Source organism: Lacibacter sp. (assembly GCF_035299325.1).
Taxonomy (GTDB): Bacteria; Bacteroidota; Bacteroidia; order Chitinophagales; family Chitinophagaceae; genus Lacibacter.
The window spans coordinates 173015-230685 of the sequence record NZ_DATGWT010000022.1; the positions used below are offsets into that span (position 1 = coordinate 173015).

Consider the following 57671-nt stretch of genomic DNA (forward strand, 5'->3'; position numbering starts at 1 on the left):
GTATCCCATTTTGGAATCAGCGGATTGATTGGTGGCAGTTTATACTTTTTATTAATCAATCCCATTTTCAGTTGACGTTGATAACGTTCGTTGCGCAGCTGCTCCCATCCTTTCATGTATGTTCCCTTGAATTTTGCAATTTCATTTTCGGGAGCCTGCAATGGAAAGTGTGGCGCATTCTCTGCTAAGTATAAAAAGAAAGGTTTGTTTTGTTGCTTGGCTTCATCAATAAATTTCAATGAATGGTTCGTCCATAAATCAGTTGAATACCATTGCTGCGGTAAGCCATCCTGTGCAGTTACAGGTTTTCCATTGAGAAACAGCTTTGATTTTTCATCTTCTGAAAAATAAAAACCACCTGCCGCTGCATTTAACGAACGCATAAATCCTCTTGCTGACGGGCGTTGATCTTCTTTATGCCCTACATGCCACTTACCAGCCATAATGGTGAAGTAACCTGCCTGCTGCATAGTTTCTCCCAAAGTAACTGAGTTACGATTAATGAATCCCTGATAGCTGGGATTGTTATGCAATGCTTCTGTCATGAAACCAATACCTGCTTCATGTGCATACAACCCTGTAAGTAAACTTGCTCTTGTGGGGCAACATCTTGCGCCTTGATAAAACTGCGTAAGCCGTAAACCGTTTTTAGCCAGTGCATCTAAGTTTGGAGTTGGTATTTCGCCGCCATAACAACCCAAATCGCTAAAACCCATATCATCGGCAAGTATAACAATTACGTTGGGGCGTTGTTGTGCGTTTAATTTAACTACACTCACTGCTATTAAAAGAAAAACAATTATTCTTTTCATAAATTCATTCATTTTTTTATTACCCTTCTTTCTCTTTGTTAGCATCACCTGTTTTTCTATCAGGTACATCTTTTTTTAATTTTTCTTTACCAGGAAAAACATCATTTGTTTTTTTCAGCCAATCATTTAATGCCGACTGCATTTTTTTTAATGTGGCCTGTTTTGCCTTATCAGCATACAAATTTTTCATACAATGCACATCTTGTTTTACGTAATATAATTCTTCAGCAGGCCGTGGGGCTATAAAACAATCAGCATACTTTATATCAAGCGAATCATTCATATACATCCGTTGTATCGTTTGATAGAATGGCGTGGGCACAATTTCACCAGCCGGAGTACCAGGCAATTCTGGCAACCAGTTTTTTGTATATAAATAATCTTGGGAGATAACTGTACGTTCATACGCCATATAACTATGCCAGTTGTGTTCACCAAATGCAAACTCCCTTACCGTAGCTGTTGGATTTTTTAATAAAGGAAGAAAACTCACACCCTGTGCTTTTTGCAATGGCTTTGCTTTGGCAAGTTGTAATAGTGTTGGCGCAATATCAACAGCACTCAGCATACTTTTTGAGCTTGTAGCTTTTTTTACCAATGCAGGATAACGAATAATAAACGGGCTGCGAAGCCCCTGCACATTGGTTCTGGTTTTACATTGGGGAAATGCTTTGCCATTATCACTTAGTACAATGATTAATGTGTTATTGAGTTCATTGTTTTGCTCAAGATATTGCAGCACCATGCCGATGTGTTCATCAAAGCGGCCAATTTCATCATAATAATTCGCCAGGTCTTTGCGTATTTCAGGAATATCAGGATAGTAAGGTGGTACATTCACACTATCAGGATTGTGCGTGAATGGATATTTTCCCTGGCGGAATGGACGATGAGGATCAATGCTTGAAGCCCACATAAAAAATGGTTTGTCTTTAGGGCGTTGCTGCAATGCTGTTAGCCATTTTTCACCCATAGTCCAGGGCTTGCTCCAATCGGCTAAATCCAAATATTGAAATTTTGCCTGCGAACCTTTTGTGTTCATGCCATGAATTTTTCCTGCAAGCATGGTATAGTAGCCTGCATCATTCAGCAGCTCAGGTAAAATTTCTGTTGATTCAGAAATATTGGTGTGCAAATTCATAGCACCGGTGTTGTGTGGATACATGCCTGTCATGATACTTGCTCTTGACGGACTGCATGAACTTGCTGTGAGATAGAAATTATCAAACCGTATTCCTTCCTTCGCCAAACGATTGATGTTTGGTGTGCGGATATAGTTATTTCCATACGGCGTTGATTCTTCCCAGCCCATATCATCAGCAATAAACACAATAATGTTGGGTTGCTTTTGTGCATACAATATCAATGGCTGCAGCAAACAAATCAAAGCAATTGTTTTTATAAAAGAATTATTTATTGTCATGCCCGTTAATTAATTCTTACCTGTAAGCTGTTTAAAAATTTTTATTTCTTCTTTGCTGAAAGGCGTACCGTTTGTTCGAAATAAATCATGAAACCAAAGTTCAGGTTCGGGAAAAGGTTCACCAGGTTTCACCACTTTACCTTTTGCCCTTTGTTCATTTACACTAATGGGCTTGTCGTTTTCATCTCGCCTGCTGCGCCATGGCCAAACTGTACCGCTTTCACCACTTACAAAACCCCAGTTAACTGCTGCAACCTTTTCCTCTTTCAATATGGGAAGTATATCCTGCACCGTGCTGTTTTGTGTACGTGCCAGCCATTCGGTCATTAGCACAGGCCGTCCATCTTTTTTATACTCTACAATCAACTCTTTAATACGTTTTGGGCCGCTGTAGTTGTGTATAGAATGTACATCTGCATTCATCCGGTTAATAATAATGTTGTTTTTACCCAAGCTGCCTTCGCTGCATGAGGTAACAGGTTGCGAGGGGTTCACTTCTCTTGCCCACACCCACGAAGTATAAACGAGTTTGTTTGATTTATCATTCATTGCAGAACCTCCTGCCCTTCCATCGAAATTATTACCTCGGCCAGGCTCGTTGTATAATTCCCACATCAAAACTCTGTCATCATTTTTAAAACGCTTCATTGTTTCCTGCACATATCCCTTTAAGTTTTTTACTTCTTGTTTTGCAGCGCTGTCATTTGCAAAACGTATTGCCAAATCCCTTGCAGGTGAATTAAGCCAGCCACTATTGTGAAAATTTCTAACCGGCAAAGGTTGTTTACCCAATGTTGGATTTGGATAATGGCAATCATCAAAAAATACAAACCAAGGGCGAATGCCATGCTTTTTACAGATGTTTAAAAACTCATCCATTCGTTTGTACAAACCTTTTTTATCACTTGCCCATACCATATCATGCAAAAAAACTCTCATGGTATTCATACCAATACTTTCAGCCCAACCCATTTCTTTATCAATGGTTGCTGCATCCCATGTACTTGCCTGCCACATATCAATTTGATTAATGGCGGTTGCAGGTAAGTAGTTTGCCCCCACGAGCCAGGGTTGCTTTGCATACCATGCATTGGCTTTTTCTGCACTCCAGCGGCCCGGCACTTCTTTTACATATTTTGCTGAATCAGTTTGTGCTGTTGCTGCAAATAATGTTACACAAAAAATAATTATTGCTTTCAGTTTCTTCATACCCATTTATTTTAATGATGGCAATCCCTTCCACCATTTCATTAATTGTTCACTCAATTTTTGTGCAATTACTCTCTCTTTTTCAAATAGATTGGTGGTTTCATTTTTATCATTCAACAAATCATACAGCTCTGCTGATGAACCATCTGCATTCATCAACAGCTTCCACTTCCCTTCTCTTATTGCCAACTGCGGACTACGGCCGCCAGCGATTGCCGGATAACCAAATGAGTTATTATTCCGGCCATACTCCCAAAAAATTTCTTTTTTTCTTTCAGATGGCTTGCCGAGTAGTACACTGCTTCTATCTACACCATCTGTTTCATATTTGTGTTTGATGTTTGCAATTGCTGCGAATGATGAAAGCAAATCTGTTGCAGTAAGAACAGAACTTGTATCAACAGCAGGCTTTTTAATTTTTGATGGATACCAAATGATGAGTGGCATCCGTATGCCGCCTTCATATAATGAAACTTTGGCGCCACGCATTCCTGCACTTCTGTCGTTACGAAAATTGGGTGCAGGGCCGTTATCGCTGGTGAATACAACTATTGTGTTTTTATCAAGACCTGATTGTTTCAAAAACTGAATCAATCTGCCAATCTGTTTATCATATTCATTTAATACAGGAATAAAGTTTTTTTCTTTTGCGAAATCTGCCCTCACATCAGCATCACCGCTAACCCAGGGTATATGTACATCATCGGGCCAGAGATTGATGAAACAAGGTTTGTTGTTGTTCTTCTTAAGAAACGCAATTGTTTTATCAACAAAGTATGCGGTGCGGTTCCAGCGTTTGATGCTGTCTGTATTACTCCATATCCAATTACTGTCCGTTAATAACGAGTCGGGGTTTGGACTTTCCCATGTGCTGCTCCATTCATCAAAACCATATTCTTTAATGTGTGGAGCATTTGTTACATCTCTGCCACCACCCATATGCCATTTACCAAAATGCGCCGTTGAATACCCATTGTTTTGAAAAAGCCTTGCAATGTTTGGAGCTTGTGCATCCAAAAAATCTTTTTGTTCGCAGTTTTTATTATGCTGTTTGGTATGCAGGTAATTGGTGATGTTATATTTAGCTGGCGCAACTCCTGTCATAAATCCAACTCTTGAAGGCGAACAAACAGGAGCAGCACTGTAATAATTGGTGAAACGTATGCCTTCTGCCGCCATTGCATCAATGTTTGGTGTTTGATATGTACCGTTGTAACAACTTACATCGCCATAACCCATATCATCAGTAAGTATAAAAATAATATTGGGCCTTGTTTGTGCATGACAAAAAATGGAAGTGAATATTCCAGGCAGCAGCAAAAACTTTCTGCTGAAAAGATTCCGCATTGAAAAAACTAATATGGTTTGTTGTTGCTTCATGTTAATCTTCCTGTGGGCCTTTGTTGGCCTTCGCCGCATCATAGTTTGGATTGGTTGTCATCATTTGGGCATTAACTTTCTTACGCCATGCAACCATCAGTTTTTTTAATTCTTCCGCTTTAGCAATGTTTTGTTTAGATAAATCATTCGCTTCGCCAATGTCTTCTTTAAGATTGTACAATTCAAAATGATTGTCTTCAAAGTATTCTATCAGTTTCCAATCGCCAAGGCGTACAGCGCCATGTGGTTTATCGTTATGGTAATGCGGGTAATGCCAGAACAGCGGCCGGTTGTATGTTTTATTCTCCGTAATAACCGGCAGTAAATTTTTTCCATCCACATTGTTTGGCAATTTTGCTTTCACCAGTTGCATAATTGTTGTGTAGATATCCATTGTAATAACAGGTTCATCAATTAATTTACCGCCTTCTATTTTTCCTTTCCAATACATGAGCAATGGTGTTCTTGTACCCCCTTCATAAGCCCAGCCCTTGCCTTTGCGAAATGGCGGACTGGTTGATACGGATGCAAGCGAACCATTATCGGCCATAAAAACAATAAAAGTATTTTCCAGTAATTTTTTCTCTTCTAATTTCTGAATAATTCTTGCTACACTTTCATCTACACTTTCAATCATAGCGGCATAAACAGGATTTTTTTGCGGATGCTTTTCGCCGTTCAGTAATTGTTTATATTTTTCTACTTTATCTGCTTTGCCCTGAATGGGTGTATGAACTGCATAATGTGCAAGATTTAAGAAAAACGGTTGGCTGCTGTTCTGCCTGTCAATTAAATTGATAGCTTCCTCCGTTAACCTGTCAGTCAGGTACTCATCTTTCGGCCCATCGTTTAACCTTTTTAATCCGTAAGGTGAAAAGAAGCCGTTGTATTGTTTGTTCTTAATGGGGGCTCCTTTGAAATTACCGGCAATGTTTACATCGAAACCCTGTTGATCCGGCCAGTACATTTCATCATCTCCTAAATGCCATTTACCTACATGCCAGGTGGCATAACCTTTTTCTTTTAACGATTCGGCTAATGTTTTCTCCTGCAATGGCAAATACATTGTCCAATTGGGAACATTCAGCTTTGCATAAGGTTTTTTATGCCCCTGTATCCAGTCGGTAATCTGTAAACGGGCCGGATATTTACCCGTCATTAACGATGCTCTTGTGGGAGAACAAACTGTGCAGGCAGAATAAGCATTGGTAAATCTTACGCCATTATTTGCGAGCTTGTCAATTGACGGCGTTTGATAAAAGTTATTACCATAACAGCCTAAATCCTGGCTGCCCATATCATCAATAAAAAAGATAACAATATTGGGCATCTGTTGTGTTTGTGCGAAACAACAGAAGCCGGTCATTATCCATAAAGCAATCGTTAAAGAAAGAAGTTTATTCATACACAAATACATTACTAAAAGACGAATTAGAAAATCAGTTCGCTGTCAAAATTGTCGTTAACATTTGTAATTCTGTAGCTCAATTATTCAATTCTGATGTTGGTATTGTCTTTTTCCCGCCGTTTGTCCCTGTTTACTTGCCAGCTTCTGGATAAAGCATCATAGTTATTGTTTTTCTCAGCCGGTATTACTGCACCTGTTTTTTGTTGCCAGGCTTTTAACTGATGCAACAGTTCATCCACCACATACTGATTTTTTGCCGCAATATTCTTTTTTTCGCCACTATCACGAATCACATCAAACAACTCAATCGATCCGTCTTCAAGCGATTGGATCAGTTTCCACTTCCCTTTCCTGATAACACTTGCAGGACCCTGCCAGACATTGGCATTACTGGCACCATTGCCTGTATAACCGGGGAAATGCAGATATACGGCTCTGTTATATTCCGTTTCTCCTTGTATAATATTTTTCCAGCTTTTGCCATCAGCCGGTAAGTCGGGGGGTAAAGGCAGGTTTATAAGATCGGCCACTGTAGGTAACACATCAACTATGGATGTAACCGATGTGTTAATTCCGGGTTTGATAACAGATGACCAGATAAACGCCGGCACTCTTACTCCACCTTCCTTTAATTCGCCTTTTTGACCGCTGAACGGAGCATTGTCTGTACTCATCAATTGTCCGCCATTATCACTCATAAAAAATATAACTGTATTGTTCAACAGTTTTGATTCTTTTAACTGTTGTATGATTTCTTTCACACTTCTGTCAACACTGTAAACCATCGCAGCATACGATTCCCTGTTTTGTAAGCCATTTGCTTTCCGGTTGGCAAACCTCGACACATCTTCTTTTTTTGCATGAAGCGGAACATGTGGTGCATAATGTGCCAGGTATAAAAAGAAAGATTCTTGTGCTGAAGCTTTTGCTTTGATATAATTTTTCGCTTCGTAAGTGAGTCTGTCAGTCAGATAAGTTGGCGCATTGGCGTCCACTTTGAATTGTATATTTTTTGAAGGCAGAAAATATTCATCAGGATGCCCTTCCTGTCCCACAGCACGGCCAATGACTTCATCAAACACGGGAAGATTATTATAATTTAAAACCGCATCACCCAAATGCCATTTACCAATTAATGCTGTGTGATAACCGGCTGCTTTGAACAACACCGGAATTGTGTAGGTATCTTTTTCTAATTGCTTTTTTGAACGGCCGCCAAGAAACATGCGCATCTTGTCAGGTGTGCTTGAAAAAGCATCCACAGCATAAATACCATGACGGGATGGATAACAGCCTGTCATTAATGATGCCCTTGTTGGTGAACATGTAGGCATCGAGTAAAACTGATTCAATACCAAACTTTTTTTAGCCAGCGAATCAATAGTTGGTGTAAGATAATATGTGTTGGGATTATTATACCCCACATCATGATAACCTAAATCATCAGCCATAATAATGATGACGTTTGGTTGGGGCTGGGCTACCATTACCAACGGTAACAACAATAGCAATAGAATATGAACTGCATTTTTTCCCTTCATGTACTTTTTTTTTAAAGCAACGATATATTGAATATGGTAATACTTTTTGCAGCAATGGCTGTTGTAAGTCCTTTGCCTTGTTCTGCAGTTATTAATGAAACTTTTCCACCTGTATCAGCAAAATTGTTTGTCCATTGTACTTTACCGGCCGTTTTAACTGTACCGTTGCTGAATGACAGTTTAAACTCACCAATAGTGTTGCTGCTTTCATTGAGCAATACAACCATCAGTTGATTTTCCTTTTTAAATGCCATACCGCTGACATTACTAATGTTTAAAAAACTCACAGGAATGTACCATGCATCTACTGCACCTGTTGCAAATTCTTTCATAATATAATATGCTCTCCGCCGTTCTCCGGTACCATTGTTGGTAAAATAAATACTCCGGCTTTCTGCATTCACACCACGGCTCCACAATTCAAAAAAAACTTCGCCCGCTGCGCCTGCATTGTAAATACTAACTTTTTCTTTATACGCATCAATGGTGTTTTCCATTGGAGGGTTAATGCCTGCAGGTGTAAATCGCCCACCACCACCAGCATTTGTTTCATCCTGGTACCAGGGTTTGCCGGTAGATAAAACAGCAGCGTTGTATTCTATATAAGTTTTTGTTTCGTTAGGGTTGTAATTATGCGTGCACCAACCGGCCACCTGTGCCGTTTGTCCTAATTGTAAAATACGGCTGATGTAATTAATGCCTTGCCCGATTCCCCATGCTGCAGGATCAATAATTTCAGGAACAGCAATAGATCTTTGCTGTAATTCTGCTTTCATAACAGAAATCACCTTTACAGCAGAATCGGGTTTCACTACACCTGTCCATTCTTTTGCTGAGCTGATATAACTTACCGGTACACCCTGCTGACTCATATACTCAACATAGTCAGCTAAAAACTTTCCATATTTCGGTACATTTAAAATTTGTGTTTGCCTGTTGTAAATCCATGTGGGTAGATTATTGGTATCGCCCTGGTTAAAGCCGTCATAATCACTGCGCATGGTAGCAAAAAATTTGATGGATGGGTTCACGGCTTTTATATCTTTCATACTTTGAACGGTACCATTATAAAAAGCAAAATTTTTAACCCCCTCTGTTATTTCCTGATTTTTGTCATACTGCATCCGGCATATATTAAACGGGATGTCAGCAAACGCCCATTGGATAATTTGTTGTGTATTTGTTGCATTTTGCACAGCATTGGCGCTGCGTTCCATATCGCCTCCCATCATTGTCACCTGTTGTTTTGTGCCTGTAATATTAATATGGGCTGTGGGAACTTTAACAGTAACAGGTGGCGTAGTAGTTCCCCCGGCAGAAGTTTGTGAAGTGCCATTCTTTTTACAGGCACCAACGCTGAGTAAGCATCCCCAAATAAAAATACCTGCTGTAACTGCACTTAACTTCATAAAACAAATTGTTGGATTTAATAAAACTGCTGATTAACCCGCATCATCTTCCATTTTCAATTTTACAACTGTACCAAGTGCTGCTCTTATCGGATAATTTACATCACCTTTATGTTTTGCGATCACCGCTTCCCTCACCTCTTTAATTTTTTGAACAACTGCTTCAGGAAGGTTGTCATTATTGGCAAGTTTCATTGCAGCCTGCCGAACAATATAGGCGTTATCGCTGGTGGCAATTATACCGGCCAGCCAATGCAGGTATTGTTCATTCTTAAAATGATGATAAAGCAGCTCAGCCATTTCTACTTTTACAAAATCAGACTTTTCACTTGCGAATGCTTTTTGTAACATCACTATATCAAGGTCATTCGTTTTCTGGTTTCGTAAACCAACAACAGCCCAATAACGCAGAAGACTGTCTTTATCATTCAGTAATTTCATTTGCTGACGCAAGTATAATTTACCACGCCCCACCATATCAGCAACGTTCCGATATTTATTTACATCATAATTTTTCTGCTTCCAGGTGAGCAATATTTGATCCCGGTTAATTTGCGCCAACACCGTTTCAGGAACAAAACCCAAATCAGCATATTTCACTTGTTTTTCCTTTAGCAGATTCCGCATTTCATGAAGTACAGATGTGTAACGTTTATCGTTCACAAGATTCACGGTTTCCCACCGGTCTGTCTTTCTGTTAAATAAATATTCTGCGCTGCGTGGCATAAAAATCGAAGCCTGCAAACTGTCGAGCGTATGCTCTTTAAAATCAGCCCGCATTTCTACAAGCATATCACTACGGTTATAATAAGCCTGTTGCTGCAGCACAGGCAAATGCGGATAATAAATTCTTGTATAAACATAATCGCCCTTTATAACAGTCCGGGCCATGTCAATTACTTCATCGGTATTGTCACGGCTGCACCAGAACACATTATCTGTTATTTCTTTTTTATCGCCCATAAAAACCCTTCCCTTCATATAATCAGGCTTTTTCTGATTGGCAGCTATGCTGATCATGGTAGGGGCCAGATCTTCAAACGTAACCAACTCATCAAAACTGCTTCCTGCTTTCAGATTAAACAGGTGTTTGAACTTTTCAGGAATTCGAACGACCATTGGCACCTGAGCACCTAATCTTGAACTGTTGGTTTTAAAACGTGGCATTCCCTGTCCGTGATCGCTAAAGAAAAACACAATCGTGTTCTCCCACTCACCGGCATTTTTTATTAACTGAATAATGCTGCCGACTTTTTTATCTGTTACCTGTAAGGCGTTATACAATCTTGCAATGTTGCGGCGGTTATTATCATTGTTTTTATAAAACGGTGGCACTTCCAACCCATCGGACTGAATGATTTCATCCGGTGCCAGTTGATTAAGAATATTTTTTTCGTACCAGTCTTTTGTATTGCCAACCGTACGACTTTGATGCGATTCATTAAAGTTGAAAACAGAAAAAAACGGCTGTGATTTGTTTTCCCGCCTGGTAAAATCAGCTTTACCGCCCTGCAAACTCCAGTTATTTGCAATAAAGCTTTTTGAATCAGCAATGTTATAATCAGTCTTTTGATTGTTGGTTGTAAAATAACCGGCATTTTTTAAATAAGAAGTAAAACCTCTGACATATCCCGGAATTTTAAATGAACTCCGGTGGTTGCCGCAACCATCTTCCACTGTTCTGACGCCTGTAATAATTGTATGACGTGATGGTGAGCAAACCACATTGGTACTAAAGGCATTTGTAAATCGAATTCCCTCTGCCGCCAGCGCATCAATGTTTGGTGTTTTAACCTGCGTGTTACCATAACAACCAATAAAGTCAGGCGAAGTATCTTCAATCGTAATCCAGACAATATTAGGCTTTTGCTGTTGCCCGAAAAGCAGAAAGGGCAGCGTCAAAATAACTATTAAAACCGTTGTATATTTTTGAATGTGTTTATGCATTTGTGTTTGTGTTTTGTAAAATACTGCCGCAATATTTACTCTCTTCTGTTTTTGTTTTTTGCTTCAAAAGCTTTCCGCAACTCATCTGCCTTCTTTTTTTGATCTGCTGTAAGCAATGCTTCAATTGCCTCGATTCTTTTTTTCCGAAGTTCTTTCAGTTTTTCTTTTTTTTGTACTTCTGTAAGACCTGCATCAGTCTTCACATTCTTAACATCTTCATCGTTGGCTTTTTTTATATCTTGTATTTTCTGTTGCACATCAGCAGTAATACCCAACTCATCCATTGTTTTTTTATTCCATTGAAATTGCTCTTTCTTCTGGCCTCTTTCCTGTGCAGCAGAAGTTAATGAGATTGCAACAACGGCTGCTAAAACAAAAATTATTTTTTTCATAACATGTAATTTATTTCAGTTAAGACGATGATTGATCTACAAACCTGCTTCAGCTGTTGTTTTTTTCTTTTTATTGCTTATTGCATCTTTGTTTGTTTTAAGCGGCCAAAGTTCATGTGGTGATCTTGCTTTTTTAAACATAGTTTCAAACTGCTTTACCAGTTGCGGTTCATTAAATGCCTCGTTATTTTTTTCTGCGATATCTCTTTCAAGGTTATATAATTCAAGCGCAGTATCAGGGGCTGCACGAACAGCTTTCCATTTGCCCATAATCATTGCCTGGCTGCTTGTTTTACCTTCATGAAACTCCCAATACAAAAATTTATGTTGCTTTTGTGCAGCGGTATTACCGGTTAAAAGCGGAAAGAAAGAAACACCTTCAGTGGTAATCGATTTTTGCAATGGTTTGCCTGTTGCATCAGCAAGGGTTGTCATTACATCTTCAAATGCACTGACATGATCAGTAACAACTCCCTGTTTAATTCTTGACGGCCACATAGCAATCATGGGAACCCTGATACCACCTTCATAAACATCACGCTTTTTACCACGTAACATTCCACTGCTTTTAAAATAATCGGGGTTGGCTCCGCCTTCTTTAGCCGGACCATTGTCGCTGCTGAAAATGATTAGTGTGTTTTCTAATAAACCTTCACTCTTTAAATAAGCAATTACTCTTCCAATACTCATATCGAGATGTGTAATACTTGCTGCGTAAGCCGCATTAGGGTATTGCTGCGAATTGTATGCGCCGAAATTATCCTGCTGGGCACCACCCTGGCCATTTTTGATATAAGGCTTTTCCTGAAACTTCCCTTTATAACTATGAAAGATCGAATCATCCGGAACGAGTAATTCCGCATGTGGTGTGGTATAAGCCAGGTATAAAAAGAAAGGCTTCTGTTTATTTTTTGCAACAAAACGCAAGGCTTCTTCTGTAAACAAATTATTGCTGTACAACTTCCGCTGATCATTTTTATTCTCAGGCAATTCAAACTTTTTTCCATTACGATACAAAAATTCCGGAAACTGGTAATGTGCATGCCCCTGGTTTAAAAATCCATAACTGTAATCAAATCCCTGTTTATTAGGTTCACCGGTAGTACCATTCATGCCCATACCCCATTTACCAATTACAGCTGTTATATAGCCTCTTGCTTTCATTACTTCAGCTATGGTCAGATCGCTGTCTTTTAATTCGAGACCTGCGCCAAATCCATAAGGCCCGTTTTCATAGTTTCCTCTCACTCTTGCAAAGCCAATATTACGGCCCGTCATTAACACCGCTCTTGAAGGCGCACATACCGGCGCCCCTGCGTAATGCCGGGTAAATTTTATTCCGCTGGCAGCCATAGCATCAATATTGGGTGTGCGGATTTCTTTTTGCCCGTAACAACCAACATCACCATAGCCGAGATCATCTGCCAAAATATAAATTACGTTCGGCTTTGCCTGTGCAGTTGCTAAAACAGAACAAAACAAAAGCGATAAAAGAAAAAAAAACTTCATGCTGCAATAACTTTTATAATTGAACTAAATACCTTTCTTCCGGTCTTTACAATTTTTGAATTTTTTGGGTCAGCAACAGATTCTTAGTGCGGAAACTGATATAATATACCCCGCCTTGTAACGCTGCACTATTTATTACCGACTGCATGGCCCCCTGCTTCACAGTTTGTGACAACAGTATTCTTCCGTCAATACTCATTAACATTAAAATGGTTTGTTTATCTGCAGCAGGATGTTGAATGGTAATTGAACCATCAGCAACAGGCACAGGATATACCAGTAGTTTTTTTGCTACTGTTTCAACGAAAGGAGTGTTTGTAATAATACCGTTTGAAGGAACCAAGCTGATTCCTTTGTATAAACCATTGACCGGTGCATTTACCAATACCGTAGCGGCAGGAACCATACTGTTATTTGTTAAGGCATTCACATCAACTGCCTTCATAATTTTATTTCCATCGGCTGTTGCATATAACTCAACATCTGCGCCTGTGACAACGGCAGTAAGCCCCCTGTACCTTGCAACTCCATCGCCAATAGTGAACTTATACACCCAGTTACCTCCTTCAAATAAATATTTTTTTATCCCCGGCAATGTTGTGCCATCGCTGCTTACGTACAACACATCCGGTGAATTTGTGCCCATTGCAAGTAATACATATTGAAACATACTTACCGGCACACCTCCTGAACCGGCATCTTTACCAAAATCGGCACCGGTTAAGTTGCTGGCAGTTGCTGTTGTTTGTGGCAATCCGGTACCTACACTGCCCAACCTTACGGCACTGCCAAGTGTACCGGAGTTACTGCTGATGTATAATTGATTTTTATAAACAGCTGGTACACGAAAATTGGTACCGTTAATTTTTACTGCATTGCTGCTTCCTTTTGCTGCATAATACAAACCACCCGTTGAATTAACGCCATTACCGGCAACCCAAAGATGATTACCATCATCAGATGGTACTGCACCTGTAACAAAGTTCTGATCAAATGCTGCAGTTAACTGTGTTGAGTAATCAGCTGATCCGTTGGCATCAATAACTCCAATTACCCGTTTTACTATTGAAGCAGTGGTGCCTGCAATATTTTTCACGCCCGGTAGTGTTTTGTAACCGGCAATTGCAAGAAATTGTCCGTTTGCTGAAAGGTTTGCATAGCCCTCAGTAACAGAAGAACCTGTAAGCAAAAAATCATCAGTTGGCAATTGGCGTGATTGTACAAACACACCTGCTTTTGTATATTCATCCAACAGTACGGTTTCAGCTGCAGCCGTTAATGTATGTGTTGCAAAACCGCTCCGTATTACCAGCAGGTTGCCGGGGGTAAAGGCTGGTACAGTTGTTTCATTCATATTAATTGTAACAACAGTAAAACTATAAGCAGGTATGTCAAGTGTTGTTGTAACTGCGTTTATAACAGAGGCATTGCCGTTTGTAATTAAACTTCCGTTTATCCATTGCTTAAATGTGGGCGTGCCATTAACGGTGCCACTCATTAATTTTATTTCCTGTCCGGTAATAATTGCAGAACGATGATTGGTGATCCAGACAGTAATTGTATTTCCTTTTCTGAATGCCCTTGTATTTAGAGCGGAAGAAGGTATTGTTACCCGGCCGTCTACATCATCTGCATCAATAACAGTTGCGCCTTCTGTACTCTGAACTAATGCACGATTTAACTGTGCTCTGTAGTTCGTTGCACCTGTACCATAATTCCACCAGGTCAAACCCGTCATACCAAGATCCATACAATCAAAAATTGAAATCAATCCTTCTTCTGCTTCTAACTGATCATCTACATCTGATTTTGCATCCCAATGAATTTCTGTATTCCATTTTGGTTTACTTCCAGCTTCAAAACAAAAATTAACTGCACCAGCAACAGGCCGCAGATGAGGATAATAATGCGTCCCTGCAATATCCATTGTGTTTCCCCAACCGTTTGCAGTAAGTGTATTAACAAATGTTGCAGCATTGGCGGGTCCATAGGTTTCTGCTCCAACAAATTGTGCCGGCACTGTAAACAAACCTTCCGCGGCATACGCTTTAATGCGGCCAACTATATTTTTATATTTCTCGGGGGTAATACCTCCCTGGTTAAATTCGGGTTCATTATCCACTCCAAAAATGTCAATTATAATTCCCTTACTTTTCATGAATACCAAAAAATCACGATATACTTTTGCCAGTTGGGCAGAATCAACATTTCCGGTGCCATCCTTCATCCAGGGAAGAAATGTATCAGTTCCTTCAAGCCGTAAACTTGCAAACAGTTTCACTGATGGTTTAATGGCTTTTACCCTTTGTATGGCACCAACAATATCGTTGTCAGTTGTATAGGCAGCTTCCGTTACAACTCCTTCTGCCGGATGACCGTCACGGGCATAAACCGGAATACGCAACACCATCATCCCATCCTGTACAAAAATGCTGTTTATAAGATTATTGCTTAATGCAGCTGCTTTGCCGGGTTGCTTGATATCATATCCCCAATCTGTAATTGTCTGTTTCTTAATATGCGGAAAAACAGTGACAGCGCCGCTTGTTTGGGCTGTAGAGTATTGCTGTGCAACTAAGCAACACAGCAACCCAAACGTCCGCAAAAAAGTTAACAGATATTTCTTTCTGATGGCTATCATAAAGGTTGAATAATGTAGCTGTAACTATATTGTTTTGCAGTTAAGCGGTATTGGTTATGCGGCGGCATCCCCCAACTGTTATCTCCTCCTACCCCACGTTGCCAACCGTCAACATGCACGCAAATCAAAGGCCGCTCCACCACATCATTTATATGCCGGTTCTTTTTAGTATTACCTGCATCAAAATCTTCATCGTAATAAGGCATGGCACTTACACCAACAGGTTGTAATGCTTCAATCATTACACCATCACCTTTTTCATTTGTTAATTGTAACCAGCGAACATCGTGACGATTACCATTTGCCTGCGGGCGGATATATGTTACATACTGACTGTCTGTACTTTGATTATAAATGCCGATATGTGAAGCATGCTTTCTGTCGGCATAATTTTCCCAGGGACCCCGGCCATAATAAGTAAACTTCTTAAAGGATTTGTCCACATCAAAGCGCATACCCATTCTTGGGATTTCAGGAAGATTGTTAGCGCTCACATCTATGCTGCTCTCTATTTTCAAAGCACCATCTCTCAGAAAAGTGTAACATATTTTATAGTCAACATTGATATAATCCAGTTTATATAATACCGTTACTGCTACACTGTCTGCTGTTTCTTTTATATTAATATGCTTAAATGATTTGTTTAAATGTGCATTACGCCAAACGCCGCCCCAATCCTGCATTCTATTTCCATAATCATTATCTGTTACGGCACGCCAGAAATAAGGTTCCGGCATTTTTTGCAGAACAGGTTTGTTGTTTTTTGTATAACTGACAAGATTTCCGTTCCGGGTATTAAACTCAGCTTTTATTGCAGCACTTGTTAAAATAATGCGGTTGTTATCTTTTACTTGTGTAATGCTGCCGTTTGAATGATTAGAGATCTTTTTGCCGAAATAAACATTTTCATTCAGCTTAAACTGTTGTCTGGCCACTTCATGACCTGCAGGAATTAACGGTTGCGCTTTTTTTGTAAGAGCAAATACGTTCAGATAATATTCCTTATCAGCATCAAAACTGTTAGTATAGTCAAGTGTAATGTCGGTTTCTTTTCTTGCCGCAAGATTAACTGTTAGCACCCCTGATTTTATCACAAGTCCATTCTCAGTTATCTCCCATTTAAGATCGTATCTGTTTAAATCAGTAAAATCGTGTACATTTTTTATATGCAGCTTTTTTGAGTTCACATCAAACCCTGTAAATAAAATATAGCTGTAAAACTTTTTTACTTCATACAAACCGGGGTGCGGGTTCCGGCTGGCATCTACTAGCCCGTTAGCACAAAAATTTTCATCATTGCGATACATGTAACTACCGAGATCTCCGCCGTAACCCCAAAATTTTCGCCCATAAGCATCCTTTTGTGCAAAGCCCTGATCCACCCAATCCCAGATACAACCACCCTGCATTTGTGGTGATGAATACATGATATCCCAATACTCATCAAAGTTGCCGCTGCTGTTACCCATTGCATGGCTGTACTCACACATAATGAACGGACGAACATCGGCACCTTTTCTGGCAGCATAACTTTTCATACTGTCAATTCGTGGGTACATAGGTGCAACGATATCTGTATTCCATGTTTTACTTGCCTGCTCAAACATTACGGGTCTTGAAGGGTCTCTTTGTTTGATATAGCGGTATGCATCTTCAAATACTTTTCCATTTCCACATTCGTTACCCATACTCCACATGATAACAGAAGGATGGTTTTTATCACGTTCCACCATGCGGTTAATACGATCCATATGTGCCGCAACCCAATCGGGCCTGTTAACCGGATGTTCATTAAATTCCGAACGTTTCTGCTGATAATTGGCACCCATACCATGTGTTTCAATATTGGCTTCATCGATCAGAAAGATGCCATAACGGTTACACAGTTTATACCATAATTCATCATTAGGATAATGACTGGTTCGATCTGTATTTATATTATACAGCTTAAACAATTCAATATCCTTCATCATCAACTCCTTTGTAGGCACATGACCGAGATATTCATCGTGCTCATGCCGGTTAACCCCTTTTACATAAATCGGCACACCGTTTACAAGCACCTGGGATTTTTTTATTTCCACACGTCTGAAGCCAATTTCGCAACCGGCATATTCCTGAATATTACCGGCAGCGTCTTTCAGTGAAAAAATAAAATGATAAAGATTTGGATACTCTGACGACCACTGCTTAATATTTTTTATGACAGCATCTTTCAGTACAATTTTATTTTCGCCAGTAACAGCATTTACTTTTTTCGCTGTTGTATAAATAATTTTTCCTGCTTCATCTTTTACGGAAACATTCAGTGTATAACTGCCGGGCTGTGCGGCTTTCAACACAAACCAGGGTGCAATAGTCCCTGCTTTATAGTCGTTGGTAAGGCCGGCGTTCACTTCATAGTCAATGACAGCCGTCTTACTTCTTGCCAGTAAAAAAACATTTCGTTCAATTCCCGATAACCGCCAGAAATCCTGATCTTCCAAATAGCTGCCATCATGCCAACGAAATACTTGAACTGCAAGAATATTTTTTCCGGATTTTAAAAACGGGGTAATGTTAAATTCTGCGGGTGTTTTTGAAGCTTTGGTAAACCCAACCTCTTTTCCGTTTAACCATATGTAGGCCATACCGCTGATTGAACCAAAGTGCAGAAAAATTTCTTTTGCAGTCCAGTTAACCGGTATTTCAAAATGCGTTCTGTAACTGCCTACGGGATTATCATCATGCGGAATGTAAGGCGGGTTGGCAGGAAACGGATAAATAGAGTTGGTATAAATAGGCACACCAAATCCCTGTATCTCCCAATTGGAAGGAACTGTAATATTTTTCCAGTTGTTATCATCAAAGTTTGAATTAAAAAAACCTATTGGCCGGTCAGCTGGCTTTGAAACATAATTAAATTTCCAAATCCCATTAAGTGATTGGTAATATGGCGATTTAAATTCATCATCTGCTATTACAGATGCCTCATCACTGAATGGAATTAGTGTTGCATGTGGCTTCACTTTGTTTCGTTCTACCAAAGTCTGGTTCTCCCACTCAGTAAATGTAAATGGTTGAGCAAAAACGGAGGTACCTGTAAAAATGCTTACTAAAAAAACGATTTCCTTCATAACTGAAATTGTAAAATAAGACCGGTATATTTCAACCGGTCTTTGCCGTTGTTACTGATTATGCTTACCCCAAAAATGTTTGCCGTCCGTTAACCGGCTATTTTTATTATTTTTTTACCACTCTTCAAATCGCAGATCCTGTTCCGGTGGAGTACGTTGAATCAAGGTATCCTTTACACGGAATTTATTTGCACCGATGTTAAATGAATAATCAAGGTTAAATTGTTTACTTGTACTATTAAATGTACCTGTGCCAGATACTGATGAAACAACTGCATTACCGGCAGCTACCGTTACATTTGTTCCGTTTAGCGATAATTGCAGGAAACCTGTTGTGCTCACACCGGCGCCATTGGTGGTTACAGTATTTGCATTAACTGTATTTAACGTCCACACCTGGTTTTTACTAAGATCAGCATTGCTGTAAGTTTTTGTCTCCAGTACGTTTCCTGAAGCATCAATACGCTCTTCAACTCCTTTATGATAATAGCTGCCGCTGTAAGCACTGATGTATTTTACCACCAAAATGGTATAATCTTTTGCAGGCACTGTTGCATTACCTCTCAAAACTGAATCAGTAGTTGAGCTTACAATGCGGAGAGGAATGGCGTAGTAACGGTTCACTGCATTTACATCGGCTGTAAATAAAGAGCGGTTAAGGGTTACTGTAATATCGCCCACAAAACTTCCTTTTGCAATGGTAATCGTACTGCTGTTACTCAATGTGTAATAGGCGGAGGGCATCAGTGTAAAAGAGCCGGCACCGGCAACAGTTATTAACAGTGAAGGATCAACAGCAAATGTTACGGTTTGATCTTTTGTATTTTCTCTCACTCCACCCATAGCCACGCCTACTTTAAACTGCATATTATCATACGACACAATTGTCCGCAAAGGCTTTTGCGTAGAAAAATAGGATGTTGTTATTCCAAAATCAGTATCATACGGTTCATACTTCCTGCACGAAGCGAGGGAGGATACCATACAAACAACTGCTATTACATAAATTATTTTCATCGTTGATTTTTTTAAGTTACCAGCCAAAATTATTTACAAGTGAAGGGCTTTTTGAAAGCTCTGTATAAGGTAAAGGCAAATAATAATTACGGATCATATCAAGTTTCCTGTCTTCTACATTTTGCACAGCATAACTGTATGTCGACCCTGTTTTGGTCACCACAACACCTTTAACTGTCGCATTCAAAGGAAGCACCCAACGGCGTAAATCGAAGTACCGGTGATTTTCAAAAGCCAGTTCAAGCCTGCGTTCATTTTGAATGAGATTTCTGAAAGCATCTTTACCCAATGCAGCCACTTCGTTTACATACGCATCAGATGTTGCTGCTGTAAGCCCAGCTCCTTTGCGTATGTTTTTAATAACAGTTGATGCTGAAAAAGATGCGCCCGGAGGAATTACGTTAGGGCCATACGCTTCATTCGCAGCTTCAGCAAAATTGAGATAGACCTCTGTTTTGCGAAGCATTACATAATAATGAAAATCAAGAAGCGGGTTTAACGGATTAAGCAAATCGCTTTTCACCGATAACCATTTTTTCAGATAGTATCCTGTTCGTGATGCATTAAAGTAACGGGAGCGTGCATCTAACCCACCATCAAACAATTGCACTTCTCTTCCATCAATTAAAGCGGAGTTAAAATATACGTTCATACTTAAACGTGGATCTCTGTTTGCATAAGGATTTTGCGCACTGTAACCTGAACGTGCATCTGTAATGGGATAGCCATTCAACGCCGGAAATGATTCCACTAAATTTTGTGACGGGCCTGTTACAGCATCGCCATATTCATGCGGAGGATACTGTGCATACTCCATAAAATTATTATTATGAAAACGACGCCAGATAAAATCGGCAGGTGTAACAGGGTTTGAAAAATCAGCAGGTTTTAAGCTGGTAAAATTTCCAATTAATACAATAGCTTGCCTCGCTGACTCAGTGGCACGTATCCAGTTAGTATTATACTCTGCAGCATCAACCACTGAAAACTGACCCATTGCGGTAATTTTTGTTACAGCATCAGTCTGGTACGCAGGGCTTGCTGCGTATAAAGCAGTTTTGGCTTTTAATGCAGCAGCAACACGCAAATCGGCACGGCCTAAATTACGAATGCCAAACACGGCATCTGTTCCTGCATACTGGGTCGGAAGATATTTAACAGCCGAATCGCAATCGTTCATAATCTGTGCAGCACATTCCTGGTAAGTGTTACGTGTAATGTTTAAGTTTTTTGCTTCAGCATCAGTTAACACTTTTGTTGAAATCGGGTAACCCAGCGCTTCGCCAGCATTTGTTTTACCTCCATATAACTGCAGCAGTTGAAAACTGTTCCATGCACGCAGAAAATAAGCTTCGCCCCGTAACTTTCGTTTAATAATTGAATCGTTGGCAGTGCTTACAATATCATAAATTGTATTTGCTGTTAATCCTTTTTCAATAAACTGGTTCGCTTTTGCTATTTGGTTATACAGGTTTGTCCAGTCGCCAAGCGGATTATCGTTGGCTGCCAGGGCACCACTACCTAACCTGTAAATCCCCGAATTAAAATTATTTGTAACAGCATTATCTGTTGCTGCATCAAGAAAATTATTGCCGTTGTAAAAATCAAACCTGCTCGGTATATCGGCATAAATGTCAATCAATACTCCTTCAGCCTTATTTGGCAGCTTCCAGTTGATGTCTTCAGCAAATGTATTATCAACACGAGGTTCCAGCATTTTTTTACAACCTGCCAAAACAGTTACCGAAAGCAATAGATAATATAGATATGTGTAACGCTTCATGTTTGTTAAAATTTAAAGGATAAACCAACTGTTACTGTACGGTAGAATGGATAGTTTGTAATACCTGCGTTGAGCACTTCAGGATCAAGCTCTTTATTTTTTGAAAGAACAAACAGGTTACTGCCTCTTACAAATGCACGCATTACTTTAATAACAGACAAGCCATTGATAATTGTGTAGCCAAGTTCTGCATTGCGGAGCCTGAAAAAATTACTGCTTTGCAACCAGAAAGTAGATGTTACATTGTTGTTTGCACTGTAATTTGATGTAAGGCGTGGCATTGTGCCTGAAGGATTGGTTACAGGATGGTAACGGCTTAGTGCTTCCTTTGAATACTTTGATGTACCATCGAACCTGTAATAACTGTTGTTCAGAATATTATCAGCACCGGTTTGTGCTACTGCGAGTAACGATAATGAAAATGCTTTGTAAGTAAAGCCAAGATTTAAACCAAAAGTTGCAGGCGGGAAACTGTTGCCAATAACCTTCCTGTCCCGGGCATCAATGATATTGTCTTTGTTTAAATCTTCATAAGCTATATCACCAATTGTGTAGGGGCCAATCAACTGGCGGGGCGCATTATCAATTTGCTGTTGTGATGTAAACAACCCTTTTGCCACATAACCATATATGGCAGCAGTTGAGTTGTTTATGCTGTTTAAATTTGGATCAAGTGCAAGTACATCGTTATTGGCAAGAATTTTATTTTTGCTGTACACAAAATTTACACCGGTAGTAATACCAACATTACCTGCGTTTGCTGTATAAACTACCTGGGCTTCAATACCTGCATTCCTGATTTTTCCAAGATTGATGCGTGGATAAAAACCGCCTGCGAGTGATGAGTAAATGCTTGCAGCATTTAAGATAATGTCGCTGCGGAGTGTGTTAAAGTAATTAAATTCAACACTGAGTTTTTTGTTCAGCATCAACATTTCAACCCCTGCTTCCCATTCAGTTGATTTTTCCCATTTAAGACTGGGATTACCGACAAGATCAAGTGTTGAACGGGTAATACCAAACGTGTTATTTACTTCTCCAAAGTTGATGGACCCGTTATCTCGCCACCTGCTTTGGAAAAGATAAAACTCAGTTGCACGGTCGTAACCTAGTACACCAAACGAAGCTTTTAGTTTCAGGAAATCAACCAATGTGTTTTTAAGGAAATTTTCTTCACTTACAATCCATGCAGCTCCAATTGAAGGCGAGAAGATGAGCTTGTTGCCACTGCTGAATTTGTTACTGCCCATCATACTTACAATACCATCTGCATACAATTTGTTTTTGTAACCGTAAGAAGCTTTGTAATAAGTGTTGATGTTTTCAATGTTCTGATATGAGTTTCTGTCTTCGCCCCTGTAATAAAAATAAGTTAACGAAGTGCGGAACGATGAAACAGCATCAGCATAATTATAATTGACAGATGCTGTTAAGCCATATACCCTGCTAATGTCTTCACCCTGGCGCTGATCTCTCAACTGATCGCTACGCTGGCGCAACGCTGCATAAACAACCGAATCTCCACCAATTGTATTCTTTAATACCTGGCGCAAATAAGTAACAGGCACATTGTCTCTGCCGCTTTGGAAAAACTGGTAGTTATCAAAATGAAAAACTGATTTAAGCGACAGACCTTTCACTAATTTATTTAAACCGAGATCCATACCAAAGTTGGTTTGCCCGTAGAAATAATTATGCTTTGTTGAGCCGCCATACATTAACTGGCCATATACATTTTCAGCACGCACCAACGAGCCGCCAAGCGGAGGAAAATAAGCAAGCCCAAGTGGCGAACCTGTTTTTAATAAATTACTGTCGGTGATTAATAACGGGTATTCATTTGGGCGGTGTGTACTTAATGCTCCAAACACCTGATCCTGGTTCCATCCACTCCAGTTCCTGCTTTCAATAACACCTGCAGCATCGGCAAACACATGAAAGTTGTTACTTACTTTAAAATTTAAATTCCCCCGCAGGTTAATACGATCCTGCTGTGGTGTTTTACCAATTTTTTCAAACCCTGCTGCACCGGTATAACCAATTACCAACGCATAATTTGAAGTGGTGTTGCCGCCACTGTAATTAAGTGTAACACGCCTGATGGGTGCCGATTTTTTAATGAAATAATTATAATAATCAACATTGGGATAAAGCTGATCGTTTGGCCCTTTGCTGTTTTTATATCCATCAAGATCGGCCTGGCTGTAAAAAGGTGCTAAACCATCATTTGTTCTTGCTTCATTAAACAAAATTGCATACTGATAGCTGTTGAGGTAAGATGGCAAACGTGTTGCAGTGCTGTAACCGTACTCCGATGTAAGCTCAATAACTTTTGTATTATCTTTTCCACGCTTGGTTGTAATGAGTATAATACCATTTGCTGCACGTGGCCCATACATATTTTTTGATACAGGATCTTTCAATACCTGCACAGTGGCAATTTCTTCGGGATTAATAAAATTAACGGGGCGTTCAATACCATCAACTAATGTAAGGGCGCCGTTATTATCCTGGCGTTGCAAACCTCTTACATATAAACTTGCAACATTATTACCAAGCCCGCCACTGTTTGAATTTACGATAAGCCCCATAACTCTTCCCTGTAACGTATTGTGCAACGAAAGATCGGTGTACCTGCTCAGTTCAGCACCGCTAACCTGTCCGTTAGCTCCTGTAAACGCTCTTGCAGTTGTTGTGTTTGACAGTGGAAGGCGAATAACATCAGACGATGATGTTAACAGCAATGTTTGCTTCAGTGTAATGGCAGAAGGCAAATCATTTGCATCAAGAATGAGTATTTGTGTTGCATAACCCGATGCTTCAATTGTAATTGCTGCGCCAGGTTTTGACTGGAAAGTAAATGCACCTTTATTATTTGTACGAAGCTCCTGTACACCTTCATTAATGATAATAAGTGCATTGCTAATTGCTGTTCCGTTTTCGTCTGTTACTACCGATGTGTATGTACGGTTCTGGACAACAACCTCAGCTTTGTCTTTTTGCTTTTTCTTTTGTGCACACAGTGTTTGAGGAAACGCTGTTACAAAACATGCTGCTGCAATGATGTATGTAAACTGTTTTAAGAGCATAAGTTTAGTTTTTGGTATAGTTTAAAAAACAAACACGTTACCATCCGGGATTTTGTTTAAAGTTGAACTGATTGTTTACCTGGTTCTGATCAACCGGATACCAGTAATGTTTTAATTGAAACACCCGTTGCTCAGTTGTGAGCGGGAAAGCCATGTTGTAAGTAAATACCAATGTGCTTTTGTTGGTAACTGTTGCGTGATTGGCAGGTGGTGTAGCACGCATACCCATAATTGGTTGGCTCAATACCTGTTCAGCAATCATCCATCTTCTTATATCATGCCAGCGGTGGTTTTCAAACATCAATTCAACTGTGCGTTCGTTTCTTATTTTATCACGAAACAACTCCTTGCTTCCAGTAAACTCAGCTAGTACCGGCGGCATACCAACTCTTGTTCTAATGAGGTTAACAGCAGCTACTGCTGTTAAGCCATATCCTTTAGGATCGGCATTGGGGCCATAAGCTTCGTTCATTGCTTCGGCGTAATCAAGATAAACCTGTGCAAGGCGAATGTAAATTGTGTTAAGACTATACCTGTTATACTCAAGGTTTACAAAATTGGCACCAGGCCAAATAAATTTTTTACACACATAGCCAGAGGTTAACCTGTTACGCACATTATTATTATTCTGTGCATTTAATAAATCACGACCACCTACATACAATTCCATATAAGCAGGTGTGTTGTTTGAGTTAGAACCCCATTGCTCACCGGGCACAATAAAATTGTTATAAAAACGGGGATCTCTGTTTAAAAATGGTTTTTGCGGATTATAACCTGAACGTGAATCGGTAATTGCATAGGCATTGCCAGCATTGATTACTTCATATTTATCGGCCATATTTTGTGTGGGTGAACAGAAAGAAGCTGCATCAATACCAGTACCACCTGAATGAAACTGTGGGATATACAAACACCTTAATCCACGTGTCTGGTCTCTTGTTGCACCATTAAAGTTGTACCAGATTGATTCGTCGCTTACCGTGTTTGGCGCATGGTAAAAAATAAATTTATAATCGGCACCACTTAATAAGCGGTAACTGGTACCTCCCGTGTTAGCAACACAATATTTAATAAGATCATTGGCATACTCAGCTGCTTTTTCTGCCGCAGGTATTCCATAACCATTGTTTACAATTGAATTTAAATTGTTTTGCATCAGCGGACTTGCAGCATACAACATGGCCATTTCTTTTACAGCCATTGCTGCAGCTTTAGTAGTGCGGCCTTTTTCGGCACCAGTCCATTGATGAGGAAGAAACTCAATTGCTTTATCCATATTCTGCATCACAAACTCGTTTGATTCGGCATAGGTTTTACGTGGCACGTCCAAATCGTCGTTTGCATTATACACTTTATCATAAATGGGCATCCCCCCCATACGTTGAATAATCTGGAAGTAATACCAGCCTCTGAAAAAATAAGCTTGCCCAAGCAATTGATTTTTTTGTTCGGTTGAAAGCCCCGGCACCGTTTCAATTTTTTCAATTACTTTATTGCAAATACGCAAACACATAAATGCATTATCCATAATGGCACCTCTTGGTGTACCAACATCACCATTGCTTCTATCGAAACCAATTTCTCCAATAGTGCGTTTGTTTAACCAATCGCCCAGATTAATAATATTCATGATGCCATTGTTGGCCGATGAATTACTGGCCATTTCATCGCTCAATGAACCTACACTTGCTCTTTGTAAAAACTGCCCTTCCCAGGAATGTATATCAAGCAATGCTGCATAACAGGCATCAAGATAACCTCGCACACCTTCATAACGGCTAAATACATCTTCCTCCACAAGACCAAGCTGATCCCGTTTATCTAAATATTTTTTGCAGGAGCCAAGTGCAACTAAGAATATAATAAGTGGAATAATTTTTTTCATGTTACTCTGTTTAGAAATTTGTACGTAATCCAAAATTGAAACGTCTTACAATTGGGTAAACATTTGCACCAGATGTTTCAGGATCAATACGAGAATCAAGTTTTGATAAAGTGAAAAGATTATTACCATTTACATATAGCAATAATGATTTAAAACCTGAGCGTTTCAGTAATCCCCAATTAACAGTATAGGATACTTCTGCATTTTTCAACCGGATATAAGCAGCGTCCACATAAGAATAAGTGGAACCCTGGTTGTTATGCCCGTTGTTTGAGATGTGCAGTGCTGGTTTAACAGCAGTTGATGCTGTTTGTACTGTCCATCGTTGGGCAATGTTCGATTGACCAACCACAAAACCTGAATTAAAATCCCAGAGGAATAAATCAGGAATTTCCCGATACACATCGCCTGCAGCATACAGTAAAAAGTTTACTGCCCATGATTTATAACTGAAGCCGGCATTAACACCCAGCGTTTTCATGGGTGTTGAAGTGTAACGCATTGGCACACGATCGAACTGATCTACAATACCATCACCATTAAAATCGGCATAAATAAAATCGCCGGGAATTCTTAATGCGGGAGAACCACTGATAACCGGTGTTGGATAGTTGTAAATATCATCAAGTGAAGAGTAATAACCAGCATTTAAATACCTTGTTTGAAAACCTATTTGTTTATTGGCTTGTTTTAAATACTCAGCCGTAAGGCGTGCATCATCTCTGAATACAATCCTGTTTTCAGACCATGAATAATTTACGTTTACATAATAGTTAAACTCTTTGCCAAGTTTATCATTCCAACCCAATTCAATTTCATAACCATGATTTTTTGTAACACCCAGGTTGGCAAACGGTGCTGAGTTTCCAAATGCCCTTGGTATAGTAAGCCTTTCCATGAGAATATCTTTCCTGTCTTCTTTAAAGAAATCAACACTACCTCTTAACCTGCTTCTGAACATACTTGCATCAATACCTAAATTTTGTTTGGTTGCTTTTTCCCAAGTGTTATTTACATTGGCGGTTTGTCCTTCGTAATAAAGCGGGCCAAAGGAGTTTAAATTCTGATCACCAAAACGAATGGCTCCGCCGGTGCTGTATGTTTGAATAAACTGGTTTGCGGGAACACCTCTGTCGCTACCCACTACACCCCAGTTATATCGTGCTTTCAGTGTATTAATAATATTATCGCCCAGTATTTTTTTAAAGATGGGTTCAGAACTGATAACCCAACCTACTGCTGCCGATGGAAAGAAACCAAAAGCTTTATCAGATGAAAATTTTGAAGAGCCGGTATAAGAAGCATTTACTTCGGCAAGGTATCTCGATTTATAGCCGTACGTAATTCGGCCCACATAATCTTCGCCATACTCACCAATATTAATAGCAGCACCTGCGCCTGCATCAATCAGTTCTCTCCTGTTAAATAAAACAAGGGCACCAACGTCATGCTTTTTGAATTTTCGTGCATAGTTAATCGAAGCTTCGTAATACAAATCCTTTTCATAGTTCAGGAATGCATCACCGGAAGAGATCAGTGGTTGTTCCTGTGACTGATCATTTGGGTAGCGTATCTCCGAGCTCATTGGGTAAATAATTGTTTTACCATCGGGCGCCAGTACAGGATTTGCGTAATCGTATGTGCGGTTATACCGTATTACATTCAATGCACTAAAATTTCCTGTAACACCACTGCGCAGTGTACTGATTTGATAAGTTGAACCCGATGTGTAAGAAATTTTTCCACGCACACTTAAACCGGGAGTAATAAAATCGAGATCCTGCGTAAGTTGTGCATCATAAAAACCCTGGAAGTATTTATAAACACGCTGCCCGCCTTCATTTAAATTGAGCAACATATTATTTTCACCTGCTACCGATTCCCCTATTGTTCCATCTTCGTAACGAAGCGGGAAAGCATTGCGTGGTGCAGAATAAATGCGGTTAAAAAACTGATCCTGTCCAAAACCATCTTCACCACCACCATCAATACGGTAACCGGGCTGGTTTCGGTAACGGAAATTTCCGGAGAAATTTATGCTGAATACGGTTGACTTTGTAATGTCGAAATCAAAATTAGTTCTCCAGTTATATCGCTGTACTCTGAACTGCGGATCAAAGTCTTCGTTTGCTGTTGTTTTATAAATGTCACCATCATCGAGGTATCCAAACGAAACAAAATACCGCATAAACTGTGAACCACCCCGGGCACTTAAGTTATAATTCTTTTGACTTCCATAATCACGTACAGCTTCATTCCACCAGTCTACCTGCGGAAAATATTGATTGTATGGACCCGCATTACCGATGTTTTGCCGCCATGCATTGATCGTTGATTCAGGAATAAGGTTTGCATAAAGTTTATCGTTAATAGCAGCTTCATTGTACAACTCCATTGCAGTTATATAATCGGAGTACTCAGGTTTAATCGTAGGCGTTTTAAACCCGAAGTTGGCACTGAACGAAAATTCAGGTTTGCCGATACGTCCACGTTTTGTGGTGATCAGAATAACTCCGTTCGCTCCTCTGGTTCCATACACTGCTGTGGCAGATGCATCTTTCAAAACGGATATTTTATCAATTTCATTCGGATCTATTTGATTTAAGTTCCGTTCAACACCATCCACCAATACAAATGGCGATGTATTATTAAAGGAAGAAATCCCCCTGATAAAAAGAGCAGCTGCATCAGAACCTGGTTTTCCATTACTGTTCACGGCAGTCAAACCCGGCAATTGCCCCTGCAATGCTTCAGAAACCGTACTTACCCCACCGGTTTTCTTTAGCTGTTCGCCTTTTATCTGGCCAATGGCTCCTACCACACTTTCTTTCTTTTGGGTGCCATAGGCTACTATCACAACATCCTCCAAAGCGGTTACTTTACTTTGCAGACGTGCGTCAATTACTGTTTGATTTTCGGCAACCACAATTTTCAGTTCATCGTGGTTAATTGATGTAATAATGAGGGTTTGTTTACCAGTGGGTATAACAATAGAAAAAGCGCCATCATTATTGGCAACGGCTTTTCGGCCGGTTGATTCTACCTGGATGGTAGCACCCACCACAAATGAGTTGGTTTCATCCCGCACTACACCTGTTATGGTTCGTTGCACGTTTTGGGCGTGCAGGAAAACGGAAATGTGCAGCAGCAGTAAAATGAACAGGGCAGGCCGCAAAACCCGCCTGCAAGCAGTAGCAATTTGATTCATGATGTTAGTTTTGAAATAGAAAAACTTCCCGGATTTTTTTACTATCCGGGAATCCGTTTTGGCAACGGAGCTGGGTTTAGAGTTCCTGTTATGGCAGAATAATTTAGTTGGCACAATCGGTGGTTATGTGCCATGAAAGTAGAACCTGGTACAAAAAAAGCCGTCTCAACAGGGGGCAAAAACATCTCAAAACAGATTTATGAGACGGAAATGAACCTGCACGTTGAACTTTGAGACAAAATAAACAGCAGAAAGAAAAAAAGAGACGATTCAATAGCTGGTAAAAGATACCATGGGTCAGATAGTTTTTATGGATTCTTTTTATTTCTGTTTCCGGTAAGTATCATTGTTCACTTCTATCTCAGAAAGATACTGCCAAACCGTCCGGCGCCGGGTGGAGCAATGATCGTTCACACATCACTCCTGATTGGGCGATCATTTTGGCTGATAAAAATTTCGACCGGGATATGGGCGGGCAAGAGGCAAATATTATGAGCGGGTTTTAAACGCAAATGGCTGCATCCACAAGTACCGGTCAATTTGAGGCCACCACAACAACCATTGGTTTATAATTGCCGGTTTTATTGAAAGTTCTCTATGCATCTGTTTCATTTTCTACAAACCGGACCGGAGTTACACCAAACTCTTTTTGAAAACACTTCCCGAAATACTTGGGATTACTGAATCCTGTTTTATAGGCCACTTCTGCTACCGTATAATTGCCCGTTTTCAAAAACAAAGCGGCTTTTTTTAACCGGTACTTTCGAATAAATACAGAAGGAGACTCCCCAACCATTTGTTCCATACGGCGGTAAAACGTTGCCCGGCTGCTGAACATGTTCTCAGCCAGAAAATCAACATCAAGGTAGTCCTTGTCCAAATGCTTTTCAATTAAGTTAATGATATCCTGAATAAATTTATCTTCTGCCGACTCCTTGATTTCCTCTTTTGGTTCCACTACCATAACTGTTTTCAGTTTCACTTTGGCAGCACTGTTGCGGAGGTAGCTTTTTACTTTCCATTTTAAGAGATCGGCACTGAAGGGCTTTTCAATAAAATCATCAACCTGGTTTTGGAAAGCAACCAGTTTTTGTTCTTCGGAGTTCCGGCCGGTTAAAAGCAGGAAGGGAATATTTTTATATTTATCGTTACTCCGTACCGTTCGGCAAAAAGTAAGACCATCCATTTCAGGCATATCAAGATCGCTGATAATAAGATTAATTTCCTTTTGCTGAATAACAGACAATGCCTGTTTTCCATTTTCAGCTTTGTACACGGAGAAATCCTCCGCAAGTGTATCTGATAAGAGTTTCAGCACTTCTTCATTATCGTCAGCAATTAAAATATTCCATTCTTTGTTTGCTGTTGCCGGTAATTGAGGTGAGTTTGCTTCAGGGAGTATTAACACCTGTTCATTCTGGTGCTCCTGCTTACCTGCCGACATGATAATTGGTGTATGAACAATGTGTGGCTTTAATTCAGTAATGTTGTAAGCACCCTTATCAATAGGAACAAAAAGGGTGATAGAAGTAAACTCATTCAGCTCACTTCGTATCTCTAAGCTCCCGTGATGTCTGCTGATAAGTCTTGCCACCAAATTCAACCCGATACCCGTGCCCGGTGTTTCCTTTTTATTGTATCGTACATTTTCTGCACGGTAAAAGGGTTCAATAATTTTATCAATTTCATTTTTTGCAATACCAACACCCGTATCTGTAATGGTAAAACATAAATAGTTTCCTTCTTTACTTAAACCTTGCGGCAAATCCGTTTCGCCCAGGTACTGGCTGTCAATTTTCACTTCTACAGTTCCATTCGCTTTGCAATATTTGATCGCATTGCTTACCAGGTTCATCACTACTATTTCAAGAATTTCTTCGTCACACCAACCCTTGATATTTTCTTTTAAACTCTTAAATGAAATACTGATATTCTTTACAACTGCAAGTGGCGCCGCCTCATGAACTATTTGTTTTACAAGTGTTTTTATATCTTCTTCGGCCACATTCATCAAAAACCCACCACTCTCACTCTTACGAATGTCCATTATCTGGTCAGTAAGTTTTTTTAAGCGTAGCCCCTGCTCATACAGGTTATTCAATATTTGCGGATTCACTTTTTTACCCTGCAATGCCTGCTCAAGCGGGCCAAGTAAAAGTGACAACCTGTTCTTGATCTCGTGCGACAGATCAGTATAAAATACCATTTGCCTGTTATGAACTTTGCCGCTTTCAATTTCCTCTTCAAGCATTTGATTAAGCTTATACCACCTTTTGCGTAATGTAAATGTGATGATGGCAGCCACCAGCAAAAGGAATCCATAGATCAAAAACGCATAACCGGTTGTCCAGAACGCTGGCTTTACCACAATGCTTATCGTTTGAGCCTGCTCAGCCCACTCGCCCAAAGGGTTTGCAGATTTTACTTCGAAAGTATAATTACCCGGTGGCAAATCAACATATTGTATTTGCTGGCGTACTCCTTGTACCAAGGTCCATCCAGTATCTTTTCCCGCCAAACGATAAGCGTACCTGTTTTTTTCAGGAGTTGTAAAATCAAGTGCTGCAAAGCCGATGGAAAAACTGTTTTTGGCGTGAGTTAAGATGACAGTCTTTGTTTGTATTAATTGCTGATAATAATCTGATTTTATATCTCCTGCCACAGCAGGCTTTGTTTCAGGTTTCCCGTTCTTCAACAAGTCAAACGATGTCCATACAACAGGCATCACCTGTTTATTTCCGGCAAGTTGTTTTTTAATTTCGTACATACCTGCGCCATTTCCAAAATAAACGGAACCCTTCGCATCTGCAGCGGCAACTTTAAAATTAAATTCAGAATTTACAATTCCATCTTCCTCACCAAAACTATGAAAAGGAATAAACTGAGTTTCAAGCATGGATGCCACACCATTGAGTGTTGATACCCATATTTCCCCGTTGCTGTTTTCTGTAATTGCACAAACAGTGTTGGAAGGCAAACCATCTTTTTCTTCAAATACTTTAAAATTATCTGATGCCGGCTGATAGAGATACAAACCATCGCCACGTGTACCAACCCAAACCCTGCCTTTACTATCTTCAGCAATCTTTATAATGCGGTCCGATGCATTATTTTTTTTGTTATAACGGCCGGTCTGCCCGGTTTCAAGATTTACTTTTGCCACACCATCTCCTCTTGAGCCCACCCAAACATCATTACGCACATCTTTCAGAATACTGAAGAGATGGCTTTTCGAAGGAAATTGTTTTTGCAGTAAATGATATTGAGCTTCTGTTTTTGAACTGCCGTTTATACTTAAGCGCAGCAATCCTTTATCCCAACTTGTAGCCCACCATTCTCCGGGCGCAACTTCTGCTATATCACTTACATCAATCCACTCCTGTCCCTTTGCAATTACTTTGTATGCCGGAGAAACTGAATTGAGGCTGGCCGATTGAATTAAAATCACTTCATCGTCTGCTATTATCAACATATCTCCATTTGATGCTTTCCGTGCAAGAATATAAGTTGAAAACGGGAGCTTTACGATTTCCTGTTTTTTGGTTTCACTGTTAAAACGTCGCACACCCGATTTCGAATTAAGCAGCCAAAACTGATTTGCCCCAACTGATACAATATCATTAAGGTAATTATCAGGTAAATATTTATCAGGCAAAAGGTTTATATAATTTGCTTCAAGAAACTGTCTTCTGATTTTAAATACGCCCTGCCTGCTGCCAACCCATATATTATTAGTTTTATCTACCAGCAAATCAGTTACCGGCGATTCTTTAAACAACAGGTTCCTGTTTATCAGCCTTGAAATCTTATTTTCTAAAATAAATATACCGGAAGGGGTTGAATACAGCACTGCATTATCTTTATAACTGCGTATAGCAGTAATAAAACTACCTGTTACAACCTCCTCACCCGAAGTTTTATATGCCTGCACAGAACTTACAGCAGATTCAGTGCTGTTTAATTTAATGCTATGTATACCTTTCTCTGAAGTGCCAACCCAAACAACAGCATCCCCTGCTGCATACAATGCAGTAACAGCATGCGTAAATGACAATGGCAGCATTTTCCTGGTTGCGTTTTCAAAAACAAACAAACCTGTTGATGTGCCTATCAATAAATTTTCATTTACTGATACAGCAATGCTTTGTATAGCAGCTCTGTTAACAAAACCATTAAACTGTAATTCCGGAGTGTATAACCGGCCCGGGGCTGTAAGGAGCTTGTAAATTTTACCCGAATTTGTATAATACCAGATTACGCCTTTTTTGCTGACGATTATTTTACTTACTGTTTCGTCATCTTTTGTTACAACCTGCACAGAGCCATCCACAGGATTCATAATACCCAGGCCGCTTTCTGTGCCTATCAGTATATTGCCGTTGTTATCCCCATTAATACAACGCACTGAATTATTTAAAAAACGATTGGTGGCTTTTTTGGTGAGATTATAATTTACAGCCGTAAATAAATTGTATTTATAAACACCGCCGTTAGTGCCAACCCATATTGTTCCTGTCTCATCCTGGTAAATTGTACGGATAGCCTGGTGTGGCAGCCATTTTTCTTTTGACGGATCGGCGTAGGTAATTTTTCCCTGCCCGTTCGATTCATTTAGCAGCGAACAAAGGATACTTATAAGTAATACAAATCTTTTCATGTACAGAGGAAATCAAAGACAAGATTACTGAATTCCAGGGAAACACCCGGAGGAATATTGCACCAATTAACAAACAGGAGATCATATGCGTTTAACTATTTCCGCTGAAAAATATAATAGTATTTATTCATTAAACAAGTATCGTCATGTTACTAAACCTGTTGAGAGTCGTCAAGAATCACGTTCTTTACAAGTACCGGATCGTCACTAATTTTCAGAAGAACAATTACAATTACAATTAGCTTCACCAATAGATCATCATCGAAGTTGTGTACAGTATCAATACTTTTTCAACCTACTGTATTAACCTTCATAAGCTTTTATCAAAGTGGCAATGTCAAATTTTTTCATTTTCAGATATGCAGCAGCAACTCTTTGCGATTTTTTGCTGTCCTGGTCAGCCATATAAACTGGCAAAATTGAGGGAACAATCTGCCACGATACACCAAATTTGTCTTTCAACCAGCCACAGGGTCCTTCTTCGCCACTTTCAGTTAATTTATTCCAATAAAAATCAATTTCATCCTGAGTATCGCAATAAACGATAATAGATGTTGCTTCATTAAAAACAAATTGGGGTCCGCCATTAAGCGCCTGAAAATTCATCCCATTAATCGTAAACTCAACGGTCATTGCAGTACCTGCCGGTTTTTTATGAAACTCAAAACCTTCTTTTCCATAACGGCTGATTCTGCTAATTGAACTGTTTTTGAAAATTGAACAGTAATAATCGGCAGCTTGTTCTGCCTGGTCATCATACCATAAACAAATGGTCATTTGATTGTTTTCCATACAATAGAATTAATGTTTGTTTCTGCAAAGAACGGGAGGGCATATAGATAAAAATTGGAAAAAATCGACAAAATTCTTCCATACGTAATCTTCTTCCATACTGCGTTTAGCAAAAACTTTCGGCTGAAATCCAATGTGTCGCTTAAATTCATTTGAGAAATGAGATTGGTCAAAATACTCCTGTTCATAAGAAACATCAACTAACTTTTTGTTCTCCCACGAAACTGCTTGTAAAGAACTGATTATACGCAAAAGGTTTGCAAACGATTTGGGAGTAAATCCGGCAAAGTATTTAAACTTTCTTTCAAAGTTCCGTTGAGACATAAACACCTGCTTCTCTGTAATCCTTTGCATTTCACTCTGTCCGGAAGCAATTTGAAAAATGAAGTTCAAAATTATCTCGTTTTTAAAAGTGCATCTGCTTACACTGTTTTTAATGAGGGAGTTTATTATTCCAGTATTGTATTCACATTGTACTGTTTGTCTACAAAATTCAGCCATTGTTTTGAACTCACTAATAGCATGCCGATCAAGATGTTGATTTGTAATCTTGTCGGCTGAAATGTTAAATAAGACCGGTAAGGCAAAGGGATAAAAAGTAATTCCAAAAACTTTAAAATCATTACTGGCTTTGTAACGAAACCATCTGTTAGTTTGTCCAACCAACAATAAATTTTCTGTTATTGACTGGCCAACTGGCTCAACCTTTCCATTTACAACAAAAAACAGGGTCGGGCAAATTGAGGCATAGGTTCTGTATATAAAGTAGTCGCCGTCATTGGGTGTTGCTTCAAAACTCCACATGCTCTTTACATAAGCTTCAATGTCTTTATCTATTGTATAGGTCTCATATTTAATTCCATTCTGCTCAATGTTGAGTGTCATATTACAATCACCTTGTTTGTAGTTTGTTCTTCTTTTTAACTTGTTGAATTCGAAAATACCTGTACACGTTTCTTTGCCGGGTTGGTCAGCTAATTCAATCAGCTGCACTTCCGTACCACGAATATAACAGAGTCAATAAACGTCACCAAACCGAACCACTCCTTCAACAACATTGGCAGTTAGCTTTTCAGCCTGTCCGGAAATTCTGTAAGGTTGCCGCCAATACCTGAGGGCATTGGTTCTCTCAGAGTTGAATGGTTTGCTCGATGTTTGTCTGCTCCAAAAACGTTTCATCGTGTGATACAATAATTAATGTTCCCTGATATTCGTTAATGGCTGCTGTCAATATTTCTATGTTTTGAATATCTAGATTGTTGGTTGGTTCGTCTAAAATGATCATGTCCGGCGATTGAGTACCAATGGTAAGACAACAAAGAATTAAACGCATTTTTTCTCCTCCACTCAATACACTGCAAGGTTTGTCCCAATCGTCTTTGGTAAATAAAAATCGATTAAGCCGGATCTTTATTTCATGTTCCTGCAATGTTTGCATGTTAAATTGCTGAGCCTGTTCATATACCATGAGTTGGTTATCAATCAACGAATAATCCTGGTCAATGTAAACTGCTCTGCTGACTGCCCGGTAAATTGTTCCGGTTTGCGGTTCTGCATTTCCTAAAATCAGCTTAATTAAAGTGGTTTTGCCCGAGCCGTTCATGCCTTTCAGTGCAAGGCGTTCACCACTTGTAATCTGAAAAGTCAAAGGGTCTTTCCACAATGGATGATGGTTATAGCTGTAATTAATTCCATCGGCCTTCAATAGAATTTTCCCTCTGTGTAAATCGGAATTATCGAAACCAAATTTCATTTTATCAATGCCGGGTAAAGCCGAACGCAACTCTTGTAACTCTTCTTTAATGCCTTCAATTTTTTCAGCGTGTACGCCTTTCATTTTTGAAGTGCTGTTTTCTGCATTGTTTCGCAAAGTGTTCATCATTATTCGGGCAACACCTGCTTTTTCCTGTTTGCTTTTTCCCCTGCTGTTTAATTTTTGTTGCCGTTCCAACGTCTCCCGTTCCTTTTCTTTGGCTTTTCGCAATGCTTTTTCCTTGCTCTGCAAATCCTGATTTAAAGCGTTTGCTTCTGTTTCTTTTTGTTCGGTATAAAATTCATAATTGCCGCCATAAATTGTTATACCACGTTTGCTTAATTCAGCCACCTTGCCCAAAAGGTTCAACAGCTTTCTGTCGTGGCTCACAATCATTAAAGTGCATTGTGTCGATTGTATAAAATCGTACAAAAGCTGCCTTCCCGCCACATCTAAATGATTACTTGGTTCGTCCAGCAATACCAATTCCGGTTGGTGAATGGAAATGCCTGCAAGAAACACTTTTGTTTTTTGCCCTCCGCTCAATGTTTCCATTTTTTGCGACAGATCCAGATTAGTTAATTGCCAATAGTTCAATGCGTTGTTGCAGCGCTCTTCAATCGTCCAGTCATCGTCAAGTGTTGTATAGTTTTCATCGCTTACATTACCGTTAAGAATTTCCTGTAAAGCTGTGAGCTTGTTTTCAACGTTCAATGCTTGTCCAATCGTCAAATGATTGAATTGCCCAAAAATTTGAGGAACATAATAAGGCGCCGTATTTACAAATAATTGGCCCTTCAATGGTTGTAACTCCCTTGCAATAAGTTTCAGTAAAGTAGATTTTCCTGAACCATTGTTGCCAATTAACGCTGTTTTTTCGTGAGGGTTTACTGTCAGGTTAATATTGTCAAACAACAGATTTTTATTGGAATGGGCATAAGAAATGTTCTGTAAAATAAGCATAACTTCTTTCGTTTAAAGAGGAAGGAAATGGCAAACCACTTTGTGGTTCACTGTCTTTAATTGTTTGAAAGAAACTATTTTTTACATGCTTACCGATTACTTTTTGGTTGGCAAATATAGTAATCATTTTTTTACTTCAAAAGCTCGTCAGTATAGCAGCAAACATCAATGCTTGCCTTGCACCTGATAAAGTTGAAGTAATAAATTAACGTTACGTACTATGCCCGGCCACATGTGCTACTGGGCTATGCTCATACAATGAAAAACGTGTTACGCTTGGCCTGCTGGCATCAAACCTGTTGGCTGCTGTACATTTTGTTAACCAATTTTATTTAGTATGCTCAGTCCTTTGTCCCATTTTGTGTGACCCGAAGCTGCGTTGATGTGTCCTGCATTCCCGATATTTATAAATTCACTCCCCCAATTGTCTGCAATTGCAAACATACAAACTGCCGAAAACAAAAAAAATGCAATGTACAATCACCGATCAACTTTCAATGCAATGCGATTATAAAAACATTCGACTAAAAGTTATGATTGGTATAAATGCAGGCAAATGATTAACTACCGATTCTTTATAATCGTTTACGTCAATAAAAAATCTTTTTTCATGCACACAGAAATGATAATTGTATTTTTTAGTCATACATCAAAAGTGAAACGCTGGAATACTGTTTCCTTTTCAACCTTAAAGTAGTCATCTCCTAAGATGGTATTGATGATCATCATATTCCTGTAAGGCCCCAACCCAAGATCAGGTGCAGAAAATCCATGCGATAATAATTCTGCATTCTGCACAAATATCTCTGATCCATTTACATCAATTGAATAATTTCTCTTCACCTGGTAACGGCCACTGCCTGTCCAATAAATTCTGTCTTTTATACCGTCCATAAATGCAGGCACTTGGTTTTGATAACCGGTTGCAAGAATAAGGGCCTCTGTTTCGGATTGAAAACATTTTTGCTGTTGGGTCTGTAACCAACTCAATTGAAATGCACTTTCACCCTTTTGTTCAATACCTGTTAACTGCGTTGCCGGTATTAAACGAACTGATGAATCTGATGATTCAATGGATTGTGCATATAACTCCCGATAGATCGCCTCAATCAACTCACGATTAATTCCTTTGTACAAATGATCCTGTTGTTTCAGCAGCTCTGTCTTTCTCTCCGGTTCCAACTGGTAAAAATAATTGATGTAATCAGGTGAGGTAAATTCACAAACCAGTTTCGATGTTTCCATCTGGTAAAATCCGGCAGAATGTGTAAACCAATCAAGGCTGAATTGATAGGCAGGTTTAACTTTTAACAGATCATAAAAAATCTCTGCGGCACTCTGGCCTGACCCAACAACCGTGATTTTGTTTTTATTCATTAATACAGTTTTGTGTTGCAGATATTGGGATGAATGAAACATGCTGGAGTTACTACAAACATGGGCAGCACATGCAGGAACAGAGGGCACCGTACCAATCCCTATCACCAGATGTTTTCCATAATAAATACTAATCTCCCCTGTTGATGATTCCGCCAGCACTTCATAACGGTTGTCCCGCTCATTGTACTGTATCTGTTTTACAGCCTGATCAAAATTGAGACTACCCAGCATTGAAGCTACCCATCTGCAGTATTGCTGATACTCCCTGCGTTCGATATAATAATTCTCATTACAAGCAAAACGAAACATCCGGTTCTTCGCTTTTAAAAAATTCAAAAAACTATACACACTGCAGGGATCAGCCAACGTAACAAGATCTGCATAAAACGGCACCTGCAACGTAGCACCTTCAATCATCAGTCCTTCATGCCAGCTGAATTGCTTTTTCTGTTCTAAAAAAACTGTACATAACCCGGGAATCGGCTCAGCAAGGGCAGCTAATCCCAGGTTAAACGGACCAATACCGATCCCAATCAAATCATACACGTCATTCATAGATTAAATTATTTTCGTTACTATCTTTTCGCATAATTTGGTACCTAACATTGTTGCTGTTGTGATCAGCAATGCAATCAACAGTGTACTCCACAAACCCTGTTGCCGATAGCCAATCAATGCAACACTCCACATGATCAGCAACCATTGAATAAAGTATACCATCGTAATATGCCTGCTCAGAAAACGCAGGTTTTCTTTAAGGCCATGAAATAATTTCACTTTCGAAAAACAATCACACACCATTAACCAAATCAATATACACCCGGTATAGTAAAGCAGTCCGGCCACACCCGGCTTGTAGTAATTGTACAAATTCTCATGTGGCAAAAAATGAAAAGAAGAAATGCAAAGCAATACAACACCTGCCAAACTATAAATCCAAAAAGGCCGGGTAAATTTTATGAGTACAAACGAAACAAGTTTACCGGCAAGGGGATAAAACAGCCATGGTAACAACGGAAAATAAGCGTCAGGTAGTTCACCTGCAATCCAGGCAGCAATTCCAAAACTGTCCTCGATCGACCACGCATACGAAACACAGATTAACAACGCCAGTAATACTAAAAATTCAAACATCCATTGATACCTGCGAAATAAACTACTTATGCCAAAAACAAAAAAACTCAACGAAGCAAGATGAAGAATATCCCCGATCAACAACAACTCAATCACCGCTGTTCCTGTATCTGATATACCCAAATCAATTAATAAAGAAACCGGAAAAAGTCCGGGCAAAAACGGCAAAACAAACTTTAAGAAATTCAACACAAATGCAAGTGCCATCAACACCAAACTTCTCTTAAAAAGTATACGGGGAGATATGTCCCTGTTCAACCCGGCACTAAGCCCCATTAAAAACATAAAAAGCGGCGCACCTGTTTCTTCCGCAAAAATTGACATTACAATAGCCGCCAATGAATGCAGCGTGTCAGTATTACCAAATACAACAAACACATGAACCATCGGCATAATTAGCACGGTATAGCCTCTGGCTATATCAATTGCATCAATCCGCATATAACAACTGTTTAATAAGGAAGAATAAAACTTGAATGATCACAGAAATAAAGGTTGGCTACCTTATCGGGGAGTACAATTTGTTGTTGAAACCTGAACCCTGCACGTTGTACCAATTCATTTGCCTTTACGTTACAACTGTCAGGTTCACCCACCACACGATGTACGCAACTGAATCCAAACAGGAATTCAACTGCTGCAGAAAAAACAATGGTAGAAAATGAGGGAATACGTTCGCTCACTGGTGCCATAATAAAATGAAGTCCATAGTCATTCATAGTTGCAGGATAACATTTTCCAACTTCATCAAACGGCGCATGATACAGATCAATTTGGGCAACCAATTGATTGTTGTAACTGGCCACGATGGAATGGGTGTCTGCACGTTTTAAAACGCTGAGGTAAAATGCTTCCAACTCTGCCAGGCCAATATTCATTTGCCAGAATTTCTTTGCATAAGGTTGATGTACCCAATTGTAAATCGTTGGCAAATCCTTTTGCAGATCGAGTGAACGTAATTCAATTACTGATAAAGAGGAATCAAACGTTCTTCCGAACAAAGTTTCTGTCCGCTTCTTCAAATAATGAAAAAGTTCTTCTTCCTGCAGTTCAGGAATAATGAAAGGTTGTTTATTCATAGTTGTTATTTAGCATCAGAAATCACACGTAACAAAAATGCACATCACACAGGGAGTCAGATGTAAGCTGTTATAAACTTCAAAAAATGTTTTTAACTTTAGATTCAAACACCCATACACACAATGGCCAAACTGCTGTTGCATGTTCTCCCACATTGTAAAACAATAAGATTCGTTGATCAATCACCTATGATTTTTGGATACTAACTAATGAAAATGGGAGCTTATGGAAATCATCATCACCTCCGCTGAACAGCGTGTCATTTCGTATTTAAACGGGTTACCGAATGAATTAAAAAAGTTTCAGCCAAAACTTGCAAATACAGTTACGGCAACAGGCTCTTTCGGGCATATGCTTTTTCACGAACTGAATGAAGGAGGATTCTCGATATGGACCAGCCATTACCTCATGAAAGAGGATGCAGGTTTTATTGCCACAGGCAATCAATCACTGCTTGAATTACAATTCTCACTCAAAAATGATTTTCATTATACCCTCGAAGGATTGGGAGAGCAACAATTACTGCAGGGGCATTATAACATGAGCTATATTCCTTTTGTCCATAACAATATCCGGTTTCATGGTAATAAGGATTATATCACATTTGATATACATTATGATCTAAGCTATCTTGAACACATTGCTGAACCCTATCCCCGTCTTTCTTCTTTTGTCAACCAGGTACTGTGTAACCGCCCCACTACTCTCTGCATCAGTAATCAACTGGCCACACCCGACATGTTGACCGGCGTAAAACAAATACTGCAAAATAATTACAGTGGTTCCGTACGTAAAAGTTTTCTTGAAGCAAAGGTCATTGAATTGCTCATCCTTGCTGTTGATAAAGCAGAGCAACATAAAATGGAGAAAACAATTCCCTTAACCGCTTATGATAAAGAACGTATTGAAGAAGCAAGAATGCTCATGCTCAATTCGCCGGAAGAATATGAGTCAGTCATTGCACTTGCAAGAAAAGTAAATATCAATGATTTTAAATTGAAGAAAGGTTTCCGGCAACTCTATGGATGCTCTGTGTTTGATTACCTGCAACAGGTACGAATGGAAAAGGCAAAAATCCTGCTCGAAGAAACCATCATCCCCGTTGCCGACATAGCGTATATGAGCGGCTATAATGATCCGCCCAATTTCACCGCAGCTTTTAAACGTCACTATAACCTAACGCCCATGGATATACGAAAATGCAAGCGCTCTTAATTACTCCTGTATTCATAAAACATCTTCCCCATTCCGTAACTGATTGCTGCAGAACGTATTCATTTTTGTTCTGCGTATTCAAATAAATAGCAGGATACTTTCCATACATTTTTTGTTGCAACAAACAGGAGCAGCCGAAAACCTGTGAACAGAGTAGGCCACAACATTCAATTTAAACTTTCCTGCCTTTCAATGCAAAGGCAAAACACAACATGAAACAACACAAGCTGTTATTTGCAGTACTGGCAATGATTTTTGCTACAGGTGTATTGTATGCATTTAATAAACCTGCACAAAAAGAAGTGAAAGCAAAAACAAACACTATCTATTGGTTTAATGTAGATGCAAATGGCGATCCTACCACAGTCATTGGTACCGATCCTTCCATGGTTTGTCCGGAACCTAGTGGTGATCTCTGCGCAAAAGCATACGATGAATCACAAACAACCGGCTCCGGTTCAGCAAGAACAGTGCTGGAACTGGAAGAGGAAAACTTCCAGGATGAGGCTTTCAAAGAAGAAGTGAAATAAGAAAACAAAGGGAGGCTATCATAGCCTCCCTTTTACATTCATAGGTACGGATGTTCACTTATCGCTCATTCTGTGCAATACCACTCAGCCGTATCACAATATCAGGTATCGGCAATACATACAACGGGCTGTTGGGTGACAGCGTAACAATTTCTCCATTCATGTTTCGTGTAAGTGTAATACTGCTACCCTGCGTATTCAACCTTCGCAGATCACTCCATCGCAGGCCACGAAATGTCAATTCTTTTCTTCGTTCCTGCAATACCAATTGCAGCGCCTCCTCTGCTGTTGCCGCTGCAAGCGGCACAAAGCTCCCTGTCTGGTAACGTTTCACGAGCAGTTGATTGAGATAATCCAACGCAGCCTGCTTCTCTCCCAACCTCGCTTCACACTCTGCTGCCATCAGCATTAATTCATCTGTAGCAAGTCCATTGAAGTAAATCGCCGAACCATCGTAACTGCCACGAAAAATCAAACGTCCGGTATTCACCCGGAAAAAAGCACTACGTCGTTTGTCTGTTACAGCATAAGATGCATACAAATTGGAATCAATACTGATCCTGCTGGCACTCGCATCACTCAGCATCACGCTGTGAAAAAGCACTTCTGCATTAAACCTTGAAAGTGGAAAGGAGGCTGAACTACTCAGTGTATTGTAATCAAGTAGCGTACTATGTAAAGCAAGCGCAGCTTTGGCTGATAGGTTCGCTTGATCAAACTCACCCATTAACAAATAAACTCTTGCCAGCATACCATGCGCCGCTGCTTTTACTGGTCGTAATTTACTTGTTTGTGTTTCCGGCAAAAGGTTCACAGCTTCAGTAAAATCAGTCAGCATCTGATGGTAGGTTGCTGCCACAGTAGATCGAACCACCGGCTCGGTCACATCAGAACCTGAACGTAGTGGTATACCAAGGTCGGTTTCAGCCGTTGCTTTTACATACGGTTTGCAAAACAATTGCGCCAGTTGATAATAACCATAACTGCGGTAAAACAAGGCTGCTCCCTTCAGCTCTTTCCAGATATTATTTTCTGTATTACCATATTCGGCAATTCCATCTAATACAAGGTTTGCATAAAACACCTGTTGATATGGATAATCCCATTCTATTACCCGTTGATCACCTTCATACATATCCTGAGCCCAACGGTAAGCATTCCGGTAACGGGTAATGCTGTAAGAAATCCAACGGTCATACGTTATATAAAATTCATCTGCTCCCAGCTGACCAATAGAAGGATGCCTCGTATTCATCACTTGTGAATTATCAAGCAATGCCTGAAAATCTTTGAACCGGTTTGGTACCACACGGCTCTCGTCCGGTTTATCATCCAGAAAATCTTTTGTACAGGATGTAAGAAAAATTAGTCCTGTCATCACCAAAAAAAATATTGTTTTCATTGCTGTCTGTTTTTGGTTTTTTAAAAAATGCATTTTACACCCACTGAAATGGTTCGTAAAGGAGGATAGTAGGCAGTGGCACCATTATAATCCGGATCAAGCCCGGCTTTATTGGCCCGCCACAGAATACCAACATTGCTGAGCAGCGAATAAACCTGTACTTCCTGCAGCCACTTCGCTCCTGCTTGTTTCCCCAGTAACGTATAGCTCAGGTTAATATCCTGTAGGCGTATATGATCGCCTTTTTCAACAAGTGCACTTGAGTTGAGATAGTGGTTATCCCTGTTGGAAGAAAACACAGTTGTAGCAGGCATAGAAGGTACCTGTGTAAACTGTTCATCACCCGGTTGTTTCCATCGGCGTGCAAAATCTGCATGTCCCTGCCACCCACCATACAGTCCTTTGTAATCAATCGAACTACGTTTGAAGTAATAGCCCAACCTGTAAATCACATTTGCACTTAAAGAAAACCCTTTCCATTGCAACGTATTACGCACCGCACCAAAAAAGGTGGGTATGGCCGACCCATGAAAAAGCAAATCTTCAATCCGCAGGTTTGTTGCCACAGAATCATAATTCATTGTTTTTACTCCATTGAGTATAAACTGCGGATCGCCGTTTTGAGGATTCAGTCCCGCCCACGGGTAACTGTACATACCATTCAGTGGTTTACCTTCAAGCGGCACTCCTCTTCCAAAATAAGAATTCGGTGTCTGTGTAAAAGGATAGTAGGTTACACGGTTATTGGCATAACTGAACAGCAACGTTGTATGCCATTGTAATAGGCCTGTGGTATTGATGGTATTGATTTCCATATCCACCCCCCTGCCCTGCATCGATGCTCCGTTGCCTACATAGCTGTAACGGCTGGCAACAAAAAAACCTGTAGTGGGGTCAAGCGGCAGGTTACTGATAAGATCAGTCGAATGTTTTTCAAAATATTCCAGTGAGCCGGATATACGTTTGTTTTTTGTTTCAAAATCCACTCCCGCATTAAACGTTGCCACCTTTTCCCAACGTAAAAAGGGATTGGGAGGGTTTTGTATGGTGGCAGATATTCCTCCTGCAAGGTTATCGGTTCTGTAAGCTGCGGTTACATAAGCACTGGCGTTTTTATAACTGTTTCCCGCAAAGCCATAGGTAGCCCGCAATTTCAAATAAGGCAACCAGCTGATCTTGTAAAAGGCTTCATCACTTAACAGCCACGATGCACCTGCCGACCATAGGGGAACAAACTGCTGGTTTGTTTTCACACCATACAGGTTCGATCCATCGGTTCGTGCACTTGCCGATACCGTGTAACGGTTACGGAACGTATAAGCAGCGTTGGAGAAAAAAGATACATTACGATCCAGCAGTGAACTGTTACTGATACCATTTAATAAAACATCACTGTACCCCGATGGCTGCGCTGTAAAAAAAGAAACATAATCCATCCGTGCAGCTGTTTGCGATTCACGGTCAAAACCATAGAGCATATAATTATCCCCAAGTGTTTTTGTTTCCCTTACTTCCATCCCGGCAATGGCATGCACACGGTGTTCTTTCCGGTTGTGGTTGAAATTCAGTTGCGCCCTGCCGGCCTGTGCCTGTACTTCATCGTTTTCACGTACTACAATTGCTCCAGGCGGCACTGGCCTCACCAATGTTCCGCCTGTACCGGTATAGGTATATTGATTGATCAGATCCCTTGTATAAAACGATTCTTCACCATACAATAATTGGGTGCGTGTACCCAGCCGTTGATATTGGTATTTAAGATCAACCGAAAACATACCTGCAAATGCATATTTCAAACCCGCCTGTAAGCGTACATCATGCTGGCGTACATGGTATTCATTTTCCTCCAGTTCCTGTAAAGGTTTATACGCCCAGTTCAGCAATCCGTTAGCAGGAGCTTCTGCAACAAACGATGCACGATAATAATGCGTCAGTGCAGCAGGCTCGCCATTCGCATCCGTAAACGAAGCATAAGGATACAGCAACTTCGATGGACTTGTGCGGATCAGGTGTGGTGATAGCCCGTTGTTGTCTTGCAGGGTTTGTGTATAAACAACCGCACCCGATAACTCCAGTCCTTTGGCAGGAAAATAACTGTTGGCACTGTTCAGTGTAAAGCGGTTGTACTTATTTCCTTTTAGCGTTTCACGGTTCGCATCATACCCGGCCGATAAATAAGCATGGTGCTTATTACCTCCACCACTTACGTTGATGTTCAATTGCGAATTCACTGCGGGCTGGTACAGGAACCGTGCAAAATCATTCCGTACATCCTGCATCTTCAGTGCATTGATCTTTGCATCTGCTTCTGCCTGTGTAATCGTACCATCACGTTGCTGAATCAACAATTCCACCACTGGTGAAAGCACCGGTTTTAAAGGCGAGGTTTCATCAGCAGCATAATAGTTCTGGCCAAATAAAAATTTCTCTACCTCAATAAAATCAGCAGCGTTTAAAAAATCAGGATTGTAAAACACATCCGGCTTTTGCGCTGCCGTTACATTCTGATTGTATGTTACCCGCATCGGTTGCCGCAGCCTTCCACGTTTAGTGGTCACCACAATTACACCATTACCGGCCCTTGCGCCCCAGATCGATGCAGCAGCTGCATCTTTCAGCAACGTAATGCTTTCCACATCATTCGGGTTAATGGTACTGATATCCCCTTCGTAGGGGAAATTGTCAACCACAATCAATGGGCTCGGAATTGCCATAATAGTGCTGGCACCCCGAATGGTTAACTCGCCCGATGAGCTGTTGGGGTTGGCTCTTCTGTCAAACAATAAACTGGTGCTAAGCCCCTCCAGCCGGCTCATAATATCGGTTGAAACCTGGCGGTTAAACAAGGCGTTGTCAATCCTTGCAAACGAACCCGTTGCCCGTTCCTTTGGCAGCACCTGGTAACCGGTATTCACCACTACTTCCTGCAGCGATATGGTTTTCTTTTGCATCTCCACAACTGCATTTTCACGCAAGGCTTCCACAGCTATTTCCAAAGTTTCATATGCCGTGTGTGTAACTGCAAGTGTATCGGCAGCAAAAGAAAGCCGCAATGAAAAAAAGCCCTGTTCATTGGTTACGGCACTAAGCTTAGCCAGTTTGGCGGTCACGGTTGCAAAGGATATGGCTGTTCCCGTTTGTGCATCAATCAGCTTTGCCTTCAACAGGCCTGTACTAGGTTGTTGTGCCGCACCTGTTAACAGGCAACAAACAATCAATGCTAAAGCAAAAATTGTTTTGTAAAAACAAATAGAAAAAACCTTCCGTTTATAGTGCAAATATGTTCTCATGCTTCGTTGGTTTAAGTGATTAAAAAAATCAAATAGCATTTACTGCTGCTTTATCAGCAGTACTTCTGTTTCTGAATCTTCTTCGCAAAGTGTAAGGCCGTATTTCGCCAGTGCTTTTTGCATAGCCGCAACATCTCTGAAATTAGCCGGCAGCTCCATACGCACATGCCCTGTTATTCCGGTTGCATCAATCACAGGCAAAGCACTGTTGCGGTGCTGCACCAGCATACCACTGTAGAAATGCGCAAAGGGCAGGTTTGTAATAAGGTAACTATCTGCTGTAAGCGAACTATTGGCTTTGTCAGTTGCTGCCGCTTCACTTAAAGCCTTATCAAAACAGCGTAATACCAGGCAGCGGCGTTTTTGTTTTACCAATGCAGCTGTTAACCCAATAGTGCCGCCAAAAAAACGGTTCAGTTCCTCCTGCATCATAACAGGCAGGTTACCCTTAAATCCTTGCGGCACATCCAGTGTGTAACAATAACTGTTGCGCCTGCTCCACTCTTCTTTACTAATGCCTGAATGTTTGTTGTAAAAAAGTACCGTGCTGTCTTTTACCTCCACCAGCAATCGGTTATCATACTTCAGCCACGGGTATTGCATAGCCCAGGCTTCTTTAAACAGCGTAAGCAGCGGCACATTAATCATGCTGATGCGGCTCACCTGCCCGTTGCCTTTACGTTCTGCTGTTAACGACAGCCGCAACCCCGGCATATAAGGGGCAAACATCGAACGGTACAACTGTTGGCTGCCATCACCCCCATTCCCTTTTACAAACAGCGGCCATTGGTTGTTAAATGAAACATCATCCAGTTTCATGTCCACATCGGCAGTTCCCGTCTCCAGTAAACGGCGTATGTTGTTGGCCGTTACCTGCGAGCTGCTTGTAAATGCTTTTACAATGCCGTTCTGTATCCACACCGTATGCGGCATCGAATGGTAGGGAAACAGTTGTTTGAGCAAGGTATCCTCAGCTGCAAACACAATATTCCATTTGCGTCGTTTTAAAAACTGGTCCACTGTTTTTTTAGGCTGGTAGGTTACGGCCAGCACCTGCACATCGTCTTTAAACAGTTGCTGCATACTATCCAGTTTATACAAACCGGGTATACAGGGGCTGCAATAGGTGGCCCAAAAATCAATGATCAAAAGTTTGTTGTTGTAATTCGTTAGGTTGGATTTAAAAACGGGGCTGTTCATCAGGTTCAGCAATGCCAGTTTGGGCACCGCATCACCAATCGATAATGGCTGCAAAGGGGTAATCTCTTGCCCGCTTCCAAAAAGCGCAGGCAAAAGCATCCCCAGCCATAATGAAAATCGTTTCATTACAGGAAGGTTTAGTTGTTAACAATAGAGGGTTTGCTTGTATCGTAACAACTGTTACACGGGTGCCTTTGGTTTTTTGGCAAACTGTGTCTTCAGTAAATAGAGGCTGAAACTTAAGCGGCGTTTTACTATACTGTAGGCAATGTTTACCCGGCTGGCAATTTCTTTTTCAGAAAGTCCCTGCAGGTAAAGACAGGCAATTTCACAATAAGGAAAAGGAAGTTTGTTAACAGCAGCAGTAAAATGTTCCGGGTGTTTGGCTGCAAGCGCATGAAAAGAAAGGTAACGGGGTTTCAGGGCTTTTGCATCTGCTGTAACATGTAGTTGGTAACGCAGCACATCTGTTACCAGTTCATCAAGTGTAGTGGTAAGATAGGTTGCTGCTTTTTCTTTTTCAGCCAGCAATCCGGGCTGCACCTGCAGCCACACAAACAGGTCGTTTACCAAACCTGCTGCCATGCCTCTTGTAACACCTGCATTAACCGCACGTGCCACCAGGCTTGCATGCTGCTCCCTGTACAGTTGCAGGTACAACTGAAAGGCAGGTGCGGCCCGCACTTCATCAGGTATTATTGTTACAGGTTGTTTTCCCGGCATATGCCCATCATGCTAAAACGTTAAGTACAACCAATATGGTTAACGGTTTTATGCGAGCCAGGTAAGAAGGACAGCAGTAATTTAAAAGGCGCAGGTCTCAACTTACCGTTCTGAGGCTCTAGGAAGCCATGCCACGAATAAGTGAGCCCACGCCTAAACGTGAGCTCTTGCTTATCATCTCGTGGCATTCGAAATTTCCTAGATTTCAGAACGAGACTCAAAAGCGAAAAGCTTCAAATAAGATGATTCGATATGAAGGTTCGCAAAATAAAGATATGGAATTTTATAACATGACGCTCGTACGAACGTCAATAAAAATACCAAATGCTTCGACTTTACACTTTGATGGATTCAAAGCAAAAACAAGAAGCGAAATACAAACTTGGCATTTGTATAAATAAAATAATCTCTAAAAACAAAGCCAGGAACAACCCTGACCTTGTAGTTAGTTTAAGAAAACTTGCAGCCGCATGTGATGTTGAATATTCAATTATTCAAAAAATTACTTCGGGTAAGAAAGATCCTCAACATACAACCATCATGTCTATTATTGATGGCTTAGGATTATCAAATCAGGAATTCTATTCTATTTACGATGGTATTACTGAAAAGGAATTAGCTGAGATGACAATTCAAAACAAAAGAATCAGACCGAAAAGCAAATCAAAATCATCCATGTGATGACTTCTTAACCTTCTAAAATACAATTTGGAGTAGGTTCAGTTTACAAATAATTCTATATTAAGCTATCCAAATAAACATTGTTGTGATAAAACTCGTCAATGACACTCTATAATTCAATCGCTGTAATGTAATAGAGTAATTGGAAGCCATTTGGGAACATGGGCTTAAAACAGCTGAAAGAAAAAATTATGTTAAGTAAATCGAGCGTTTTCAAAATAATTGAATCCGGCCGTTACTTTGCATGTTTGTTTGATTACAATTGAATTATATAGTTATTTTGCACACAAATAGGTACTTTTAAGACCAAAATCACAATTCGGACGAAACAAACTATGCGTTTCTGGACCGATAGCTCTATGTTCAGCAATTGGAATTTTTAAAAGACGTTATTTAAAAAACCTGTACAAGCATGCTCGATGATCGCCTGCAAGTTTACCAATTAAGTGTTGTACTTATTGGGAATTTCAACCCAATTATTATACAGCCGTTCTGGCTGGCCAGCAAAAAATTAATCCGGGAAAAAGAGGCCGAAAAAGCGAAAGTTCAGATTATTCATAAAGAGATTGTACGTTTTGAATTGGATTGGGCGTTTATAGAAGTAAAAAAAGACCGTTTTGAAATTAGAACCACCCAACTACCCTATTTCGAGCCTTTAAGAGATCTTGTGGCGGGTATTTTCAAACTTCTTACAGAAACCCCCATCTCTATGATGGGTATTAATCATAGTAAAAGCTTTGTTCTTCGGGATGAAGATCATCATTATGAAATAGGTAACAAACTAGTTAATCTTAACCTTTGGGAAGAAAGTTTGGACGATCCTCGTTTATTTCATTTACAGATTATTGAACATAAGCGCAAAGATCAGTATCCGGGTATGTATGTGGTAATTATTGAACCACCAAAACAGGAACTGAATATAAAATATGGTGTTGAAATTAAAATGAATGACCATTACGAGTTAGGCCAGGGACAAACTGGCCGTAACGGAGAAATTCTTGACATTCTGGAAAAAAACTGGAAATATTCTTCAGACAGGGCTAACGAAATAATTGAAAACATTCGAACAAAGCTAAACTTTTAACCATGAGCACTTTTTTTAATCTCACTGATGGCTGGTCAAAAGCTACCTCAAAAGGTATTACAGAAATTGAGCAAATTGACGAGTTCGTAAAGGCTTACAATGATGAAGATCATTGCCCTCCTTTAACACCATGGAGCATTGGAAGGGATTCGAATGTTGTTAATTCAGATTTTGAACGCATTCCCCAGGCCATATTATACCGCCAGTCAAGTATGTACGACAACTATTTTTCGAAAACACAACGCTGGCTCGGGCACGTTACAAGTATAAACGATGCAAGTTTTTCCGCAGTATTGCAAGACCTCACAGCAGGCGGAACAAACGAGTTGGCCGAATTTGATCTCGAAGAAGTATCAGATGAAGATGTAGAGTTGCTCCAAAAGGGAGCGGCATTTTATTGGAGCATTGGTTACTCACATGAAAATGGACAGATCAGCAAAAAATCAATTATCAGATTCAGAAGAATACCGGCCTTTAACCAGGCAGATTATGACGAAATTCTCGATCGTGTTTCTGAGTTAAAAAATTCATTGATTTGGGATTAATCTGGCTGGTATGAATGCACCTTTATATGGCGAAGCTGAAATTACATTAATTGGTACTGGTGGATATGGAGAGTCGATTCTCCTCTTTTTAAATAATGAAGACTGGATTATCATTGATAGTTGTGTTGAACCGGGCAACAACTACCCCGCCAGCCTCCAATACCTGAAAAGTATTGGCGCAAATTTAGATAAGGTTGTGCTTGTAATATGTACACATTGGCATAACGATCATATCAGAGGCATTTCACAGGTAATCAAAGAATGTATAAATGCACAGTTTTGTTTTTCACGGGCACATGACAGAGAGAAATTTTTATACTTTGTTTCATCTGACTATCAAAAGTCAAACTACGATCGCCTGAATTCATCATCACTGGAATTTGTTGATTCATTAACTGAGCTTGCAAAAAGATCGGGCAGAGCAATTACCGCTCTTGAAAATAAAATTCTTTACAATCAGGGAAATTGTCATGTATACGCACTTTCACCATCAGAATTTACAATGGAGGCTTTTGATAATGAACTTGCACAGTTAATTCCAGGTATTAATCCAAATATCAAAGCCATTCGCCAAACACCAAATGCAAGGTCTGTAGCCATTTATGTTAAGATTGGTGAACATGCTGCATTACTGGGGGCCGACTTGGAAGTTTCTTCAAATAATAAAGAGGGATGGCTAAATATTCTTGACAACAGTCTTGTAGTTGGCAACGGGAAAAAAGCGAGCTTATTTAAAATTTCGCACCATGGCTCAGGAAACGGCTATCATGAGCGTATTTTTCAAGAGTTACTACATCCAAATCCTGTTTCGAAACTCACACCCTGGAATAAAGCAGACGGCTTACCCGATCCGCAAATGCTCGGAGTTTATCTCACCCATACAGATCAGCTTTACATGACAGCCCCATATATCAGCAAAAGCCCTAAAAAAAGAGATAAATCAATCGAGAAGTTAATAAAAAGCATGAACTACGAACTAAGTGAAATTAAATACAAGAAAGGTATAATTTCCTGCAGAATTAAAATAGATGATATAGGGGATACTTGGCGAATTATTTTAAGAGAGAATTCGTTAAAGGTTGAGCATGATTAACAAAACAATACAGAATAGTAACGAGTAGATAAACTTGCTTATACCTTTATTTTTGTGTCTGAATTAATGTTGCTGGTGTTAAAATAATTCATAGGCAAACTCCTAACGATTACTCCTAACGCTCTTTGCATTTTGTTACCTAAACAAGGCTTTCCACAAAATCACCATTTATGGCAAACCATAAATTTAATACATCTGTCGTTCTCAAACAATCACACTTCATTTGGGAACACAACCTGAAAATTGCTGAACGTAAAGATGATACAAATAGTTACGACTTCTACCAATGTCAGTATTAGAAGCAAAACCGATTGTATAAAAATGTAATTTTGGACATATTTTTAACGTCTTAGTTGGTTAAGCTCTTTGGATTCGTTGCATCTGCATGAAATTGCGGTTGTACTTCTGTCAGAAATTTTATTTGATAATCTTAAATTTAAAAGTATGAAGAGTATAATTTGTAAGATCGGCATTCACTTGATTATTTCATGGTGTTTAAAAACTTTAGCATGCTTGGTGTTTCTTGTTGGCGGGCAGACCATTCCTCTCGACAGACTTGGTTCGGCTTGAAATTGATTGCAGATGCGACCCATAACTTTTCTAGCTTAGGGAGTGGTAGGGTTCGATTCCTTAGGTCTGTCCAATGAGCCATAGAAATATGGCTCATTTTTATTTTACGCTAACAGACTAATCCGAATTCAACTTTAACATTAGTAATACGTAAAGTCGATGGATTTCTAAATCAAACTAGCCTATCAAAAAAATATTATAACAAAAAATGAGCATTCAGAGTATTTCAAATAGAAGTAACATCATTTACAAATCAAATTCAATCAAGGATGCTGTTATATATGAAGATCATCGAACAATTCTGAGTGTTTTATATTTCTTAAAAGAACAAGAAAAGCTCCAAGACTCTTTTGATATTGTGATGTTCGATTACCATGATGATTATCTTAATCCAAGCCCAACTGCTCTTAAAAAAATATTTAGCTTCTTGAAGAAGCCAAGCCAAGAAAAACTAAATGAAATTGTAGAGTATCACTTAAGTACTTTAGACGATGATTGGGTAAAAGCAGGAATGGAATTAGGGTTAATAAACAATGTTTTTCTATTTAATTCTGAACAAAGTTCGCTTGGACTGAGAAACCAATACGATACTCAAAAATTCGGAAAAAAATTCATGTACAATATTGGGCCTGTATGGGGCGCCTTGGGTTTTCAAGGCGCACTTAACTATCTGCCAGACAAAACCTTTCAACCATTGTGGAATGACTTCGGATGGAATTTAAATAATGGCAAATTTCAATTCCATCCAAATCGTAAAAAATACATATTGGATATTGATCTGGATTGCTTTTCAACGAAAATATTAGGTAGGACAATTGCCATTCCGGAAGAAGTACTTCAATTAAAACTTACAGAATACTGTCCCAATACATACCATCATTACCACAGCGCCTATGAATTTATGCTAGATTTATTGAAAAATAGTGAACTCGCAACCATATGTTTCGAAAGTGAATGCTGTGGAGGAATTAGAGAATCGCACAAGATTTTTAATTGGGCAGACGGACTGTTTTTTGAAAATGAATTAGGCGGTTAAGCAAAGTTGCAACTATGTAGCTGATTAACTTTATACGTGAATTTTCAGGCGCTAACTATTTTTGCATTTTCAAAAGCAGAATATAGAAGCTTCAAAATGTATTTCCACAAAATAAGGTTTACGTATATTACAAAATCAATAATAGTTTTGAGCGACCAATTCACATGGAATACACACAACAAATCTCAGAAAATCAGATCAAAATTGCACTTTCAAATTCAGGATACCTGTTAGAAAATAGGCTCATTACACTAATCTCTGAGCAAGATTTCTTTGTTTTTCCCAATGAGGTGTACAAGGATAAATTCACAGGAAAATCAAGGGAAATAGACATATATGCATCCAGCAAGCGTATTAATAAAGCGATAAATTTTTCTGACACCATCAAGTTTATACAAGCAAATATGTGTCTTGTAATCGAATGTCAAAATATCGCCCAACCCATTGTCTTTCTCAAAAAAAACCAAAAAAATACATTTACCTGCTACGATAAATACAAATACTTTATCACAAAATTGAATTCAAATGTAGACAGTGATATTCTTCATGGCTATTTAGAATTCTTTATACAAAATGAAGAGTTTCATTATAATTCTAAGAACATATCTACTCAGTATTGCTCCTTTACCCAGAAAAAAGGTGGGAAGAATGATTGGATGGCCTCGCATCCTGATGGTCTTTATGAAACATTTGTAAAACTTTTTCATTTTGCGAACGAAAGACTTAAGAGTACCGAAGATTTCAGAGCTGATATTCAATTCAAAGAATTTTATTACCAAATGCTTTATCCTGTTCTTGTAATTCAAGGGGATATATATGATGCAGAAGAAGTTGGAAGTGAAATAGTGTTAACACGGTTACAAAGAAAGCTTTTTGAATTTAACTATTTCGATGACATCCCGCACACAATTTTAATTGACGTTGTGACTGAAAGTTATTTTCAGAATTATTTGGCCGAGATAGAGAATGAAGCAAACTTGTTTATCAAAAACTTTTACGAAATTCTTCAAGACAACAAAGTTTAGGCACATTAAATGACATAATATGACTCAGCCCAAGAAGATAAATGAGATTATGAATGAAATGATGCAGAAAGCGAATGGTAACCCTCCCCCTCGCTCCAAAGAACCTCGCATATCCATATTGCAGAAAGAAGCATTAAGTCAAAGAATGGAAAGACTTATGCCTCAGTATAGAAAAGCAATTGCAGCTCAAAACTTTGAAGATGCCAAAGCCGTTTTAAGGGATTTGCAAGTAGTACTAAGGGATTTAAGCAAACACACTAAGCTTGCGGAGCTGAAAAATCAATTTTTTGAATTAGCGCTTGAGGAAGGCTTTTATGATTTTGCTATAGACGGATTTTTGTCAAACCGAAAGCTTGTTAAAACAAACACCAGATTGTATTTGGAGGCAACAGCACTTTTAGCTATTTCATACTTACGTAAAAACCACATTGCAAAAGCCAAACCACATATACGAGAAGTGTTGCAAAGCCAGAACGTAATAAAGACCGAATCCACTCGGAATAAATTTAATAAAGAGATTATAGAGAGATTTGATGAAGAATGTGTGTTAGCTTCACTTAGATCCGATACAAAGCAACAGTATAACCTTGATTCGTTTCACTCACAGGCTTTGCAATCTTCGAATACTTTGACAGAAGGAGAAATCTATGCTGCAATTGGCAAAGTATTACCTAAGCTAACAAAAGATTTGCTTTATGAAATAGATGAATTTTCGAAAAAGCAACTCTCTTATAAAGAACAAAAGCTATTACCTCCTCCTGAAGATGTGATTAAGGACGAAGAAGCTGGCCGCACAATGTTCAAATCATTTAAGCGAGTAGTATATAAATCGCTTTGCGACCCAACAAGTGAAGTATATAAAGGTTGGTACACTAACGCTGTGGGTTTAACTACAGACAAGAAATATATAAGTGGAGCAATAGCAGCAGCCTTGGCAGGCTATGGCATTGGCTTTTCTATGCTGGGGGTCTCAGCGGCAGCGCTGATTTTACGATTTGGGTTGGATATTTATTGCGAACGCTACAAGCCTGCTACGGTAACAGAGTTTAGAAGAAAAGGAGTATAAACAAGGATAAAATGGAAAGATTGATATCAAAAAATACGCTGACTGATACTAGAAAACATGAAGATCGATTTAACAAGCATTAAAACAAGACAAAGAATTGAGCCTTCCTATTTCCGTGACTATATTCACTTTAACTTTGAGAAACTAAAAGAACAGAAGGCTACTTTTGCAATACTGAAAAATGAGGAACTCAAAGAATCTGCTGAACATAGCTCAATAATTGAGCAAATTTATTTTGAAGATGAACTTCACCTTTCCTCCTATTATTACCATTCCACAATCGTTTCGCTCTATTCCTGGCTTGAAAGTATCTTGATTGAAATTTGCGACACAATTGTAAAACAAACCGGATTTGCTTTTACAATTAACGATTTCTCACATAAAAACATTTCTGGCAGTGCACGAATGTTTCTCTCAAAAATGACGGATATTGAATTTGAATACGTAGAAAAACAATGGCATGAGATTACCATTTTTCAAAAGCTTAGAAATTGTATTGTGCACAGTAATTCTCAAATTGATAAAGATAAAGCCCAGCCTGAAATACTAAAAATTATACGTCAATATGGAAACGTCAATGAACAACGCACGCCCTCTCCTTTTTATTTGAACAGTGTTGATGTTCTTAATCGCCTTCTAGATACTGCAGAATCTTTTATTGCTTACATTGTTTCGCAACT

General features: G+C 39.6%; 39 protein-coding genes (2 of these 39 running past the window's edge). 10 read left to right on the forward strand and 29 right to left on the reverse strand.

The genetic code is table 11. The features are described from left to right. From VK159_RS12710 to VK159_RS12825, 25 genes are all read right to left on the reverse strand, one after another. Positions 1-812 carry the 5' portion of an arylsulfatase gene (locus VK159_RS12710; RefSeq protein ID WP_324230520.1) on the reverse strand. The gene continues 799 nt to the left of window position 1, outside the view, so the window shows 812 of its 1611 coding nt (coding positions 1-812); it begins with the start codon at positions 810-812; the stop codon falls past the left edge of the window. Positions 813-831: 19 nt separating this feature from the next. Continuing rightward, positions 832-2235, reverse strand: a complete 1404-nt coding sequence (locus VK159_RS12715) for a sulfatase (protein WP_324230521.1) — start codon at positions 2233-2235, stop codon at positions 832-834. A 9-nt stretch (positions 2236-2244) separates the two neighbouring features. Continuing rightward, positions 2245-3444, reverse strand: coding sequence for a cellulase family glycosylhydrolase (locus tag VK159_RS12720; protein ID WP_324230522.1), 1200 nt, complete (start codon positions 3442-3444; stop codon positions 2245-2247). 6 nt (positions 3445-3450) lie between these two features. Continuing rightward, on the reverse strand, positions 3451-4791 hold the full coding sequence (locus VK159_RS12725) for a sulfatase family protein (protein WP_324230523.1): 1341 nt from the start codon (positions 4789-4791) through the stop codon (positions 3451-3453). A gap of 34 nt (positions 4792-4825) precedes the next feature. After that, positions 4826-6229: a sulfatase gene (locus VK159_RS12730; protein ID WP_324230524.1), complete on the reverse strand. Its 1404-nt coding sequence runs from the start codon at positions 6227-6229 to the stop codon at positions 4826-4828. Between the two features lie 83 nt (positions 6230-6312). Beyond that, positions 6313-7773, reverse strand: coding sequence for a sulfatase (locus VK159_RS12735; protein WP_324230525.1), 1461 nt, complete (start codon positions 7771-7773; stop codon positions 6313-6315). An 11-nt stretch (positions 7774-7784) separates the two neighbouring features. After that, a complete protein-coding gene (locus tag VK159_RS12740) occupies positions 7785-9182 on the reverse strand; it encodes a hypothetical protein (RefSeq protein WP_324230526.1) in 1398 nt (465 codons plus the stop codon). Between the two features lie 33 nt (positions 9183-9215). Then, positions 9216-11129 carry a sulfatase gene (locus tag VK159_RS12745; protein WP_324230527.1) on the reverse strand — a complete coding sequence of 638 codons (1914 nt, stop codon included), beginning with the start codon at positions 11127-11129 and terminating at the stop codon, positions 9216-9218. A gap of 35 nt (positions 11130-11164) precedes the next feature. Continuing rightward, on the reverse strand, positions 11165-11521 hold the full coding sequence (locus VK159_RS12750) for a hypothetical protein (protein ID WP_324230528.1): 357 nt from the start codon (positions 11519-11521) through the stop codon (positions 11165-11167). A 36-nt stretch (positions 11522-11557) separates the two neighbouring features. Beyond that, positions 11558-13030, reverse strand: coding sequence for an arylsulfatase (locus VK159_RS12755; RefSeq protein ID WP_324230529.1), 1473 nt, complete (start codon positions 13028-13030; stop codon positions 11558-11560). A 46-nt stretch (positions 13031-13076) separates the two neighbouring features. After that, a complete protein-coding gene (locus tag VK159_RS12760) occupies positions 13077-15671 on the reverse strand; it encodes a T9SS type A sorting domain-containing protein (protein ID WP_324230530.1) in 2595 nt (864 codons plus the stop codon). Then, positions 15668-18787, reverse strand: coding sequence for a glycoside hydrolase family 2 TIM barrel-domain containing protein (locus VK159_RS12765; RefSeq protein WP_324230531.1), 3120 nt, complete (start codon positions 18785-18787; stop codon positions 15668-15670). Before VK159_RS12765 ends, VK159_RS12760 begins: the two co-directional genes overlap by 4 nt. A gap of 114 nt (positions 18788-18901) precedes the next feature. Continuing rightward, positions 18902-19804, reverse strand: coding sequence for a BT_3987 domain-containing protein (locus VK159_RS12770; RefSeq protein WP_324230532.1), 903 nt, complete (start codon positions 19802-19804; stop codon positions 18902-18904). Between the two features lie 16 nt (positions 19805-19820). After that, positions 19821-21587, reverse strand: coding sequence for a RagB/SusD family nutrient uptake outer membrane protein (locus tag VK159_RS12775; protein ID WP_324230533.1), 1767 nt, complete (start codon positions 21585-21587; stop codon positions 19821-19823). A gap of 5 nt (positions 21588-21592) precedes the next feature. Next, on the reverse strand, positions 21593-24676 hold the full coding sequence (locus VK159_RS12780) for a SusC/RagA family TonB-linked outer membrane protein (protein ID WP_324230534.1): 3084 nt from the start codon (positions 24674-24676) through the stop codon (positions 21593-21595). A 37-nt stretch (positions 24677-24713) separates the two neighbouring features. Beyond that, a complete protein-coding gene (locus VK159_RS12785) occupies positions 24714-26564 on the reverse strand; it encodes a RagB/SusD family nutrient uptake outer membrane protein (RefSeq protein WP_324230535.1) in 1851 nt (616 codons plus the stop codon). A 10-nt stretch (positions 26565-26574) separates the two neighbouring features. Further along, a complete protein-coding gene (locus tag VK159_RS12790; RefSeq protein WP_324230536.1) occupies positions 26575-29676 on the reverse strand; it encodes a TonB-dependent receptor in 3102 nt (1033 codons plus the stop codon). 691 nt (positions 29677-30367) lie between these two features. Beyond that, a complete protein-coding gene (locus tag VK159_RS12795; RefSeq protein WP_324230537.1) occupies positions 30368-34429 on the reverse strand; it encodes a response regulator in 4062 nt (1353 codons plus the stop codon). Between the two features lie 303 nt (positions 34430-34732). After that, the gene (locus VK159_RS12800; protein ID WP_324230538.1) at positions 34733-35221 is read right to left on the reverse strand and encodes a VOC family protein; all 489 of its coding nucleotides are present in this window, start codon (positions 35219-35221) and stop codon (positions 34733-34735) included. Positions 35222-35230: 9 nt separating this feature from the next. Continuing rightward, positions 35231-36214, reverse strand: a complete 984-nt coding sequence (locus tag VK159_RS12805) for an AraC family transcriptional regulator (protein ID WP_324230539.1) — start codon at positions 36212-36214, stop codon at positions 35231-35233. Positions 36215-36350: 136 nt separating this feature from the next. Further along, the gene (locus VK159_RS12810; protein ID WP_324230540.1) at positions 36351-37937 is read right to left on the reverse strand and encodes an ABC-F family ATP-binding cassette domain-containing protein; all 1587 of its coding nucleotides are present in this window, start codon (positions 37935-37937) and stop codon (positions 36351-36353) included. 318 nt (positions 37938-38255) lie between these two features. Next, the gene (locus tag VK159_RS23680) at positions 38256-38381 is read right to left on the reverse strand and encodes an alpha/beta hydrolase (protein ID WP_414672829.1); all 126 of its coding nucleotides are present in this window, start codon (positions 38379-38381) and stop codon (positions 38256-38258) included. A gap of 198 nt (positions 38382-38579) precedes the next feature. Then, the gene (locus VK159_RS12815; RefSeq protein ID WP_324230541.1) at positions 38580-39872 is read right to left on the reverse strand and encodes a lysine N(6)-hydroxylase/L-ornithine N(5)-oxygenase family protein; all 1293 of its coding nucleotides are present in this window, start codon (positions 39870-39872) and stop codon (positions 38580-38582) included. A gap of 3 nt (positions 39873-39875) precedes the next feature. After that, positions 39876-40892: a heparan-alpha-glucosaminide N-acetyltransferase domain-containing protein gene (locus tag VK159_RS12820; RefSeq protein ID WP_324230542.1), complete on the reverse strand. Its 1017-nt coding sequence runs from the start codon at positions 40890-40892 to the stop codon at positions 39876-39878. A gap of 11 nt (positions 40893-40903) precedes the next feature. Beyond that, on the reverse strand, positions 40904-41530 hold the full coding sequence (locus VK159_RS12825) for a GNAT family N-acetyltransferase (protein ID WP_324230543.1): 627 nt from the start codon (positions 41528-41530) through the stop codon (positions 40904-40906). A gap of 226 nt (positions 41531-41756) precedes the next feature. Between VK159_RS12825 and VK159_RS12830 the strand changes: the two genes are divergently transcribed. Both VK159_RS12830 and VK159_RS12835 read left to right on the forward strand, forming a co-directional pair. Beyond that, the gene (locus tag VK159_RS12830; RefSeq protein ID WP_324230544.1) at positions 41757-42746 is read left to right on the forward strand and encodes an AraC family transcriptional regulator; all 990 of its coding nucleotides are present in this window, start codon (positions 41757-41759) and stop codon (positions 42744-42746) included. A 212-nt stretch (positions 42747-42958) separates the two neighbouring features. Further along, positions 42959-43276: a DUF6520 family protein gene (locus VK159_RS12835; protein WP_324230545.1), complete on the forward strand. Its 318-nt coding sequence runs from the start codon at positions 42959-42961 to the stop codon at positions 43274-43276. Between the two features lie 58 nt (positions 43277-43334). On the opposite strand, the gene VK159_RS12840 is transcribed toward VK159_RS12835, so the two are convergent. From VK159_RS12840 to VK159_RS12855, 4 genes are read right to left on the reverse strand one after another with little or no spacing between them, the layout of a single operon-like run. Beyond that, positions 43335-44678 (reverse strand): RagB/SusD family nutrient uptake outer membrane protein, encoded by a 1344-nt coding sequence (locus VK159_RS12840; protein WP_324230546.1) that lies wholly within the window; start codon positions 44676-44678, stop codon positions 43335-43337. 20 nt (positions 44679-44698) lie between these two features. Next, positions 44699-47968, reverse strand: a complete 3270-nt coding sequence (locus VK159_RS12845) for a SusC/RagA family TonB-linked outer membrane protein (protein ID WP_324230547.1) — start codon at positions 47966-47968, stop codon at positions 44699-44701. A gap of 39 nt (positions 47969-48007) precedes the next feature. Next, entirely contained in the window at positions 48008-49294 is a 1287-nt protein-coding gene (locus tag VK159_RS12850) for a TlpA disulfide reductase family protein (RefSeq protein ID WP_324230548.1), read from the reverse strand. A 54-nt stretch (positions 49295-49348) separates the two neighbouring features. Continuing rightward, positions 49349-49891: a hypothetical protein gene (locus VK159_RS12855; RefSeq protein ID WP_324230549.1), complete on the reverse strand. Its 543-nt coding sequence runs from the start codon at positions 49889-49891 to the stop codon at positions 49349-49351. Positions 49892-50215: 324 nt separating this feature from the next. On the opposite strand from VK159_RS12855, the gene VK159_RS12860 reads away from it, so the two are divergent. The 8 genes from VK159_RS12860 to VK159_RS12895 all read left to right on the forward strand — a co-directional run. Then, the gene (locus tag VK159_RS12860; protein ID WP_324230550.1) at positions 50216-50572 is read left to right on the forward strand and encodes a hypothetical protein; all 357 of its coding nucleotides are present in this window, start codon (positions 50216-50218) and stop codon (positions 50570-50572) included. Between the two features lie 412 nt (positions 50573-50984). Further along, entirely contained in the window at positions 50985-51656 is a 672-nt protein-coding gene (locus VK159_RS12865) for a hypothetical protein (RefSeq protein WP_324230551.1), read from the forward strand. A 2-nt stretch (positions 51657-51658) separates the two neighbouring features. Next, entirely contained in the window at positions 51659-52201 is a 543-nt protein-coding gene (locus tag VK159_RS12870) for a hypothetical protein (protein ID WP_324230552.1), read from the forward strand. Positions 52202-52211: 10 nt separating this feature from the next. After that, the gene (locus VK159_RS12875; protein WP_324230553.1) at positions 52212-53294 is read left to right on the forward strand and encodes an MBL fold metallo-hydrolase; all 1083 of its coding nucleotides are present in this window, start codon (positions 52212-52214) and stop codon (positions 53292-53294) included. Between the two features lie 778 nt (positions 53295-54072). Next, the gene (locus tag VK159_RS12880; RefSeq protein ID WP_324230554.1) at positions 54073-54900 is read left to right on the forward strand and encodes a UPF0489 family protein; all 828 of its coding nucleotides are present in this window, start codon (positions 54073-54075) and stop codon (positions 54898-54900) included. A 164-nt stretch (positions 54901-55064) separates the two neighbouring features. Further along, a complete protein-coding gene (locus tag VK159_RS12885; RefSeq protein ID WP_324230555.1) occupies positions 55065-55925 on the forward strand; it encodes a hypothetical protein in 861 nt (286 codons plus the stop codon). Positions 55926-55944: 19 nt separating this feature from the next. Further along, complete coding sequence (locus VK159_RS12890) at positions 55945-56991, forward strand: hypothetical protein (protein WP_324230556.1); 1047 nt, start codon at positions 55945-55947, stop codon at positions 56989-56991. Between the two features lie 57 nt (positions 56992-57048). Then, positions 57049-57671, forward strand: the 5' portion of a protein-coding gene (locus tag VK159_RS12895) for a hypothetical protein (RefSeq protein ID WP_324230557.1). 76 nt of this gene lie beyond the right edge of the window; only the first 623 of its 699 coding nucleotides appear in the window; it begins with the start codon at positions 57049-57051; the stop codon falls past the right edge of the window.

Bases quoted from the DNA above. Each gene is read 5' to 3' on its own strand.
- VK159_RS12720 (WP_324230522.1), bottom strand. From the start codon at position 3,444: ATGAAGAAACTGAAAGCAATAATTATTTTTTGTGTAACATTATTTGCA.
- VK159_RS12840 (WP_324230546.1), bottom strand. From the start codon at position 44,678: ATGAAAACAATATTTTTTTTGGTGATGACAGGACTAATTTTTCTTACA.
- VK159_RS12825 (WP_324230543.1), bottom strand. From the start codon at position 41,530: ATGAATAAACAACCTTTCATTATTCCTGAACTGCAGGAAGAAGAACTT.
- VK159_RS12760 (WP_324230530.1), bottom strand. From the start codon at position 15,671: ATGATAGCCATCAGAAAGAAATATCTGTTAACTTTTTTGCGGACGTTT.
- VK159_RS12745 (WP_324230527.1), bottom strand. From the start codon at position 11,129: ATGCATAAACACATTCAAAAATATACAACGGTTTTAATAGTTATTTTG.
- VK159_RS12765 (WP_324230531.1), bottom strand. From the start codon at position 18,787: ATGAAGGAAATCGTTTTTTTAGTAAGCATTTTTACAGGTACCTCCGTT.
- VK159_RS12715 (WP_324230521.1), bottom strand. From the start codon at position 2,235: ATGACAATAAATAATTCTTTTATAAAAACAATTGCTTTGATTTGTTTG.
- VK159_RS12735 (WP_324230525.1), bottom strand. From the start codon at position 7,773: ATGAAGGGAAAAAATGCAGTTCATATTCTATTGCTATTGTTGTTACCG.
- VK159_RS12730 (WP_324230524.1), bottom strand. From the start codon at position 6,229: ATGAATAAACTTCTTTCTTTAACGATTGCTTTATGGATAATGACCGGC.
- VK159_RS12725 (WP_324230523.1), bottom strand. From the start codon at position 4,791: ATGCGGAATCTTTTCAGCAGAAAGTTTTTGCTGCTGCCTGGAATATTC.
- VK159_RS12850 (WP_324230548.1), bottom strand. From the start codon at position 49,294: ATGAAACGATTTTCATTATGGCTGGGGATGCTTTTGCCTGCGCTTTTT.
- VK159_RS12885 (WP_324230555.1), top strand. From the start codon at position 55,065: ATGGAATACACACAACAAATCTCAGAAAATCAGATCAAAATTGCACTT.
- VK159_RS23680 (WP_414672829.1), bottom strand. From the start codon at position 38,381: ATGTTTGCAATTGCAGACAATTGGGGGAGTGAATTTATAAATATCGGG.
- VK159_RS12795 (WP_324230537.1), bottom strand. From the start codon at position 34,429: ATGAAAAGATTTGTATTACTTATAAGTATCCTTTGTTCGCTGCTAAAT.
- VK159_RS12860 (WP_324230550.1), top strand. From the start codon at position 50,216: ATGCTTCGACTTTACACTTTGATGGATTCAAAGCAAAAACAAGAAGCG.
- VK159_RS12890 (WP_324230556.1), top strand. From the start codon at position 55,945: ATGACTCAGCCCAAGAAGATAAATGAGATTATGAATGAAATGATGCAG.
- VK159_RS12835 (WP_324230545.1), top strand. From the start codon at position 42,959: ATGAAACAACACAAGCTGTTATTTGCAGTACTGGCAATGATTTTTGCT.
- VK159_RS12845 (WP_324230547.1), bottom strand. From the start codon at position 47,968: ATGAGAACATATTTGCACTATAAACGGAAGGTTTTTTCTATTTGTTTT.
- VK159_RS12750 (WP_324230528.1), bottom strand. From the start codon at position 11,521: ATGAAAAAAATAATTTTTGTTTTAGCAGCCGTTGTTGCAATCTCATTA.
- VK159_RS12815 (WP_324230541.1), bottom strand. From the start codon at position 39,872: ATGAATGACGTGTATGATTTGATTGGGATCGGTATTGGTCCGTTTAAC.
- VK159_RS12830 (WP_324230544.1), top strand. From the start codon at position 41,757: ATGGAAATCATCATCACCTCCGCTGAACAGCGTGTCATTTCGTATTTA.
- VK159_RS12740 (WP_324230526.1), bottom strand. From the start codon at position 9,182: ATGAAGTTAAGTGCAGTTACAGCAGGTATTTTTATTTGGGGATGCTTA.
- VK159_RS12785 (WP_324230535.1), bottom strand. From the start codon at position 26,564: ATGAAAAAAATTATTCCACTTATTATATTCTTAGTTGCACTTGGCTCC.
- VK159_RS12780 (WP_324230534.1), bottom strand. From the start codon at position 24,676: ATGCTCTTAAAACAGTTTACATACATCATTGCAGCAGCATGTTTTGTA.
- VK159_RS12870 (WP_324230552.1), top strand. From the start codon at position 51,659: ATGAGCACTTTTTTTAATCTCACTGATGGCTGGTCAAAAGCTACCTCA.
- VK159_RS12770 (WP_324230532.1), bottom strand. From the start codon at position 19,804: ATGAAAATAATTTATGTAATAGCAGTTGTTTGTATGGTATCCTCCCTC.
- VK159_RS12880 (WP_324230554.1), top strand. From the start codon at position 54,073: ATGAGCATTCAGAGTATTTCAAATAGAAGTAACATCATTTACAAATCA.
- VK159_RS12855 (WP_324230549.1), bottom strand. From the start codon at position 49,891: ATGCCGGGAAAACAACCTGTAACAATAATACCTGATGAAGTGCGGGCC.
- VK159_RS12875 (WP_324230553.1), top strand. From the start codon at position 52,212: ATGAATGCACCTTTATATGGCGAAGCTGAAATTACATTAATTGGTACT.
- VK159_RS12820 (WP_324230542.1), bottom strand. From the start codon at position 40,892: ATGCGGATTGATGCAATTGATATAGCCAGAGGCTATACCGTGCTAATT.
- VK159_RS12800 (WP_324230538.1), bottom strand. From the start codon at position 35,221: ATGGAAAACAATCAAATGACCATTTGTTTATGGTATGATGACCAGGCA.
- VK159_RS12865 (WP_324230551.1), top strand. From the start codon at position 50,985: ATGCTCGATGATCGCCTGCAAGTTTACCAATTAAGTGTTGTACTTATT.
- VK159_RS12775 (WP_324230533.1), bottom strand. From the start codon at position 21,587: ATGAAGCGTTACACATATCTATATTATCTATTGCTTTCGGTAACTGTT.
- VK159_RS12755 (WP_324230529.1), bottom strand. From the start codon at position 13,030: ATGAAGTTTTTTTTTCTTTTATCGCTTTTGTTTTGTTCTGTTTTAGCA.
- VK159_RS12810 (WP_324230540.1), bottom strand. From the start codon at position 37,937: ATGCTTATTTTACAGAACATTTCTTATGCCCATTCCAATAAAAATCTG.